This window comes from Streptomyces bikiniensis, from assembly GCF_000716625.1.
Lineage (GTDB): Bacteria > Actinomycetota > Actinomycetes > Streptomycetales > Streptomycetaceae > Streptomyces > Streptomyces bikiniensis.
Window position 1 is genome coordinate 55,468 of record NZ_JNXJ01000016.1, and the last position, 57,671, is coordinate 113,138.

General features: G+C 72.8%; 46 protein-coding genes and 2 tRNA genes (2 of these 48 only partly in view). 8 read left to right on the forward strand and 40 right to left on the reverse strand.

The window, feature by feature from the left end:
• Window positions 1–1,018: the 5' portion of a heat-inducible transcriptional repressor HrcA gene (gene hrcA, locus OO47_RS15530; protein ID WP_030211063.1), read on the reverse strand. Its footprint begins 2 nt before the window's first position; the window shows 1,018 of its 1,020 coding nt (coding positions 1–1,018); the start codon lies at window positions 1,016–1,018; the stop codon is cut by the window's left edge — 1 of its three bases falls inside, at window position 1.
• 147 nt (window positions 1,019–1,165) lie between these two features.
• Here hrcA and OO47_RS15535 point away from each other — a divergent pair, with 147 nt between their 5' ends.
• On the forward strand, window positions 1,166–1,894 hold the full coding sequence (locus OO47_RS15535) for an MBL fold metallo-hydrolase (protein WP_030211066.1): 729 nt from the start codon (window positions 1,166–1,168) through the stop codon (window positions 1,892–1,894).
• A gap of 10 nt (window positions 1,895–1,904) precedes the next feature.
• The gene (locus OO47_RS15540; RefSeq protein WP_030211068.1) at window positions 1,905–2,705 is read left to right on the forward strand and encodes a DUF3097 domain-containing protein; all 801 of its coding nucleotides are present in this window, start codon (window positions 1,905–1,907) and stop codon (window positions 2,703–2,705) included.
• 110 nt (window positions 2,706–2,815) lie between these two features.
• On the opposite strand, the gene hemW is transcribed toward OO47_RS15540, so the two are convergent.
• The 3 genes from hemW to lepA all read right to left on the reverse strand — a co-directional run bounded on the left by hemW (window position 2,816) and on the right by lepA (window position 8,132).
• Window positions 2,816–4,048 carry a radical SAM family heme chaperone HemW gene (gene hemW / locus OO47_RS15545; RefSeq protein ID WP_030211070.1) on the reverse strand — a complete coding sequence of 411 codons (1,233 nt, stop codon included), beginning with the start codon at window positions 4,046–4,048 and terminating at the stop codon, window positions 2,816–2,818.
• A gap of 89 nt (window positions 4,049–4,137) precedes the next feature.
• The gene (locus OO47_RS15550; protein ID WP_030211073.1) at window positions 4,138–6,015 is read right to left on the reverse strand and encodes an AMP-dependent synthetase/ligase; all 1,878 of its coding nucleotides are present in this window, start codon (window positions 6,013–6,015) and stop codon (window positions 4,138–4,140) included.
• Window positions 6,016–6,263: 248 nt separating this feature from the next.
• On the reverse strand, window positions 6,264–8,132 hold the full coding sequence (lepA, locus tag OO47_RS15555) for a translation elongation factor 4 (protein ID WP_030211080.1): 1,869 nt from the start codon (window positions 8,130–8,132) through the stop codon (window positions 6,264–6,266).
• Between the two features lie 186 nt (window positions 8,133–8,318).
• On the opposite strand from lepA, the gene rpsT reads away from it, so the two are divergent.
• Window positions 8,319–8,585, forward strand: coding sequence for a 30S ribosomal protein S20 (rpsT, locus tag OO47_RS15560; protein ID WP_030211082.1), 267 nt, complete (start codon window positions 8,319–8,321; stop codon window positions 8,583–8,585).
• A gap of 280 nt (window positions 8,586–8,865) precedes the next feature.
• Here the strand turns inward: rpsT and holA are convergent, their stop codons facing one another.
• Window positions 8,866–9,858: a DNA polymerase III subunit delta gene (gene holA, locus OO47_RS15565; protein ID WP_030211084.1), complete on the reverse strand. Its 993-nt coding sequence runs from the start codon at window positions 9,856–9,858 to the stop codon at window positions 8,866–8,868.
• An 89-nt stretch (window positions 9,859–9,947) separates the two neighbouring features.
• Between holA and OO47_RS15570 the strand changes: the two genes are divergently transcribed.
• The gene (locus OO47_RS15570; protein WP_399610894.1) at window positions 9,948–10,208 is read left to right on the forward strand and encodes a hypothetical protein; all 261 of its coding nucleotides are present in this window, start codon (window positions 9,948–9,950) and stop codon (window positions 10,206–10,208) included.
• Between the two features lie 15 nt (window positions 10,209–10,223).
• Here the strand turns inward: OO47_RS15570 and OO47_RS15575 are convergent, their stop codons facing one another.
• The 8 genes from OO47_RS15575 to OO47_RS15610 form a co-directional block, all read right to left on the reverse strand.
• A complete protein-coding gene (locus tag OO47_RS15575) occupies window positions 10,224–11,114 on the reverse strand; it encodes a YceI family protein (RefSeq protein WP_030211088.1) in 891 nt (296 codons plus the stop codon).
• Between the two features lie 214 nt (window positions 11,115–11,328).
• Window positions 11,329–12,198, reverse strand: coding sequence for an arylamine N-acetyltransferase family protein (locus OO47_RS15580; protein WP_078489671.1), 870 nt, complete (start codon window positions 12,196–12,198; stop codon window positions 11,329–11,331).
• A 73-nt stretch (window positions 12,199–12,271) separates the two neighbouring features.
• Window positions 12,272–14,992: a ComEC/Rec2 family competence protein gene (locus OO47_RS15585; RefSeq protein ID WP_078489672.1), complete on the reverse strand. Its 2,721-nt coding sequence runs from the start codon at window positions 14,990–14,992 to the stop codon at window positions 12,272–12,274.
• Between the two features lie 62 nt (window positions 14,993–15,054).
• On the reverse strand, window positions 15,055–15,780 hold the full coding sequence (locus tag OO47_RS15590; protein WP_051715748.1) for a helix-hairpin-helix domain-containing protein: 726 nt from the start codon (window positions 15,778–15,780) through the stop codon (window positions 15,055–15,057).
• A 529-nt stretch (window positions 15,781–16,309) separates the two neighbouring features.
• Window positions 16,310–17,155, reverse strand: a complete 846-nt coding sequence (locus OO47_RS15595) for a DegV family protein (protein ID WP_030211110.1) — start codon at window positions 17,153–17,155, stop codon at window positions 16,310–16,312.
• 85 nt (window positions 17,156–17,240) lie between these two features.
• Window positions 17,241–17,978 carry a hypothetical protein gene (locus OO47_RS15600; RefSeq protein WP_030211114.1) on the reverse strand — a complete coding sequence of 246 codons (738 nt, stop codon included), beginning with the start codon at window positions 17,976–17,978 and terminating at the stop codon, window positions 17,241–17,243.
• A gap of 198 nt (window positions 17,979–18,176) precedes the next feature.
• A complete protein-coding gene (gene leuS / locus OO47_RS15605; protein ID WP_030211117.1) occupies window positions 18,177–21,047 on the reverse strand; it encodes a leucine--tRNA ligase in 2,871 nt (956 codons plus the stop codon).
• A gap of 287 nt (window positions 21,048–21,334) precedes the next feature.
• A tRNA-Ala gene (locus tag OO47_RS15610) sits at window positions 21,335–21,407 on the reverse strand.
• 121 nt (window positions 21,408–21,528) lie between these two features.
• On the opposite strand from OO47_RS15610, the gene OO47_RS15615 reads away from it, so the two are divergent.
• Window positions 21,529–22,902, forward strand: a complete 1,374-nt coding sequence (locus OO47_RS15615; RefSeq protein WP_078489673.1) for a glycosyltransferase 87 family protein — start codon at window positions 21,529–21,531, stop codon at window positions 22,900–22,902.
• Here the strand turns inward: OO47_RS15615 and OO47_RS15620 are convergent.
• The 8 genes from OO47_RS15620 to OO47_RS15655 form a co-directional block, all read right to left on the reverse strand.
• A complete protein-coding gene (locus tag OO47_RS15620; RefSeq protein WP_030211122.1) occupies window positions 22,881–23,114 on the reverse strand; it encodes a hypothetical protein in 234 nt (77 codons plus the stop codon). The two genes, OO47_RS15615 and OO47_RS15620, sit on opposite strands and share 22 nt — an antisense overlap.
• Window positions 23,115–23,344: 230 nt before the next feature.
• Window positions 23,345–23,417 (reverse strand) — tRNA-Ala (locus tag OO47_RS15625).
• Between the two features lie 105 nt (window positions 23,418–23,522).
• Window positions 23,523–24,176, reverse strand: coding sequence for a histidine phosphatase family protein (locus OO47_RS15630; protein WP_030211126.1), 654 nt, complete (start codon window positions 24,174–24,176; stop codon window positions 23,523–23,525).
• Entirely contained in the window at window positions 24,173–24,640 is a 468-nt protein-coding gene (gene rsfS, locus OO47_RS15635; RefSeq protein WP_030211130.1) for a ribosome silencing factor, read from the reverse strand. The genes OO47_RS15630 and rsfS overlap by 4 nt, the downstream gene beginning before the upstream one ends.
• Window positions 24,641–24,769: 129 nt before the next feature.
• Window positions 24,770–26,575, reverse strand: a complete 1,806-nt coding sequence (locus OO47_RS15640) for an LCP family protein (RefSeq protein WP_030211134.1) — start codon at window positions 26,573–26,575, stop codon at window positions 24,770–24,772.
• Between the two features lie 19 nt (window positions 26,576–26,594).
• Window positions 26,595–27,215, reverse strand: a complete 621-nt coding sequence (gene nadD / locus OO47_RS15645; RefSeq protein WP_030211136.1) for a nicotinate-nucleotide adenylyltransferase — start codon at window positions 27,213–27,215, stop codon at window positions 26,595–26,597.
• A 51-nt stretch (window positions 27,216–27,266) separates the two neighbouring features.
• Entirely contained in the window at window positions 27,267–27,428 is a 162-nt protein-coding gene (locus OO47_RS37270) for a hypothetical protein (RefSeq protein WP_030211138.1), read from the reverse strand.
• An 83-nt stretch (window positions 27,429–27,511) separates the two neighbouring features.
• Window positions 27,512–27,748 (reverse strand): hypothetical protein, encoded by a 237-nt coding sequence (locus tag OO47_RS15655; RefSeq protein ID WP_030211140.1) that lies wholly within the window; start codon window positions 27,746–27,748, stop codon window positions 27,512–27,514.
• Between the two features lie 128 nt (window positions 27,749–27,876).
• Between OO47_RS15655 and OO47_RS15660 the strand changes: the two genes are divergently transcribed.
• Window positions 27,877–28,995 (forward strand): M48 family metallopeptidase, encoded by a 1,119-nt coding sequence (locus OO47_RS15660; RefSeq protein WP_030211143.1) that lies wholly within the window; start codon window positions 27,877–27,879, stop codon window positions 28,993–28,995.
• Here the strand turns inward: OO47_RS15660 and OO47_RS15665 are convergent.
• The 7 genes from OO47_RS15665 to OO47_RS15695 all read right to left on the reverse strand — a co-directional run bounded on the left by OO47_RS15665 (window position 28,980) and on the right by OO47_RS15695 (window position 36,020).
• A complete protein-coding gene (locus OO47_RS15665) occupies window positions 28,980–30,065 on the reverse strand; it encodes an SCO2583 family membrane protein (protein ID WP_030211145.1) in 1,086 nt (361 codons plus the stop codon). The two genes, OO47_RS15660 and OO47_RS15665, sit on opposite strands and share 16 nt — an antisense overlap.
• A 195-nt stretch (window positions 30,066–30,260) precedes the next feature.
• Window positions 30,261–30,821, reverse strand: a complete 561-nt coding sequence (locus OO47_RS15670; RefSeq protein WP_030211146.1) for an SCO2584 family spore wall biosynthesis protein — start codon at window positions 30,819–30,821, stop codon at window positions 30,261–30,263.
• Between the two features lie 112 nt (window positions 30,822–30,933).
• On the reverse strand, window positions 30,934–32,217 hold the full coding sequence (locus OO47_RS15675) for a glutamate-5-semialdehyde dehydrogenase (RefSeq protein WP_030211148.1): 1,284 nt from the start codon (window positions 32,215–32,217) through the stop codon (window positions 30,934–30,936).
• A 139-nt stretch (window positions 32,218–32,356) separates the two neighbouring features.
• Window positions 32,357–32,878 carry a hypothetical protein gene (locus OO47_RS15680; protein ID WP_030211150.1) on the reverse strand — a complete coding sequence of 174 codons (522 nt, stop codon included), beginning with the start codon at window positions 32,876–32,878 and terminating at the stop codon, window positions 32,357–32,359.
• Between the two features lie 260 nt (window positions 32,879–33,138).
• Window positions 33,139–34,242, reverse strand: a complete 1,104-nt coding sequence (gene proB, locus OO47_RS15685) for a glutamate 5-kinase (protein WP_030211153.1) — start codon at window positions 34,240–34,242, stop codon at window positions 33,139–33,141.
• Between the two features lie 108 nt (window positions 34,243–34,350).
• Window positions 34,351–34,773 (reverse strand): GtrA family protein, encoded by a 423-nt coding sequence (locus OO47_RS15690; RefSeq protein ID WP_324606514.1) that lies wholly within the window; start codon window positions 34,771–34,773, stop codon window positions 34,351–34,353.
• A 239-nt stretch (window positions 34,774–35,012) separates the two neighbouring features.
• On the reverse strand, window positions 35,013–36,020 hold the full coding sequence (locus tag OO47_RS15695; protein WP_030211157.1) for a glycosyltransferase family 2 protein: 1,008 nt from the start codon (window positions 36,018–36,020) through the stop codon (window positions 35,013–35,015).
• A 613-nt stretch (window positions 36,021–36,633) separates the two neighbouring features.
• Here OO47_RS15695 and OO47_RS15700 point away from each other — a divergent pair.
• Both OO47_RS15700 and OO47_RS15705 read left to right on the forward strand, forming a co-directional pair.
• On the forward strand, window positions 36,634–39,504 hold the full coding sequence (locus tag OO47_RS15700; RefSeq protein WP_030211159.1) for a bifunctional glycosyltransferase/CDP-glycerol:glycerophosphate glycerophosphotransferase: 2,871 nt from the start codon (window positions 36,634–36,636) through the stop codon (window positions 39,502–39,504).
• Window positions 39,505–39,566: 62 nt separating this feature from the next.
• A complete protein-coding gene (locus tag OO47_RS15705) occupies window positions 39,567–40,673 on the forward strand; it encodes a glycosyltransferase (protein ID WP_078489675.1) in 1,107 nt (368 codons plus the stop codon).
• 94 nt (window positions 40,674–40,767) lie between these two features.
• On the opposite strand, the gene galE is transcribed toward OO47_RS15705, so the two are convergent.
• The 12 genes from galE to mrdA all read right to left on the reverse strand — a co-directional run.
• A complete protein-coding gene (gene galE / locus OO47_RS15710) occupies window positions 40,768–41,757 on the reverse strand; it encodes a UDP-glucose 4-epimerase GalE (protein ID WP_030211163.1) in 990 nt (329 codons plus the stop codon).
• Window positions 41,758–41,772: 15 nt separating this feature from the next.
• Window positions 41,773–43,410: a glycosyltransferase family 2 protein gene (locus OO47_RS15715; RefSeq protein WP_030211173.1), complete on the reverse strand. Its 1,638-nt coding sequence runs from the start codon at window positions 43,408–43,410 to the stop codon at window positions 41,773–41,775.
• A gap of 167 nt (window positions 43,411–43,577) precedes the next feature.
• A complete protein-coding gene (gene obgE, locus OO47_RS15720; RefSeq protein WP_030211174.1) occupies window positions 43,578–45,017 on the reverse strand; it encodes a GTPase ObgE in 1,440 nt (479 codons plus the stop codon).
• Window positions 45,018–45,124: 107 nt separating this feature from the next.
• On the reverse strand, window positions 45,125–45,379 hold the full coding sequence (gene rpmA, locus OO47_RS15725; protein ID WP_010041940.1) for a 50S ribosomal protein L27: 255 nt from the start codon (window positions 45,377–45,379) through the stop codon (window positions 45,125–45,127).
• A 14-nt stretch (window positions 45,380–45,393) separates the two neighbouring features.
• Window positions 45,394–45,714: a 50S ribosomal protein L21 gene (gene rplU / locus OO47_RS15730; RefSeq protein WP_030211179.1), complete on the reverse strand. Its 321-nt coding sequence runs from the start codon at window positions 45,712–45,714 to the stop codon at window positions 45,394–45,396.
• Window positions 45,715–45,973: 259 nt separating this feature from the next.
• Window positions 45,974–49,951 carry an Rne/Rng family ribonuclease gene (locus OO47_RS15735; protein WP_030211182.1) on the reverse strand — a complete coding sequence of 1,326 codons (3,978 nt, stop codon included), beginning with the start codon at window positions 49,949–49,951 and terminating at the stop codon, window positions 45,974–45,976.
• Window positions 49,952–50,184: 233 nt separating this feature from the next.
• Window positions 50,185–50,976: a TIGR03936 family radical SAM-associated protein gene (locus tag OO47_RS15740; protein WP_030211184.1), complete on the reverse strand. Its 792-nt coding sequence runs from the start codon at window positions 50,974–50,976 to the stop codon at window positions 50,185–50,187.
• A gap of 123 nt (window positions 50,977–51,099) precedes the next feature.
• The gene (locus OO47_RS15745; protein ID WP_030211186.1) at window positions 51,100–52,281 is read right to left on the reverse strand and encodes a hypothetical protein; all 1,182 of its coding nucleotides are present in this window, start codon (window positions 52,279–52,281) and stop codon (window positions 51,100–51,102) included.
• A 65-nt stretch (window positions 52,282–52,346) separates the two neighbouring features.
• On the reverse strand, window positions 52,347–54,275 hold the full coding sequence (locus OO47_RS15750; RefSeq protein ID WP_030211188.1) for a TIGR03960 family B12-binding radical SAM protein: 1,929 nt from the start codon (window positions 54,273–54,275) through the stop codon (window positions 52,347–52,349).
• An 86-nt stretch (window positions 54,276–54,361) separates the two neighbouring features.
• Window positions 54,362–55,858, reverse strand: a complete 1,497-nt coding sequence (locus OO47_RS15755; protein ID WP_030211189.1) for a CYTH and CHAD domain-containing protein — start codon at window positions 55,856–55,858, stop codon at window positions 54,362–54,364.
• A gap of 60 nt (window positions 55,859–55,918) precedes the next feature.
• Entirely contained in the window at window positions 55,919–57,118 is a 1,200-nt protein-coding gene (gene rodA / locus OO47_RS15760) for a rod shape-determining protein RodA (RefSeq protein WP_030211190.1), read from the reverse strand.
• A gap of 4 nt (window positions 57,119–57,122) precedes the next feature.
• Window positions 57,123–57,671: the 3' portion of a penicillin-binding protein 2 gene (mrdA, locus tag OO47_RS15765; RefSeq protein ID WP_030211191.1), read on the reverse strand. 1,659 nt of this gene lie beyond the right edge of the window; only the last 549 of its 2,208 coding nucleotides appear in the window; the start codon falls outside the window, past its right edge — the gene reads right to left on this strand; it ends in the stop codon at window positions 57,123–57,125.

A 57,671-nucleotide genomic window follows, 5' to 3' on the forward strand; every position in this document is an offset into this window, starting at 1 on the left:
ACGACTCCGCCAGGATCTGTCCGACGTAACGTGCCACTGCGCGTACCGCTCCCATCGTTCCGGGGTAGTCCATGCGGGTCGGTCCGACCACGCCGAGTTTGGCGACTGCCTCGCCGCCCGAACCGTAGCCGACCGAGACGACGGACGTGGAGCTCAGCCCCTCGTGGGCGTTCTCGTGCCCGATCCGTACGGTCATGCCCGATTCCTTGGCCTCGCCGAGCAGCTTGAGGAGGACGACCTGCTCCTCCAGAGCCTCCAGGACGGGCCTGATCGTCAGGGGGAAGTCGTGTCCGAAGCGGGTGAGGTTGGCGGTGCCGCCGATCATCAGCCGCTCCTCGTGCTCCTCCACGAGGGTTTCGAGGAGGGTCGCGAGCACGGTCGAGACCGTGGCGCGGTCCTCGGCCTCCTCGAAGGACTCGGGGAGGTCCTGCACCAGCTGCGGCACGTCGGCGAACCGGCGGCCGACGACCCGGCTGTTGAGCCGGGCCCGCAGGTCGGCGAGGGAGGTCTCGCCGAAGGGCGCGGGGCAGTCGATCACCCGCTGCTCGACCCGGCCGGTGTCCGTGATGAGGACGAGCATCAGGCGGGCCGGGGCCAGCGCGAGGAGTTCCACGTGCCGGACGGTGGAGCGGGTCAGCGAGGGGTACTGGACGACGGCGACCTGCCGGGTCAGCTGCGCGAGCAGCCGGACCGTGCGGCCGACGACGTCGTCCAGGTCGACCGCGCCGTCCAGGAAGTTGTGGATGGCCCGCCGCTCGGGCGTCGAGAGCGGCTTGACCCCCGCGAGCCGGTCGACGAAGAGGCGGTAGCCCTTGTCCGTCGGGATGCGGCCGGCGCTGGTGTGGGGCTGGGCGATGTAGCCCTCGTCCTCCAGCACGGCCATGTCGTTGCGCACGGTGGCGGGCGACACGCCGAGCTTGTGGCGCTCCGTGAGCGCCTTGGAGCCGACGGGCTCCTCCGTCCCGACATAGTCCTGGACGATGGCGCGCAGCACTTCGAGTCTGCGTTCGCTGAGCATCGTGCGCACCTCCAGCTGTCGTCGGTCGTTCCGGTTGCTCCGCTTTTGGCACTCGCCCTGTCCGAGTGCCAGCGATCCCGGGCCAGTGTACGGCGGCACACGTCGCTCCTGGCAAGGAGGCGGCGCCCCACCGGTTAGCGTCGCCGTATGGATGTCGACTGGGAAGCACGAGGATGGGAACGGCTCGCGGACGGGGTGGGCCGGCGGCGGCTGCCCGGCTGGGACGCCACGGTGGGGCTCGTCGTGGGCGAACGGGCGGTGCTGCTGTACGACACGGGGTCGTCCCTCGCGGAGGGCGCGGAACTGCGGGCGGAGGTGGCGGAACTCACGGGCGGCCGGAGGGTGACGCACATCGCACTGAGCCACCCGCACTTCGACCACGTGTTCGGCACGGCGGCCTTCGCGGGCGCGGAGGTCTTCGGCGCGGTCGGCCTGGAGGAGCTGCTGGCCCGGGAGCGGGACCGGGAGGAGCTGCGGTCGGACGGGGTGAGGCAGGGCCTCGACCCGGCGGCGGCCGCGGAGGCGGCGGACGTGCTCGTGGCCCCGCGGCACGTGGTCTCCGGCGAGTGGACCCTCGACCTGGGCGGCCGGCAGGTCCTCCTGGCGAACGTCGGCCCCGGGCACACCGGCCACGACCTGGCGCTCCTGGTGCCGGGCCCGCCGGAGGTGGTCTTCTGCGGGGACCTGGTGGAGGAGTCGGGCGAGCCGCAGGCGGGCCCGGACGCGATCCCGTCCCGCTGGCCGGACGCCCTGGACCGGCTCCTGTCGCTCGGCGGCGGGGACGCGGTGTACGTGCCGGGGCACGGGGCGGTGGTGGACGCCGCGTTCGTACGACGCCAGCGCGAGGAACTGGCGACGCGCTTCTCCGTCGCATAACGTCGCCCGAATGCGCAGCTACAACCCGGACCTGACGCCCCCTTGGAAGCGCTCGGCGCCCGTGCCGGAGGTTCCGGCCGACCGCGATCTCGTCGTGGAGGAGGTGGCGACGGGGTTCTGCGGGGCGGTGATCCGCTGCGAGGCGGGCACGGTGACCCTGGAGGACCGCTTCGGCAAGCACCGGGTCTTCCCGCTGGAACCGCGCGGCTTCCTCCTGGAGGGGAAGGTCGTGACCCTGGTCCGCCCGTCCGCCGCGCCGGCCCGCCCGACCCGTACGGCCTCCGGCTCGGTCGCGGTGCCGGGCGCACGCGCGCGCGTGGCGCGGGCCGGCCGGATCTACGTCGAGGGCCGCCACGACGCGGAGCTGGTCGAGCGGGTCTGGGGCGACGACCTGCGGATCGAGGGCGTGGTCGTGGAGTACCTGGAGGGCGTCGACGACCTGCCGGCGATCGTCGCGGAGTTCGGCCCGGCGCCCGACGCGCGCCTCGGCGTCCTGGTGGACCACCTGGTCCCGGGCTCGAAGGAGTCCCGGATCGCGGCCCGGGTGACCTCCCCGGACGTCCTGGTCGTCGGCCACCCGTACATCGACGTCTGGGAGGCGGTGAAGCCGTCCTCGCTCGGCATTCCGGCCTGGCCGACGGTCCCGCGCGGCCAGGACTGGAAGACGGGCGTCTGCCGCGCCCTGGGCTGGCCGGAGAACACGGGCGCGGCCTGGCAGCACATCCTGTCGAGGGTGACGTCGTACAAGGACCTGGAACCGGCGCTCCTCGGCCGGGTCGAGGAACTGATCGATTTCGTGACGGCGCCGTAGGACGACCATCGTGCGGGCGATCGTCCCGCGGGGCGGGACGGGTGGGCGCACGGGACGGCGCCCTCGCCGGGCCTGGGCTCCCGCTCCTACGGCGCCCCCGAGTACGCCGCTCAGTCCACCAGGTCCCGCACCACCGCGTCCGCGAGCAGCCGGCCCCGCAGGGTCAGGACGGCCCGCCCCGCCCCGTACGGCACGGGGTCGAGCAGGCCGTCCGCCAGGGCCTTCCCGGCGGCGGCCAGGCCGGCCGGCCCGAGCAGTTCCAGCGGGCAGCCGTCCCGCAGGCGCAGTTCGAGCAGGATCCGCTCCACCCGCCGGTCCTCCTCGGAGAGGAGCTCGCGGCCGGCGCCCGGCGTCCTCCCCGCCGCGAGGGCCGCCGCGTACGCGCCCGGGTGCTTCACGTTCCACCAGCGGACCCCGCCCACGTGGCTGTGCGCGCCGGGCCCGGCGCCCCACCAGTCGGCGCCGCGCCAGTACAGCTCGTTGTGGAGGCAGCGCCCGGCCTCCGAGGTGGCCCAGTTGGACACCTCGTACCACTCGAAACCGGCCCCGGACAGCACCTCCTCGGTGATCAGGTACCGGTCGGCGTGCACGTCGTCGTCGGTCATCGGCACCTCGCCGCGCCGGATGCGGCGGGCCAGCTGCGTGCCCTCCTCCACGATCAGGGCGTACGCGCTGACGTGGTCGGGTCCGGCGCCGATCGCCGCGTCGAGCGAGGCCCGCCAGTCGTCGTCGGACTCGCCGGGCGTGCCGTAGATCAGGTCGAGGTTGACGTGGTCGAACCCGGCGGCCCGCGCCTCGGCGACGCACGCCTCGGGGCGCCCGGGCGTGTGGGTGCGGTCGAGGACCTTCAGGACGTGCTGCCGGGCGCTCTGCATGCCGAAGGAGATCCGGTTGAAGCCGCCCGCGCGCAGCTCGGCCAGGTAGGCCGGGTCCACGGACTCCGGGTTCGCCTCGGTCGTGACCTCGGCACCGTCCGCGAGCCCGAACTCGTCGCGGATCGCCCCCAGCATCCGTACGAGGTCGCCGGCGGCGAGCAGCGTGGGCGTGCCGCCGCCGACGAAGACGGTCCGGACCGGCCGGGGGTCGTCGCCGAGGACCTTCCGGGCGAGCCGGACCTCCTCGGCGAGCTGGTCGGCGTAGTTGTCCCGGGAGGCGAGCACGCCCCCCGTGCCGCGCAGTTCGCTCGCCGTGTAGGTGTTGAAGTCGCAGTACCCGCAGCGCGTCGCGCAGTAGGGCACGTGCAGGTAGAACCCGAGCGGGCGCTCCCCGGCCCCTTCCAGGGCGTGCGGGGGCAGCGCCCCGTCCTCGGGAACGGTCTCACCATCGGGCAGTACGGAAGGCATGAGCCCATTGTCCCGTACTGCCCGGGGTGGGCCGGCTGCCCGTGGACAACCGGCTCCCCTGCCGGCCGGCCCCGGTGCGGGGCCGCCGGTCAGGCCTCGCGCGAGCCCGCGTACATCTCGTCGATGAGGTGCTTGTACTCGCGCTCCACGACCGGCCGCTTGAGCTTCAGGGACGGGGTCAGCTCGCCGTGCTCGATGTCGAGGTCGCGCGGCAGCAGGCGGAACTTCTTGATCGTCTGCCAGCGCTGCAGGCCCTCGTTGAGCCGGTCCACGTACCCCTGGATCAGCTTCTCGGTCTGCGGGGCGGCGACGACCTCGGCGTACGGCTTGCCCGCGAGGTCGTGCTCGGCGGCCCAGCCGAGGATGGAGGGCTCGTCCAGGGCGATCAGGGCGGTGCAGAAGTTCCGGTCGGCGCCGTGGACCAGGATGTTCGAAACAAACGGGCAGACGGCCTTGAACTGGCCCTCGACCTCGGCCGGCGCGATGTACTTGCCGCCGGACGTCTTGATCAGGTCCTTCTTGCGGTCGGTGATCCGCAGGTAGCCGTCGGCGGACAGCTCGCCGATGTCGCCGGTGTGGAACCAGCCGTCGGACTCCAGGACCTCGGCCGTCTTCTCCGGCAGGCCGTGGTAGCCCTCCATGATGCCGGGGCCGCGCATCAGGATCTCGCCGTCGTCGGCGATGCGGACCTCGGTGCCGGGGAGCGGCTTGCCGACGGTGCCGGTGCGGTAGGCCTCACCCGGGTTGACGAAGGAGGCGGCGGAGGTCTCGGTGAGGCCGTAGCCCTCCAGGATGTGGATGCCCGCGCCGGAGAAGAAGTAGCCGATCTCGGGGGCGAGGGCGGCGGAGCCGGAGATGCACGCGCGCAGGTTGCCGCCGAAGGCCTCGCGGATCTTGCCGTAGACGAGGGCGTCGGCCACCTTGTGCTTGATGCCCAGGCCGAAGGGCGCGGAGGCGGTGCCGGTGCGGCGGAAGTTGTCCTGGGTGGTCTTCGCGTACTCGCGGGCGACCTCGGCGGCCCACTGGAAGATCTTGTATTTGGCGCCGCCGGCGGCGCGGGCCTTGGCGGCGACCCCGTTGTAGACCTTCTCGAAGATGCGGGGCACGGCCGCCATGTAGGTCGGCTGGACCACCGGCAGGTTCTCGATGATCTTGTCGACGCGGCCGTCGACGGCGGTGACGTGCCCGACCTCGATCTGGCCGGAGGTGAGGACCTTGCCGAAGACGTGGGCGAGCGGCAGCCACAGGTACTGGACGTCGTCCCGGGTGACGAGGCCGGTGGCGGCGATGGCCTTGGCCATGTACGACCAGTTGTCGTGCGGGAGGCGGACGCCCTTGGGGCGGCCGGTGGTGCCCGAGGTGTAGATGAGGGTGGCGAGCTGCGTGGAGGTGATCGCGGAGACCCGCTCCTTGACCGCCTCGGGGTGCTTCTCCAGGTACGCCCGGCCGCGCGCCTCCAGCTCGGCGAGGGTGAGGACCCAGTCGCCGTCGCTCTCGACGCCGGCGGCGTCGACGACCACCACGTGGCGGAGGTTCGGCAGGTCGGCGCGGCGCTCGACGGCCTTGGCGAGCTGGGAGGCGTCCTCCGCGATGAGGACCTTCGACTCGGAGTCCGAGAGGATGAACGCCGACTCCTCGGCGTTGGTCTGCGGGTAGACCGTGGTGGTCGCGGCGCCCGCGCACATCACGCCGAGGTCCCCGAGGATCCACTCGACCCGGGTGGAGGAGGCGAGGGCGACCCGCTCCTCGGGCTGCACCCCGAGGTCGACGAGACCGGCGGCGATCGCGTAGACCCGCTCGGCGGCCTGCCCCCAGCTGAGCGACTTCCAGTCGTCCGGTCCGGAGCCGGACGCGGCGGGGACCGGGTAGCGGTAGGCCTCCGCGTCGGGAGTCCGCTCGACTCGCTCAAGGAAGAGGGTCGCCACGGAGGGCGGCCGGTTCTCGATCTGGGTCTGTGTGTCGCTCACGACGTCCTCCGGGCGGCGGCGGTGCCTTCTGGCGGTTCGTAACTAACTGGCGAGTAACCTTCGAGCCGGGATCAGAGTAAAGGCCCGAGGTCCGGCGCGTAAGGCCTTGCAGTCCGTCGCTTCATAACGAACGGGTCCGCGCGCACGATGCGCGTGGACCCGTTCGTGTCTCCCGTGGAGCGGGGGAGGCCGCTGCGGCTCCGCCCGCCGTCACGCCCTCCGGCCGTCTTCCGACGGTCCGGGATTGGCTACTTCTTGCCCTTGCCGGAGGACTCGTCGCTCGACAGGACGGCGATGAACGCCTCCTGGGGCACCTCCACCGAGCCGACCATCTTCATGCGCTTCTTGCCCTCCTTCTGCTTCTCGAGGAGCTTCCGCTTCCGGGAGATGTCACCGCCGTAGCACTTGGCGAGGACGTCCTTGCGGATGGCGCGGATGGTCTCGCGGGCGATGACCCGGGAGCCGATCGCGGCCTGGATGGGCACCTCGAAGGCCTGCCGGGGGATGAGCTCGCGCAGCTTGGCGACGAGCCGCACGCCGTAGGCGTACGCCGCGTCCTTGTGGGTGACGGCGGAGAAGGCGTCCACCTTGTCGCCGTGCAGCAGGATGTCGACCTTGACCAGGCTGGAGGCCTGCTCGCCCGTGGGCTCGTAGTCGAGGGAGGCGTACCCGCGCGTCTTGGACTTCAGCTGGTCGAAGAAGTCGAAGACGATCTCCGCGAGGGGCAGGGTGTAGCGGATCTCGACCCGGTCCTCGGAGAGGTAGTCCATGCCGATCAGGGTGCCGCGCCGGTTCTGGCAGAGCTCCATGATCGCGCCGATGAACTCGCTGGGCGCGAGGATCGTGGCCCGGACGACGGGCTCGTACACCTCGCTGATCTTGCCCTCGGGGAACTCGCTCGGGTTCGTGACCGTGTGCTCGCTGCCGTCCTCCATGACCACGCGGTAGACCACGTTGGGGGCGGTGGCGATCAGGTCGAGGCCGAACTCGCGCTCCAGGCGCTCGCGGATCACGTCCAGGTGGAGCAGGCCGAGGAAGCCGACGCGGAAGCCGAAGCCGAGCGCGGCGGAGGTCTCCGGCTCGTAGACGAGCGCGGCGTCGTTGAGCTGGAGCTTGTCCAGGGCCTCGCGGAGGTCGGGGTACTCCGAGCCGTCCAGCGGGTAGAGGCCCGAGAAGACCATCGGCTTCGGGTCCTTGTAGCCGCCGAGCGCCTCGGTGGCGCCCTTGGACTGCGAGGTGATCGTGTCACCGACCTTGGACTGGCGGACGTCCTTCACACCGGTGATGAGGTAGCCCACCTCACCGACGCCCAGGCCGTCGGCCGACAGCATCTCCGGCGAGTTGGTGCCGATCTCCAGGAGCTCGTGGGTGGCGCCGGTCGACATCATCTTGATGCGCTCGCGCTTGTTGAGCTGCCCGTCCACGACACGCACGTACGTGACGACGCCCCGGTACGAGTCGTACACCGAGTCGAAGATCATCGCGCGGGCGGGGGCGTCGGCGACGCCGACCGGGGCCGGGACGTCCCGGACGACGCGGTCGAGCAGCGCCTCGACGCCCAGGCCGGTCTTGGCGGAGACCTTGAGCACGTCCTCCGGCTGGCAGCCGATGAGGTTCGCCAGCTCCTCCGCGAACTTCTCCGGCTGCGCGGCCGGCAGGTCGATCTTGTTGAGGACCGGGACGATGGTGAGGTCGTTCTCCATCGCCAGGTAGAGGTTGGCGAGGGTCTGCGCCTCGATGCCCTGCGCCGCGTCCACCAGGAGGATCGTGCCCTCGCAGGCCGCCAGGGACCGCGAGACCTCGTAGGTGAAGTCGACGTGCCCCGGGGTGTCGATCATGTTCAGGATGTGCGTGCGCCCCTGCTCCGGCCCCTCGGTGGGAGCCCACGGCAGACGGACGGCCTGGGACTTGATCGTGATGCCGCGCTCACGCTCGATGTCCATCCGGTCGAGGTACTGGGCGCGCATCTGCCGCTGGTCGACCACACCGGTGAGCTGGAGCATCCGGTCGGCGAGCGTGGACTTGCCGTGGTCGATGTGCGCGATGATGCAGAAGTTGCGGATCAGAGCCGGGTCGGTACGGCTCGGCTCGGGCACGTTGGTAGGAGTCGCGGGCACGCAGGCTTCTCGTCTCGGGCGATGTTCTGAACGGATACGTAGGCTCCATGGTCCCATGCCCGGCGGCCGACGCCCGGTTTGGGCGGTCGCGAGGGCGGCTGATACCGTGGACAGCTGTGCCTCGTCTGCCCTCTCAGCTCGCGGGGCGCTTCCAGAAGGAACACCGAACCTGTAAAGGCTCTTTTCGTGGCGAACATCAAGTCCCAGATCAAGCGGAACAAGACGAACGAGAAGGCGCGCCTGCGCAACAAGGCCGTCAAGTCGTCGCTCAAGACCGCGATCCGCAAGGCCCGTGAGGCTGTCGCCGCCGGCGACCTCGAGAAGGCCACCGTCGCCGCTCGTGCCGCCTCGCGTCAGCTCGACAAGGCTGTCTCGAAGGGTGTCATCCACAAGAACGCCGCCGCCAACAAGAAGTCGGCGCTGGCCACCAAGGTTGCCTCCCTCCAGGGCTGAGCTCTGATGTGACCGGCCGTACGGGACCCAGCGGGCCCTCTCTCCCGCTCCCGCCCGGCCACCCCGGACTCGCGCGCGGACGCGTTCGCCACGCGGGTGCGAGCCCACTTGATCGAACGTCGAAGGCCCTGTCGCCTCCTTCCCCAGGAGGCGACAGGGCCTTCTTCGTACGACGGGCCCTGCCGTGTGCGGCAGGTGTCCCTCGTGCGTCTACGTATACGTGTACGGGACGGGGCGGGCGTCCCTGTCCCGGGCGCCCTGTCCCGGACGCCGGGCCCGGTCAGACGTCCCGGCGCGTCCTCGCCGCCCGGGCCACCGCGACGACCGCCTTCTCCAGGGCGTACTCGGGGTCGTCGCCCCCGCCCTTCACGCCCGCGTCCGCCTCGGCGACCGCGCGCAGGGCCAGCGAGACCCCGTCCGGGGTCCAGCCGCGCATCTGCTGCCGTACGCGGTCGATCTTCCAGGGCGGCATGCCCAGCTCCCGCGCGAGGTCGGCGGGGCGGCCGCCCCGGGCCGAGGAGAGCTTGCCGATGGCCCGCACGCCCTGGGCGAGCGCGCTGGTGATCAGCACAGGCGCGACCCCGGTGGAGAGCGACCAGCGCAGGGCCTCCAGGGCCTCCGCCGCCCGCCCCTCGACGGCGCGGTCGGCGACGTTGAAGGAGGAGGCTTCGGCGCGGCCCGTGTAGTACCGCCCGACGACGGCCTCGTCGATCGTCCCGTCCACGTCGGAGGTGAGCTGCGTGACGGCGGAGGCGAGCTCGCGCAGGTCGCTGCCGATCGCGTCGACCAGGGCCTGGCAGGCCTCCGGCGTGGCCGAGCGCCCGAGCGCCCGGAACTCCTGCCGCACGAACGTCAGCCGTTCCGCCGGCTTGGTCGTCTTCGGGCAGGCCACCTCCCGCGCCCCCGCCTTGCGCGCGGCGTCGAGCAGGCCCTTGCCCTTGGCCCCGCCCGCGTGGAGCAGGACGAGGGAGATGTCCTCGATCGGGTCGCCGAGGTAGGCCTTGACGTCCTTGACCGTGTCGGCGGAGAGGTCCTGGGCGTTCCGCACGATCAGGACCTTGCGCTCGGCGAAGAGCGAGGGGCTGGTGAGCTCCGCGAGCGCCCCGGGCTGGAGCTGGTCGGGAGCGAGGTCGCGCACGTCCGTGTCGGCGTCGGCGGCGCGGGCGGCCGCCACCACCTCCTGGACGGCGCGGTCGAGGAGCAGGTCCTCCTGTCCCACGGCGAGCGTCACGGGACCGAGGAGGTCGTCGGGGGAAGTCTTCCTGGTGGCCATCGCGGTCCAGCATCCCACGGGCCGCTGACAGCCGCGCCCACCGGCGACCGCGTCCGCCGGCGGTCGCGCCCGTGCCCATGCCCGCGCCCATGCCCGAGAATGACGGGGTGAGCGAACGACACGTACTGGTGCTCCCCGACCGCGACGCGGCCGAGGAGGTCGCCGAGGAGCTTCCCGACCGCTTCGGGGTCGCCGAGGAACCGCAGCTCGTCCGGGACGCCCTGGCCGGGGAGGACGACGCCGAGGACGCGCAGTGGCTGGTGGTCGTCGAGGACCCGGACGGCCGGCTCGACCCGGCGGCCCTCGACGGCCTGGCCGCCGAGTACGAGGGCTGGCTGGAGGCCCCCTGACCTTCCCCGGCCCCGTCAGCTCCCCGGCTTCTTGGGCACGATCTGGACGTCGAGGTCGATGCTGATGCTGGACCCGACGGCCGCGATGCCGCGCGCGAGCAGCGTCTGCCAGGTGAGGGTGAAGTCCTCGCGGTGGAGCTCGGTGGTGGCGCGGCAGGCGCACCGGGTCTCGCCCTCCAGGCCGCTCCCGAGGCCCAGGTACCGGGTGTCGAGGGTGACCGTGCGGCTCACCCCGTGGAGGGTGAGCGCCCCGGTGACGGCCCAGCGGCTGGCGCCCCGGTGGGTGAAGCGCTCGCTGTGGAACTCCAGCGTCGGATACTTCCCGACGTCGAGGAAGTCGCCCGAGCGCAGGTGGTCGTCGCGCATCCGCACCCCGGTGTCGATGGAGGCGGCGTCGATGACGACGTGCATCGCGGAGTGCTCCATGCGGTCGGCGATGCGGACCGCGCCCGCGAAGCCGTTGAACCGGCCGTGGATCCGGGCCAGTCCGATGTGGCGCGCCGTGAACCCGATCTGCGAGTGCGCCGGGTCGATCTCCCAGTCGCCCGGCTCCGGGAGCGGGGGCTGCGGAGCGACCTGGAGCATGACGTCGCCGAGGCCGGTGTGGACGCCCTCGGCGACGACGGCGGTGCCGTGGTGCGGCGTGTAGCCCTCGGCGGTGACCGCGAGCCGGTACTCGCCGGCCGGCACGGTCGCGAGCGCGGTGCCGTACGGGTCGGTCTCCCCGGCCAGCACCTTGCGTCCCGCCGTGTCGCTGACGACGAACTCGGCCTGCCGGACGGGCTCGTGCACGGGGTCGAGCACCCGGCAGCTGAGCACTCCCGCCGAGGACGGGACGGTGAGGCCGGCGAGCGGTCCGCCCCGCGCGGCGTTCCCTCCGTGCTTCCCGAAGAGACGATCGAACATTCTTCACGCACCCCCGTGCGACTCGTTCATTGTGCAACGAAGTCGCATTCGATCACTGCTGGGGCGTTCGAGGCAAACCGGAGCAAGTGTCGGCAAGTGTTACCGGGAGTCCGAATTGACGCTCTCTTCCCCGTACGAAGGGCTGCGACACGACGGATCGCACGGCGGGCGGCGGGCCACTCGGCCGGCGCCGGGCTACGTGGCCGGCGGCGGGCTACGTGGTCGGCGGCGGGACGACGGGCAGCGCGTCGAGCTCGATGCCGAACAGCTCCCGGTACGCCTTCCGCACCTCGTCGTCCCCGCCGAGGATCCGCTCGTCGCGCTCGCCGTGGGCGCTGGCGATCAGCTTCCTGCCGCTGAGGGTGATCCGGCCGCCCTCCTCGGTGAGCCGGGAGCAGATGAGGGAGCGCGTGAAGTGCGAGTCGGGCGAGGTCCGGTGGTACCAGGCCCCGGCCGTGAAGTCGGCGAGCTCGCGCGGCCGGGTCTCCGCCAGGTACTGGGGCTTCCCGTCCCGCAGCACCTCCAGGTCGCCGTCGGAGGTCTCCGCGATCCGGAAGACACCGCCCGGGTCCTCCTGGTCGTCGCGCGCGTCGAAGGCCAGCGGGAAGTGGCTGTGGTCGCCGAACCCGACGTCGGCCAGCCACCGTTCCCCCTCCGCCGTCTCCACCCGCAGCGCCATGTGGTCGTACGGGATGCCCGGCTTCCCTCCCTCCCCGACGACCCGTGCCTGAAGCAGCTCGACCCCGTACCCGAGCCCCCTCAGCAGGACGGCGAACGCCGTGTTGATCTCGTAGCAGAAGCCGCCCCTGCGCGCGCCGACCACCTTGTCGAGGAGCGCCTTCCCGTCCAGGACGACGGGCTCGCCGAGGTGGATCGAGAGGTTCTCGAACGGCACGGTCCGCAGGTGGCGCAGGTGCAGCTCGCGCAGCGCGGCGGCGTCCGCGCGCACCGGCCGCTCCGCCCCGATGCGGCGCAGATAGGCCTCGACCTCGGAGGGGGCGGGAACGAAGGGCACGGGCTGCGCGGTAGGCCCCTGCGTCGCCGGGGGCTCGGACGGGACGGCGGGTGCCGGCTGTGTGGTCATACGAACAGTCTGCCGCCTCCCGCCCCCCGACCCGGCCCTTCGCGCCACCGATTCCCCTTCCCGTACGGGGAGTTCACCCGCCCTTCGCTACTGCCGTGAGCCCCCTCCCCGCCCCCGTCACCGCGATCGCCCCGTCCCGGTCGGTCCGCAGCACCCGCGCCCCGCCGTCCCGCAGCGCCTCCAGCGTCCGGGGCGACGGATGGCCGTACGGGTTGTCCCGGCCGGCCGACACGAGCGCGATCCTGGGCCGCACGGCCCGCGTCAGCGCCGGGTCCTGGTGCGCGGACCCGTGGTGGGCGACCTTGAGGACGTCCACGGGCGCGAGGCCCGGATGGACCCGCAGCAGCGCCCGCTGCGCCGGCGGCTCCAGGTCCCCGAGGAGCAGCAGGCTCACCCCTCCGACCGCACGGACGAGCAGCGCGACACTGGCGTCGTTGGGCCCCTCGAAGGGCCCCCCGACTCCCGGGACCCACCCGGCGTCCACAGCCCCCGGGGCCCTCCCGGCGGCCATGGCTCCCGGGGCCCTCCCGGCGACCATGGCTCCCGGGGACCTCCCGGCCACCGGCCACGGCCAGAGGACCCGCCACTCCAGGGCCCCGATCCTCCGCCGCTCCCCCGGCCCGGCGCGGATCACCGGCACCCCGGCCGCGGCCGCCGTCCGCCGCACGAACGCCGCCTGGGCGGGTGGTTCTTCGAGCCCCGTCGTCTGGATCGCCCCCACCGACCGCCCCCGCAGCACTCCCGGGAGCCCGGCCACGTGGTCCGCGTGGAAGTGGGTGAGCACCAGCAACGGCACCCGTCTCACCCCGAGTTCGCGCAGGCAGCGGTCCACCGGCACGGGGTCGGGCCCCGCGTCCACCACGACGGCGGAGTCCCCGCCCGCCGCGAGCACGGTCGCGTCCCCCTGGCCCACCTGACACATCGCGAACACCCAGTCCGGCGGCGGCCATCCGGTGGCCCACCTTGCCAGCGGCGCCGGCCGCACCACGGCGAGCAGGAGCAGGCCGACGACGAGGACGCCGAGCACACCCCGGTGCGGCAGCCTGCGCGCCCCGACGACCACGGTCGCGGTGAGCAGCGCGAGGGCTAGCCCGCCCCACCATCCGCCGGGCCAGGCCAGCTCCGCCCCCGGCAGCGCGCTCCCGGTGCGGGCCACCCACGCGATCCACCGGACCGGCCATCCCGCCACCCACGCCAGGCCCTCCGCCGCCGGCATCCAGATCGCCGCCAGGGCCAGCGCTCCGAACCCGCACACCGTCGCGGGCGCCACGGCGAGTTCGGCGAAGAGGTTCGCCGGGATCGCGACCAGGCTGACCCGGGCCGCGAAGACCGCCACGACCGGAGCGCACACCGCCTGCGCCGCCAGGGCGGCGGCCAGCGCCTCCGCCAACCGGCCGGGCACCCCGCGCCGCCGCAGGGCGTCGCTCCACCGGGGAGCGATCGTCAGCAGCGCCCCCGTGGCCAGGACCGAGAGCAGGAACCCGTAACTCCGCGCGAGCCAGGGGTCGTGGAGCACCAGGACGAGGACGGCGGCGGCCAGTGCGGGGACCAGCGATCTCCTGCGTCCCGTACCGATCGCGAGCAGCGCGACGAGGCCGCAGGCGGCGGCGCGCAGCACGCTCGGGTCGGGCCGGCAGACGATCACGAAGGCGAGCGTCAGCCCTCCCCCGGCCACCGCCGTGACCCGCAGCGACAGCCCGAGCCGGGGTGCGAGCCCGCCCCGCTCCGCCCGGTGCGCCCGCCCGGGCCGCCCGACGAGGAGGAGCAGCACGACGGTGAGGTTGCTTCCGGACACCGCCAACAAGTGCGTGAGGTCGGTGGCTTCGAAGGCGTCCCGCAGCTCGGGGCCGACCCGGGAGGTGTCCCCGACGACCAGCCCGGGCAGCAGGGCCCGCGCGTCGGGGTCGAGCCCCTCGGTGGCCCTCCGCAGCCCCGCGCGCAGCTCCCCCGCCGCCCGCTGCGGCGCGGTCGGCCGGCCCACGACCTGTGGCGGGGCCGAACCGTCGGCCTTGAGCACCGCCGCGAACGGTTCGCCCGGGTGCGCCGGCGGCGCGAGCCGGCCGCCGACCCTCAGCCGGGTGGAGGGCAGGAGCCGCAGCCACGCCTCACGCCCCTCCCCCGGCGGCACGATCAGCAGGACGGGCGCCCGGGTCCGGTGGGCCGTGCCGTCCGACCGCTCGACCCGGGTCACCTCGCCGTTCAGGACGACCGAGACCGGGGCCATGGCGTTGCCCCGCACCTTGGGCCGGGTGAGCCGCGGATCGGAGGTCACCGCCACCTCGAAGCGCGCCCGCGCGTACTCCTCGGCGAGGACCGGCACGGGCCCGCGCCGCAGGTCAGCCGTGTGCAGCCCCGCCGACGCGGCCCCGGCCGCGGCACACAGCAGGACCCCGGCCCACGCGGTGACCCGCAACCGCCGTCCGCCGAAGCCACCCGGCGGAGCGGCCCCACGACCGCCCTCGGAACCTCCGCGCCGCCCTGCCACCCCAGGGACCTCCCCGGAACCTCCGCGCCGCCGGACCGCGCCCCGTATCCCTTCCGGTCCTCCCCGCCGCCAGGCCGCTCCCCGGACCAGCAGGACCGCCGCCCCCGCCAGACAGGCCGTGACACCGGCCACCGCCCACCACCCGGGGACGCCCACGGCCCAGGCCGCCGCCGCCCAGGCCGCCGCCGCGAGGGGAACGAGCCGCAGATCGGCCGGCCCTTCCCCCCGGTCCGGCCCCCTCGGCTCCGCCTCCGCACCTGTCTCCGCTTCTCTCCCCGTCTCCGCCTCTCTCCCTGTCTCCCCCTCCATCCCCGTTCCTGCCCTCGTCCCCGTCCCCGCTTCCGTCCTCTCGGCCGGCTCCCCGCCCCGCTTCACGGCCGGACCAGTGGTTCGAGGTCGGCGAACCGCCGCTCGCCGATGCCACTGACCTCCCGCAGTTCGGCCACCGACCGGAAGCCGCCGTGTTCCGTGCGGTGGTCGACGATGTGCTGGGCGAGGACCGGCCCGACGCCCGGAAGCGTGTCGAGCTGTTCCACCGTGGCCGTGTTGAGGCTCACCGGCGTCCCCGGAGCATCTCCCCCTCCAGCCGCTCCCCCGCTCCCGGGACCCGGCGCGGCGACCTGCGCCCCCGGCACGTCGACCAGGACCTGTTCGCCGTCGGACAGGACACGCGCCCGGTTGATCCCGGTGAGGTCGGCGCCGGACCGCACCCCGCCCGCCGCCCGCAGGGCGTCCGCCACCCGCGACCCCGCGGGCAGGGTCAGTACGCCCGGCCTGCGCACCTTCCCGCCCACGTCGACGACGACCTCCCCGCCGGAGGACACGGACGGGACGGGCGGGACGGGCGGGACGGGTGGCGGTCCCACCTCCTCCCGGGCCTCCGGCTCCGGCCCTGACCGCCCGGTGGACGCGACCGTCGCGGGGGCGGCCCGGACGAGTTCGGGGGCGCGCACCGGCTCCGGCCGGCCCGTCCAGAAGTAACCGCCCGCGAGCCCCGCGGCCACGAACAGGACCACCGTCAGCGCGGCCAGCGTCCTCGGCTCCAGCCCGCACCGCGTCTGCACCCACAACGGGAGCCGGTCGCGGGCCCCCGCCACCAGCCGCTCCCGCACCCCGGGCGGAGGGGCAGGTAGAGCGGTCCGTCCCGGGGTCTCGGCCGTCTCCGCCCCGGTGGGCGGCTCCGTCGGGAACAGGGCGTCCCCCCGCCGCCGTACGACACCTCCGGGCACGTCGGACGGCCGTCCGGCCCGGATGCGCCGCCGTCCTCGCCCGGGAGGCGAACCGCGCCCTCCGGAACGACCCCGTCCGTCCGAACCGGCTGCCCTCCCGGGCCCGCTCGTCGGACCGCGAGACGTCCTCACCGCCCCAGGGGCAGCCGTATCCGTATCCGTGTCGATGTCCGTGGTACCGACGGCGGTGGTGGCGGCGGTGGTGCTCGATGCGATGGATGTACGAATCGTCATGCACGTGACGGTAGGGATCGCGGACACCCCGTGCCGGGCTCATCCCGGGTCGGTGGACAGCGGCCCCGCTGTGGAAAACTCCGTCACCCTCACGGGCGACGGACGCACGACGGGCCCACGACGGACTCACGACCGACGCACGACCGACGCACGGCCCGGGGGCTCAGCGGGGCGAGACGACGACCGCCAGGAGCCCGGGTCCCGTGTGGGCGCCGATGACCGCGCCCACTTCGCTGACGTGGAACTCCCCGATCCCCGGGATGCGCTCCCTGAGCCGGCCGGCGAGCGTGGCGGCACGCTCCGGCGCGGACAGGTGGTGCACGGCGATGTCGACGGCCCCGGAGCCGGCCCGCTCCACCGCGATCTCCTCCAGGCGCGCGATGGCCTTCGAGGCCGTCCGCACCTTCTCCCGCAGCTCGATCCGCCCGCCGTCGAGTTCGAGGAGGGGCTTCACCGCGAACGCCGAGCCGAGGAGCGCCTGCGCGGTGCCGATGCGCCCGCCCCGGCGCAGGTAGTCCAGGGTGTCGACGTAGAAGAAGGCGGAGATCCCGGCGGCGCGCTTCTCGGCCGCCGCGACCGCCTCGTCGAGCGAGCCCCCGGCCTCCACGGTCCGTGCCGCCTCCAGGGCGCAGAAGCCCAGCGCCATTCCCATCATGCGGGTGTCCACCACGCGTACCGGCACGGGGGCGTCCTTCGCGGCGAGGACGGCCGCGTCGTAGGTCCCGGAGACCTCGGCGGACAGATGGAGCGAGACGATGCCCCGCGCACCGGCCCCGGCGGCCTCGCGGTAGGTCTCCGCGAAGACCTCGGGGCTGGGACGGGAGGTGGTGACGGACCGCCGCTTCTGGAGGGCCTGGGCCAGGGCCCCGGCCGAGATCTCCGTGCCCTCCTGGAGGGCGCGGTCGCCGATGACGACGGTCAGCGGGACCGTGGTGATGCCGTGCCGCTCCGTCGTCCGGGGTGGCAGGTAGGCCGTGGAATCGGTGACGATCGCGACATGCCGGGACATGAGCGGGAGGTTACCCGCAGGAGCCCCCGCACGGCAGCCCGGCCCCCCGACGAGCCGCCGGGCAGGCCCCGGGACGATCGTGGCGTCAGGTGGTGGTCTCCGGGCGGGTCGACTTCTCCCAGGGGTACGCGGTCAGCCGGGGGTCGGGCCCCGTGATCGCGGACGGCTCGCTCCGGGGCCCGGCGTCCGCCGCCCGGCCGGTGGCCCCGGTGGGGGTGCCGGCAGGGCGTCCCCGCTCCTCCGTGCCGGCGGAGGCCGCGTCCGGCGCGGGCTCCGGGTCGGTCCAGTGGCGCAGGGCTCCGGCCTCGACGTCGATCTGGGCGCTGAGCGTCGACAGGTCGTCCTCGGCGAACCGCAGGGCCCGGTCCCGGGCGGCGCGGCGCAGCGCGTCGGCCGAGCTCGTGATCCGCTCGGTCCGCGCGGTGAGTTCGGGGAGCTGTCCGGCCACCCACGCCCGGTCGGGCTCCCGCTCCAGGCGCTTGAGGTCCGCGTCGAGTTCGAGGCCGTGCGCGCTGAGCCGGTTGAACAGGTCGAGCGACTCCTTCAGCGAGGCGTCCTGGCCGACTCCCGCCTGCAGGGCCTCCTGCGTGGCGCGCATCGAGGTGCGCAGCGAGAGCCGCAGCCGGGCCAGCTCGCCCGCGGCCCCGGCCTGGCCGAAGCTCTTGGCCCGCAGCGTGGTGTCCTCGACCGTGCGCCGGGCCTGGTCCAGGGTGCGGTCGACACCGCGCTTGGCGGCCTTCGTCACCTTCACGGCGGCATACACCCCGAGCGCCACGAAGGCGACGAAGAGCAGCGCCATGATCGTGAGAATCGCGGCTTCCATGGGCGCCCCTCCGGCATCGGTCGACTCACCACACGATTGTGGTTCCTCCACGGTAAACGGAACGGGCAGGCCGGGGGTTCCATCGGAACCCCCAACCTGCCCGTAGGGGAAACCCCTATGCGCGGTCGGTCACCGGTCGCGCATCAGCCGCCGCGCGCGCCGGCGATCACGCCTCACCGACCGCACGTCAGCCGTTCCCTAGCCCGCGACGATGTTGACCAGCTTCGGCGCGCGCACGATCACCTTGCGGATCTCGGCACCGCCCAGGGCCGAGACCACGTGCGGGTCGGCCAGGGCCAGGGCCTCCAGGTCCGCGTCCGTGATCGACGGGGAGACCTCCAGGCGGGCCTTGACCTTGCCCTTGATCTGCACGACGCAGGTCACGGTCTCGTCCACGACGTACGCCGGGTCGGCGACCGGGAAGTCCTGGTGGACGACCGACTCGGTGTGGCCCAGCCGGCGCCACAGCTCCTCGGCGATGTGCGGGGCCAGCGGGGCGACCAGCAGCACCAGTCGCTCGGCGACCGTGCGGGAGACCGCGCCGCCGGACTTGGTCAGGTGGTTGTTCAGCTCGGTGATCTTGGCGATGGCGGTGTTGAAGCGCATCGCGGCCATGTCCTGCGCGACGCCGTCGATCGCCTTGTGCAGGGCGCGCAGCGTGTCCTCGTCGGGCTCGGCGTCGACCACGGTGACCTCGCCGGTCGACTCGTCGACGATGTTGCGCCACAGCCGCTGCAGCAGCCGGTACTGGCCGACCACCGCGCGCGTGTCCCAGGGGCGGGACACGTCCAGCGGGCCCATCGCCATCTCGTACAGGCGCAGGGTGTCGGCGCCGTACTCGGCGCAGATCTCGTCCGGCGTCACGGCGTTCTTCAGGGACTTGCCCATCTTGCCCAGGACGCGGGAGACCTTCTCGCCCTGGTACCAGAAGCCGCCGTCGCGCTCCTCGACCTCGGCCGCCGGCACGGCGATCCCGCGCGCGTCCCGGTAGACGAAGGCCTGGATCATGCCCTGGTTGTACAGCTTGTGGAAGGGCTCGGCCGAGGAGACGTGGCCCAGGTCGAACAGGACCTTGGACCAGAAGCGCGCGTACAGCAGGTGCAGCACGGCGTGCTCGGCGCCGCCGACGTACAGGTCGACGCCGCCGGTCGGCATGCCCTCGCGGGGACCCATCCAGTACTGCTCGACGGCCGGGTCGACCAGCTTCTCGGAGTTGTGCGGGTCCAGGTAGCGCAGCTCGTACCAGCAGGAACCGGCCCAGTTGGGCATGGTGTTGGTCTCGCGGCGGTACTTCTTGGGGCCGTCGCCCAGGTCCAGGGTGACGTTCACCCAGTCCTCGTTGCGGGACAGCGGGGTCTCCGGGCGGGTGTCCGCGTCGTCCGGGTCGAAGGTGCGCGGCGAGTAGTCGTCCACCTCCGGCAGCTCCAGCGGCAGCATCGACTCGGGCAGCGAGTGGGCGACGCCGTCCTCGTCGTAGACGATCGGGAAGGGCTCGCCCCAGTACCGCTGGCGGCTGAACAGCCAGTCGCGCAGCCGGAAGTTGACCGTGCCCTCGCCGATGCCCCGGTCGGCCAGCCAGGTGGTGATCCTCGCCTTGGCCTCGGTGACGCCCAGGCCGTCCAGGGAGATCTCGTCGTTGGCGGAGTTCACCAGCTTCGCCTCGTAGGAGGCGAAGGCGTCGTCCCAGGTGGACGGGTCGGTGCCGCGGTCGTCCGAGGGCTCCACGACGCAGCGCATCGGCAGCTCGAAGGCGCGCGCGAAGGCGAAGTCGCGGCTGTCGTGCGCCGGGACGGCCATGATGGCGCCGGTGCCGTAGCCCATCAGGACGTAGTCGGCGATGAAGACCGGGACCCGCTCGCCGCTGACCGGGTTGGTCGCGTACGCGCCGGTGAAGACGCCGGTCTTGTCCTTGGCCTCGGCCTGGCGCTCCACGTCGGACTTGGAGGCGGCCTGCTTGCGGTAGGCGTCGACGGCCTCGGCGGGGGTGGCGTGGCCACCGGTCCACACGTCGTGGGTGCCCTCGGGCCAGGCGGCCGGGACGATCCTCTCGACCAGGTCGTGCTCGGGCGCCAGGACCATGTAGGTGGCGCCGAACAGGGTGTCCTGGCGGGTGGTGAAGACGGTGATGGACCCGGCGTCGCCGACCTGGAAGTCGACGCGGGCGCCCTCGGAGCGGCCGATCCAGTTCCGCTGCTGCAGCTTGATGGCCTCGGGCCAGTCCAGCGCGTCCAGGTCGTCCAGCAGGCGGTCCGCGTAGGCGGTGATCCGCATGTTCCACTGGCGCAGCTTGGACTTGAAGACGGGGAAGTTGCCGCGCTCGGAGCGCCCGTCGGCGGTGACCTCCTCGTTGGCCAGGACGGTGCCCAGGCCGGGGCACCAGTTGACCGGCGCGTCGGAGGCGTACGCCAGGCGGTACTCGCCCAGGACGTCGGCGCGCTCGGCGGCGTTCAGCTCGCTCCACGCGCGCGTGGTGCCGGGGACCTCACGGGTGCCGTCGGCGAACTGCTCGACCAGCTCGGCGATCGGACGGGCCTTCCCGGCCTCCGTGTCGTACCAGGAGTTGAAGATCTGCAGGAAGATCCACTGGGTCCACTTGTAGTACTCCGGGTCGATCGTGGCGAACGACCGGCGCTTGTCGTGGCCCAGGCCCAGCCGGCGCAGCTGGACCTTCATGTTCTCCATGTTGGCCTCGGTGGACACCCGCGGGTGCGTGCCCGTCTGCACGGCGTACTGCTCGGCCGGCAGGCCGAAGGCGTCGAAGCCCAGGGTGTGCAGCACGTTGTGGCCGGTCATGCGCGCGTGGCGGGCGAAGACGTCCGTCGCGATGTAGCCCAGCGGGTGGCCGACGTGCAGTCCCGCGCCCGAGGGGTACGGGAACATGTCCATGATGAACTTCTTGGGGCGCGCGGCGACCGCGGGATCGCCCGCCAGGTCACCGGTGGGGTTCGGGGCCTCGTAGGTGCCCTCGGCGTCCCAGAAGTCCTGCCAGCGTGCCTCGATGTCGGCGGCCATGGCCGCCGTGTAGCGATGCGGGGCCGCCGTCTCGGCGGCCGTATTGATCTCGGTCATGGTCCTTGAAGCTCCATCGATCGTCTCTGCCCACGGCCACTGACTGCCCGAAACGAAAAATCCCCTCGCACAGGAGGGGATGCCGCGCCGACTCCGACGGAACGTCTGTCGTCCGTCGGGACTGGTCAGCGCGGCTCGGTAAGCAGGAGGCGTACGGCACGCATGGCGCCAGGGTACCGCAGCGGCCGCGCGGGCCGCACCGGCGTTCCAGGGGCGGGACACGAGAAAGCGGGCCACCCGATCCGGGTGGCCCGCTTTCTCCTCCACGAAGATCCGTGGAGTTCCTGTGGAGCTAAGGAGAATTGAACTCCTGACCTCCTGCATGCCATGCAGGCGCTCTACCAACTGAGCTATAGCCCCTTGCTTTCCGTCTCCGTTCCGGTTTCCCTCGCGGCGACAGACAGAACATTAACCGGCTCCCCGGCAGATCTCCAAATCGATTACCGGGGCCCCTCCGGGCCGCCGGGTAGGGTCGCCGACTGTGTCCGTCTCCGTGCTCTCGAAAACCCGTGCCCGGCCGTGGCCCCTGGTCACCGCCGCGGCGGTCTGCCTGCTCTCGTTCGCGGCATTCTGGGTGGCGCAACGCCTCGCCCACGTGAACATGCTCGACGTGATGGTCTACCGGGCCGAGGGCGAGACGGTCCGGGCCGGCGGCGACCTGTACGCGATGCGCGCCACCTCGGCGAACCTCGGCATGACGTACCCGCCCTTCGCGGCCCTGCTGTTCGTCCCGCTGACCCTGGTGGGCGTTCCGCTGATGCGGACGCTCACCACCGGGGGGAACCTGCTCCTGGTGGTCACCCTGGTCCAGCTGTCGGTCCAGCTGGTCCGCCCGTCCCTGTCCCGCGCGGACCTGTGGCGCGCGACGTTCTGGATCGCCGCGGTGGTGGTCTGGTGCGAGCCGGTGTGGACGACCCTGCGGTACGGCCAGATCAACCTGCTCATAGCCGTGGCGGTGCTCTGGGACCTCACGCGGCGCGAGGGCAGCCGCTGGGCCGGCCTGGGCATCGGCCTGGCGACCGCGGTGAAACTCACACCGGGGCTCTTCGTGGTCCTGCTGCTCGTCGCGGGCGTGCTGCTGTGGCGCGGGGACCGGTCGTGGAACTGGTGGCTGCGCACGGCGGCGACGGCGACCGGGGTGTTCCTCGGGACGACGCTGGCCGTGGCGGTCGTCCTGCCCGCGGACTCGAAGAAGTTCTGGACGGAGACGCTGTTCGAAACGGGCCGGGTCGGCTTCGCCGAGGAGACCGCCAACCAGTCGATCCGCGGCGTCCTGGCCCGGCTGATGCACACCGACGACCCGGGCATGTGGTGGGCGGTGACGGCGGCCCTCATGGGCTGCGCCGCGATGGTGGTGGCGGTACGGGCCGCGCTGCGCGGCGACAGGGCCGTGGCGGTGGTCGTCTGCGCGTTCACGGCGCTGATGATCAGTCCGATCTCGTGGTCCCACCACTGGGTGTGGTGCGTGCCGCTGCTGATCCTGCTCGCGGACCGCGCCACGCGCGCGTGGCGGGTGGCGGGGCCGGTGGCCCTGGTGTTCGCGTCGTTCGCGCTGTGGTGGGTCCCGCACGACCCGGGCCGCCCCGAACTGGACCAGAACGCGGGCCAGATGCTGCTCTCCGCCGTCTATCCGCTGACGACGACGGTGCTGCTCGCGGGGTACGTGCTGACGCGACGGAAGCTGCGCGGGACGGAAGCCGGGCACGGGGAGGGGGCCGGGCGCGGGACGGGGACCGGTACGGGGACGTCGCAGCCGCTCCTGGAGGCCGTACCGGAACAGGAGCGCCAGGTCACGCCGGAGCAGGAACCCCGGACCGCGCCGGAGCGGGAGCCTCAGGCCGTGGCGAAGGAGTAGAACCGCTTGAGGGTGCAGTGCTCGTCGAGGAGCCGGCCGTAGATCGGCTCCCCCTCCAGCTCGCGGTAGGTCTCGATCGGGTCGCCTTTTATGATCAGCGCCCGAGCGCACTCCTCGCACCAGTACTGGAAATCCGGGTTGACGGGATCCATGTCGCGCACGATGGGCGTGCCGCTGCCGCACCAGTCGCACTTCCGCCTGTGTGCACCCATCAGTCAGCTCCAGCTGTGGCCGCAGGTCGCGCGCCCCGTCGTACACCTGGTCGTGCACCAACAGGACACCCTGCCGTTGTCGCCGAGCACGTGGGCCACCCTCCCGTCCGGATCCTGTCCCCCTCCGGCCGTCCGATTCTGCCATGGCTCCGCAAGGGGGCCGGCGTACTCGGCACAACGGGGCGAAACGACGAATCCCGCCCCCTGGTGGGGACGGGATTCGGTGACTGTGGAGCTAAGGAGAATTGAACTCCTGACCTCCTGCATGCCATGCAGGCGCTCTACCAACTGAGCTATAGCCCCTCGTGTTCTTCGCGCTCCGCGCTGCGAACAAGAAGAACTCTAGCCTGTGACCTGCCGGAAAGTGAAATCCGGGTCCGGCGGGCCCGCCGCGGGGCTCGACGGGGCTCAGTCGTCGTCGCCGAGGACCGGCTCGGGCAGTGTGCCGGCGTTGTGCTCCATCAGGCGCCAGCCGCGCGCGCCCTCGCCGAGGACGGACCAGCAGCAGTTCGAGAGCCCGCCCAGGCTCTCCCAGTGCCGGGACTCCAGGCCCAGGAGCCGGCCGATGGTGGTACGGATGGTGCCGCCGTGGCTGACCACGACGAGCGTGCCGTTGTCCGGGAGCTTGTCGGCGTGCTCCAGGACCACGGGAGCGGCCCGGTCGGCCACCTCGGTCTCCAGCTCGCCGCCGCCCCGGCGCACGGGCTCGCCGCGCTTCCACGCGGCGTACTGCTCGCCGTACCGCGCCACGATCTCGTCGTGGGTCAGTCCCTGCCACTCCCCCGCGTACGTCTCGCGCAGCGCGGCGTCGTGGGCGACGTCGTGGCCGGTGAGCGCGGCGAGCTCGGCGGCGGTGGCCGCCGCCCGCTTGAGGTCGGAGGCCACGATGGCGTCCGGCTGGAGCGCGGCGAGTAGCCGTGCGGCCCGGCGTGCCTGGGCGACGCCGGTCTCCGTCAGCTCGATGTCGGTCGAGCCCTGGAAGCGCCGCTCCAGGTTCCAGGAGGTCTGGCCGTGGCGCCAGAGGACGATGCGGCGGCCGGTGCCGCCCCTGGTGGCGCTCAGCTCAGCTCACCGTCCGGTCCGTCGGGGAGGCCGGAGGCGTGGCCGGAGGTGTCGACGCCGGTCAGGGCGGCGTGCTCGGCGCCCTTGCCACGGGTCTTCACGGCGTCCTCGGGCAGCTCCAGCTCGGGGCAGTCCTTCCACAGCCGCTCCAGGGCGTAGAAGACCCGCTCCTCGCTGTGCTGGACGTGGACGACGATGTCGACGTAGTCCAGCAGGATCCAGCGCGCGTCGCGGTCGCCCTCGCGGCGGACCGGCTTGGCGCCGAGTTCCTTGAGCAGTCGCTCCTCGATCTCGTCGACGATCGACTTGACCTGGCGGTCGTTGGGCGCGGAGGCGAGCAGGAAGGCGTCGGTGATCGACAGCACGTCGCTGACGTCGTACGCGATGATGTCGTGCGCGAGCCGGTCGGCGGCCGCCTGGGCGGCGGTCTTGACGAGCTCGATGGAACGGTCCGTAGCGGTCACAAGCAGGCTTTCGTCGGCGGTCCAGTACCCCTCCAGGGTCTCACGGACCGCCGACGGCGCCGTCTGGCTTTTCCGGGGCGCGGCCGGCGGCGCCCCGGTCGGCCCCGGCCATGATCCGCCGGACAGGCCCTAGCCGGCTCCGGAGGCCTTGTAGTCGCGGCCCAGGACGACGGTGACGGCGGCCGTCCCCGTGGTCTCGCCCTTGCGGACCGAGGTGTCCGGCAGGCCCAGCGTCTTGGCGACCTCGGCGGCCGCCGCCTTCCGGGCGTCGTCACCGTAGAGGACCTGCGACTTCTCCTGGGCCGGTGCCCCGGTGGCGCCCACGATGGCGTAGCCGCCGTTGGCCAGTACGATCCGGGCCGCCTCGGCGGCGTTCCTGCCGGAGCCGTCCTTCAGGGAGACGCGGGTGATGCCGTCCGCCTCGGGGGCGGTGACCTTGCCTCCGAGGATGTCCTTCACGACGCTGTCGCTCGCGCCGTCGGTCAGGGCGCCGTCCTCCTCCACCGGGAGCACGGCCGTCTTGTAGGCGCCTACCTTGGCGTGTTCGGCGAGCTTGGCCAGGGAGGCGCCGAGGTCCTTCTCGGGGAGCGAGGGGTCGAGGATCTGCTGGAGGGTCTCGATGGTGACCGTGGCGGCCGCGGGGTCGTCGGAGATCTTCCGCAGCACTCCGTACAGGACCTGACCGAAGCGCTGGAGCTGCTTGGCGTCGGCCTCGCCGGGGGCCCGGTAGGTGGCGTAGGCGACGGCGGCGCGGCCGTTCAGCGTCTGCTTCTCGCCCTGCTTGACGAGTGGCTCGCCGCCCTTGGGGGCGGGCACGTCGGTGTCGGTGTCGGTCTCGATGCCGCTGACGACCTCGACCAGGTTCTCCAGGTACGGGGTGTCCAGGCGCCAGGTGCCGGTGATCCTGGTGCCGAGGAGGTTGCCGATCGACTCCCGGGTGCCGCTGGAGCCGTCGTCCTCGACCGACTTGCCGAGGGTGGTCGCGGAGCCCTCGGCGTCGGCGACGACGACGGAGTTGGGGAGCAGGACGGTGGTGCCCTGGCGGGTGGTCGCGTTCTCCACGAGGAGGGCGGTGGAGGTTCCGCCGTTCGCGGTGTCGTGGAGGTGGACCACGATGGTGTCGCGCTTCTGGGGGCCGGTCGCGGTACCCCCCTTCTCCTCGGGGGCGGAGGTGCCGGGGAGCAGACCCGCGGACCACAGGTAGCCGACGCCGCCGACGGCGGCGAGCACGAGGACGACGACGAGCGCGACGATCCGGTTGCGGCCCCGCCGCCTGGCCTCCTCGCGCCGCTCCGAGCGGCTCTCGGTGAACTTGAGCCAGTCGATGACGTCCTCGGAGTCCTCGTCGGGCTCCTCGATGAACGAGAACTGCTCGGTGCGGTACTCGCGGTCGTCGCCGCCCGTACGGGACGGGGCGGGGCGCTCGGAGGGGGTCCGACCCGGGGCGGACCGTTCGGAGGCGGGGCGCTGGCCGGGGACGCCGGGCGGGGCGGCGACGGGCGCGGCCGGGGCCTCGGGGGCCGGCCGGACGGACTCGGACCGGACCTGCGGCTGGGCCTGCGGCTCAGGACGGTGCTGCGGCTGGGTCTGGGGCTGCTGCGGCTGGACGGCCCACTGCTGTCCGGTCCCGGCCCCCGTCCCGGCGTCGTAGGAGTCGTAGGAGGGGTAGGCGTAGCCCTGCTGCCCGTACGGGTCGTACGAGGGCTGCTGCGGCTGCTGGGCCTGCTGCGGCTGCTGCTGGGCGTAGGGGTCGTAGCCGTACGTCTGCTGCTGTTGTTGCTGCTGCCGCGAAGGCTGCTGACCGTACGGGTCGTAGTGCTGCGCGGGCTGCTGCTGCGCCTGCGGCTGCTGGTACACCGGCTGTCCGTACTCGTCGTAGCCGATGATCTGCGGCTGCGGACGGTACGGATCGTACGGGTGCTGCTGGTCGTTCACCGGTGCCCCTCCCCGAAGCTCACTGGCCGCGGTACAACTGGCGCTTGTCGATGTAGCGCACCACGCCGTCCGGCACCAGATACCAGACGGGATCGCCCTGCGCGACCCTCGCCCGGCAGTCGGTGGAGGAGATGGCGAGCGCGGGGACCTCGACGAGCGAGACCCCTCCCTTGGGCAGCCCGTCGTCGGTGAGGTCGTGCCCCGGGCGGGTGACGCCGATGAAGTGGGCGAGCGAGAAGAGTTCCTCCGCGTCGCGCCAGGTGAGGATCTGCGACAGCGCGTCGGCCCCGGTGATGAAGAAGAGGTCCGAGTCGTCGTTGAGGGAGCGCAGGTCCCGCAGGGTGTCGATGGTGTAGGTCGCGCCGCCGCGGTCGATGTCGATCCGGCTGACCGAGAACTGCGGGTTGGACGCCGTGGCGATGACCGTCATCAGATAGCGGTCCTCGGGCGCGGACACGGCCTTGTGGCTCTTCTGCCACGGTTGCCCGGTCGGCACGAACACCACCTCGTCGAGGTGGAACAGGGCGGCGACCTCGCTGGCCGCCACCAGGTGTCCGTGGTGGATCGGGTCGAAGGTTCCGCCCATCACGCCGAGTCGGCGCTTGCCGCGCCCGCCAGTAGGCACTTCCTGCTCTCCCATGCGTGCAGAGCCTACTGGCACGGCGACGGCCGCCGGATCAGCGGTGCCGGTTCAGCGGTCGCGGTTGAAGCGGGTGGTGATCCACAGCAGCAGAAGCAGGGCGCCCAGGGCACCGAAGCCGGTGAGGTAGGGGTTGAGGCTTTCGTGGTTGCCGCCGTGCTCGGCACCCTCGGCGAGGGTGACCAGGTGGGCGGCGGCGCTGTGGAGGCTCATCTTCGGCAGACCTAACGATCGGGGATGGGAGCGGAGACTTCGCGCACATCGTATGCGGGGCATCCGGACGCGCTCACGCCGACTCAGGCGTTCGCGTCGCGCTCCGTGTTGTCGCCCGTCCCGGCGGTGCCGTCCCCGCCCGGGGCGGCCGTGTCGCCGGTGTCGCCGGTGCGGTAGCCGCGCAGCAGGAACCAGGCGAGCAGGACCCCGCCCACGATCGAGGCGAGCAGCACGGTCCGGAGCGTGTCGCCCGGTCCCTGGTCCGCGGCGGCGGCGAGCAGGGCGGCCGCGGCGTCGATGGTGGCGGCTGTGTCCGGCATGTCGGTCGTGCCCTTCGGTCGTCCTCGGTGCCCGAGTTATCCACAGGCCCCGCCCCACGGTAGCGCCAGCGCCTAGTCTGGGGGCAGTCAGGGGGACGAGCACCGACTCGTACGAACAGGGGGCATCCATGACCGAGAACGACCACGGGAGCGCGCCGAGCAGGCAGCGGAAGCGGTTCCCGGGCATCTCCTCGCGGGCCTACGAGCATCCGGCCGACCGCTCGGCGCTGGTGGCGCTGCGCAAGCTCAGCGGCTTCGACACGGCCTTCAAGGCACTCAGCGGGCTGTTGCCGGAGCGCAGTCTGCGACTTCTCTACCTCTCGGACTCCGTCCGGGTGAGCGACGCGCAGTTCAGTCACCTCAACGACATGCTGCGGGACGCCTGTTACATCCTGGACCTGGAGAAGGTCCCGCCGATGTACGTGACGCAGGACCCGAAGCCCAACGCGATGTGCATCGGTCTGGACGAGCCGATCATCGTGCTCACCACCGGCCTCGTGGAGCTCCTCGACGAGGAGGAGATGCGGGCCGTCGTCGGCCACGAGGTGGGGCACGCCCTCTCCGGGCACGCCGTGTACCGCACGGTCCTGCTGTTCCTCACCAATCTGGCGCTCAAGATCGCCTGGATTCCGCTGGGGACGGTCGCGATCACGGCCATCGTGACGGCGCTGCGCGAGTGGTTCCGCAAGTCGGAGCTCTCCGCCGACCGGGCCGGGCTGCTCGTCGGGCAGGACGTGCGGGCCTCGATGCGCGGTCTGATGAAGATCGCCGGCGGCAACCACCTGCACGAGATGAACGTGGACGCGTTCCTCGCCCAGGCCGACGAGTACGAGAAGGCCGGGGACCTGCGGGACTCGGTCCTGAAGATCCTCAACGTGCTGCCGCGCTCGCACCCCTTCACGGCCGTCCGGGCGGCGGAGCTGAAGAAGTGGTCGGAGAGCCGGGACTTCCAGCGGATCATGGACGGGCACTACCCGAAGCGCTCGGAGGACAAGGACGCCTCGGTCTCGGACTCCTTCCGCGAGTCGGCCGGGCACTACGCCGAGACCGTGCGGAACAGCAAGGATCCGCTGTTCAAGCTGGTCGGGGACATAGCCGGCGGCGCCGGTGACCTGGCGGGCGACCTGGGCGGCCGGCTGCGCAACCGGTTCGGCGGCCAGGGCTCCGCGAAGGCGGACGGCGGCAAGGCCTCGGCCGGGGACGACGAGGCCCGGGGCGACGCCGGGAACGGTCAGAACGAGGGCTGAGCCCGCGGGGCCAGCGCTCCGCACAGCGAGGGGGCGGCGGGCCGGTCCGTGGCGTACGGGTCGGTGACCGCCGGGCCGCCGCCCGCCTCGGCGGCCCGCGCCCCCGCCAGGAGCGGCTTCAGGGAGCCCGTGGTGTCCGTGTCGCAGGCCTGCGGTCCGGCCTCCGAGGTGCTGCTCAGGAGCTCGGCGCGGTGCGCCCGCAGGTCCTCGCGGTCGAAGCGGAAGTGCACCACGCGGTGGACGGTGAAGAGGGACGCCGCGGCCACCGGTCCGGCGCCTCGGGCAGCCGGGCGGAGGGCGTAGGTGTACGTGTGGTCCGCCGTGACGTCCAGGGTGTCGGGTCCGGTCTCCTCGAAGCGGAGGGTGCCCTGGACCCGGACGGCGGGGTCCGCGAGGGCGACCTCCCGGGGGTCGAAGCGGACGAGCCAGGCGGCGAGGGCGTGGCGGCCGTCGTCGGCGGGCGTTTCGACGCTCCGGTCGAACTGCGCCAGCTGGTCGGGGTCGAGCAGCAGGCGTACGGGCCGCACGGTGGCGCCGCTCAGGACCTCGGGGTCCAGGGAGGAGGCGGTGAGGTACTTCCTGGCGATGTCGAGGGCGGCGACGACCTGGCTCGCGGCGAAGTGGGTGGTGCGTCCGGCGACCGGCAGGTTGACGCCGGCGGCTCCGACGCGGTACTCGGCGGCCGGGCTGCGGGCGAAGAGCCACGCGGGTTCGCCGCCGGGGACGGGGTCCCGGGGGGCGAGCCGGACGAGGGTGGTCCGCAGGGGTTCGGCGCGCTGGTCGACGGGGGGCTGGTAAGGGTTGCGGACGCCCAGGTAGACGGCGGTGCCGAAGGCGAGGAGGACGAGCAGGACGAGCAGGAACGCCTGGCGGGAGCCGCTCCGGGCGGTTTCGGTGGGGAGGCTGCGGACGGCCTGGGCGTGTTCGCCCATCCGCTCCCGGGCCGAGAACTCCTGAAGGTGGGCAGCACGGACGAACGCCTCGTCGAAGACGACGGATCGGTACTCGTCCTCACCACCGCCGGGGAACCCCTCGGGTGTCCCCTCAGGCGGGTCGCCACGCCCTGCCATACCTTCAGGGTAGGTCTGCGGGGGCTTCGGTAAACGCCCAGGTACACGACAAGTTCCGAGGAATTCCGCCATCGGGGTCACACGGGGAGTGACGGGGCGCTCACGGAAACGCAGCGGGGTCACGGCCCGGCGAGGGCTCGGAGAAGGTGCGGGGCGGTCCCGGGGCCGATTCGGATCCGGAGGGCCGGGTGAGGGCTATCCGGGGGACGCGGAGCGTACGGCGGGGGCGTGGGCCGCGGGCGGGGCCGGGTTCGGGGTCGGTGCGTCGACCCCGGTGGTGGCGGGCGGCGGGACCTGGTCCTGGCGGTTGGCGGCGGCGCCCCGGTAGACGGCGCTGAAGGCGAGGGCGACCATGCCGACCCCCATGACGAGGGCGAGGACCCAGGCGACGGGCCGGTGCCAGCGGGCGCTGCCCCGGTAGGGGCGCAGGGCGCCGCCGTGGGGCCCGTAGGGGCTGTCGTCGTCACCGATGTCGTCGGGCTCGTAGGTGAGGCCCAGCGGGTCGTGGCCGTCCTCGTAGAGGTCGTCGTCGGCCGGCCCGCCGCCCGCGCGGGCGCGGGCCGACTCGGCCTCGGCACGGGCCTGGGCGGCGGCGAGGAGCCGCTCGACCGCGGTCGGCTCGTGGACGGGGGCGGCCCGGACGAACTCCTCGTCGAAGACCACGGCGGCGTGGACCTCGTCAGCGCCTCCGCGGTCGACAGAGTCCTCGGGGTCTCCGCCGTTCTGGAACGGCCTGTCCCCCACGTCGTCCGGCACGGGTTCAGGGTAGCCCCGGAAGGGGGTTTTGGGCAGGGAGAGTGCGAACCCTCCCTGCCCGTCCCGAAAGCCCGTACGTGGCGAAAAACGGAAGTGGATACCGAAGGAGGTGTTACCGCACGTGACCGTCGCCGGTGACGATGTACTTGGTGGAGGTCAGCTCGGGAAGGCCCATGGGACCCCTGGCGTGCAGCTTCTGGGTGGAGATGCCGATCTCGGCGCCGAAGCCGAACTGGCCGCCGTCCGTGAACCGGGTGGAGGCGTTCACGGCGACCGTGGTGGAGTCGACCAGCTGGGTGAAGCGGCGGGCCGCGGCCTGCGAGGTGGTGACGATCGCCTCGGTGTGGCCGGAGGACCACGTCCGGATGTGCTCCACGGCCTTGTCGAGGGAGTCGACCACGGCGGCGGCGATGTCGTACGAGAGGTACTCGGTCTCCCAGTCCTCCTCCGTGGCCGGGACGACGGTGGCCTTGGAGCCCTCGGCGAGGGCGAGGGTCCGCTCGTCGGCGTGGACGGTGACGCCGGCCTCCGCGAGGGCGTCGAGGGCCCGGGGCAGGAAGGCCTCGGCGACGTCCCGGTGGACGAGGAGGGTCTCGGCGGCGTTGCAGACGCTGACCCGGTGGGCCTTGGAGTTGATCAGGACGTCCACGGCCGTGTCGAGGTCGGTCTCGGCGTCGACGTAGACGTGGCAGTTGCCGGTGCCGGTCTCGATGACCGGGACGGTGGACTCCTCGACGACGGTCTTGATGAGGGAGGCGCCGCCGCGCGGGATGAGGACGTCGACGAGGCCGCGGGCGCGCATCAGCTCGCGGACCGAGTCGCGGGACTCGCCGGGGACGAGCTGGACCGCGTCGGCGGGCAGCCCGGCGCCCCCGACGGCGTCGCGCAGGACGGCCACCAGGGCGTTGTTGGAGGCGTACGCGGAGGAGGAGCCGCGGAGGAGGACGGCGTTGCCGGACTTGAGGCAGAGGGCGGCGGCGTCGACGGTGACGTTCGGGCGGGCCTCGTAGATGATGCCGACGACGCCGAGGGGGACGCGGACCTGGCGCAGGTCGATGCCGTTGGGGAGGGTCGAGCCGCGGACGACCTCGCCGACGGGGTCGGGCAGCGCGGCCACGTCGCGGACGTCGGCGGCGATGGCCCGGACGCGCTCGGGGGTGAGGGTGAGCCGGTCGACGATGGCCTCGCTGGTCCCGGCCTCGCGGGCCTTGGCGATGTCCACGGCGTTGGCCTCGACGATCTCGGCGGTGCGCGCTTCGAGGGCGTCCGCGACGGCGAGGAGTGCCTCGTCCTTGACCGCGCGCGGGAGTGGCGCGATTTCGGCGGCGGCGGCGCGGGCCCGGTGGGCGGCCCGGGTGACCGGGGAGAGGTCGTCGAGGGGCGTGAGCGAGGTCATGTCCGCAGGGTACTGGCACCCCTGCGGACATCCCTCACGTATCCCGCACTCCGAGACGTATCCCTGGACGGGCTCCCGGGCACGGCCCGGGGCGTGCCCCCGGACACGGCCCGGACGCCCTGGTCGGGGGTCCCGCCCCTCAGTAGGGGTGGACGCCGACCGGGGCGGCGGGCGGCGGGCCGTAGCCCTCCGCGATCCGCTGGTGGTAGGTCTCGCGGTCGATGACCTCCAGGCCCACGATCTCCCAGGGCGGCAGCTTGGCGGTCTGCCGGTGCTCGCCCCACAGGCGCAGGGCGACGGCCGCGGCGTCGTGCAGGTCGCGGGCCTCCTCCCAGTACCGGATCTCGGCGTGATCGTTGGCGTAGCGGCTGGTCAGCAGGAAGGGATGGTCGTGGGCCAGCTGTTCGAGCCCCCGGCGCACCTCCTTCAGCGGCGACTCCACGCCCGAGACGCTGAGGGTGATGTGCCAGAGCTTGGACACGGGCCGTTCCTCGGCGCGTGCCTCACGTGTCTCGCGTGCCTCATGCGTGTCGGTGGTGGTCTCGGTCTTCCTGTCCGTGGACCCGTCCCGTGACGCGTCGAAGTCGGCTCCGGCCTCGACGCTGGTCAGGACGCGTTCGGCAGTCCCACGGGGCGGCGCCCCTGGGCGCGCTCGTCTCACCGGCGACCTCCTGTGTGATGCGTGTGGTGCTGTACCCCGCCTTGCTCTTAACCCCCGAGACAAAGTTGACCAGTCCGAGGCGGCACTTGGGGCGGTTTTGGTGAACGTCCCTTCCGGATGGCCGCAGTTTCAGCCGTTTCGGCGGAGGCGTTCGACGGATGGCGTACGGTGCGCGGCACGCGGCCGGCGAGACGCCCGGCCGAGGGCGCGTCCGGCCGGGGGCGCGTCCGACTGGGGGTGCGTCCGGCCGGGGCGCGCGGTCAGGCGATGACGACGAGGTCGTCGCGGTGGACGACCTCGCGCTCGTACTCCGGCCCCAGCTCCCTGGCGAGCTCGTGGGTGGAGCGCCCGAGCATCCGGGGGAGCTCCTTGGCGTCGAAGTTGACGAGGCCGCGGGCGACGGCCCGGCCGGCGGCGTCGCGCAGCTCGACCGGGTCACCGGCCACGAAGTCGCCCTCGACGGCCGCGACACCGGCCGCGAGCAGGGACTTCTTGCCCTCGACGACCGCGCGGACGGCCCCGTCGTCGAGAGAGAGGGAGCCCTGCGGGGTGGAGGCGTGGGCGAGCCAGAGGAGCCGGTCGGCGGAACGGCGGCCGGTGCGGTGGAAGTACGTGCCGGTGTCCCGGCCCGCGAGGGCGTCGGCGGCGCGGCTCGCGGAGGTGAGGACGACGGGGATGCCGGCGGCGGCGGCGATCCGGGCCGCCTCGACCTTGGTGACCATGCCGCCGGTGCCGACGCCCGCCTTGCCGGCCGAGCCGATCTCGACGTGGGCGATGTCCTCGGGGCCCGTGACCTCGGTGATCCTCGACGTGCCGGGCTTGGACGGGTCGCCGTCGTAGAGCCCGTCGACGTCGGAGAGCAGCACGAGCAGGTCGGCGCGGACGAGGTGGGCGACGAGGGCGGCGAGCCGGTCGTTGTCCCCGAAGCGGATCTCGTCCGTGGCGACGGTGTCGTTCTCGTTGACGACGGGCAGCGCGCCCATGGTGAGGAGCTGGTCGAGGGTCCGGTACGCGTTGCGGTAGTGGGCGCGCCGGCTGGTGTCGTCGGTGGTGAGGAGGACCTGGCCGACGCGGACGCCGTAACGGGCGAAGGAGGCGGTGTAGCGGGCCACGAGCAGGCCCTGGCCGACGCTGGCGGCGGCCTGCTGGCGGGCGAGGTCCTTGGGGCGTCGGGTGAGGCCGAGCGGGGCGAGGCCCGCGGCGATGGCGCCGGAGGAGACGAGGACGATCTCCTTCTCGCCGCCGCTGCGGACCTTGGCGAGCACGTCCACGAGGGCGTCGACCCGGTCGGCGTCGAGGCCTCCGGAGGCGGTGGTGAGGGAGGAGGAGCCGACCTTGACGACGATCCTGCGGGCCTCCGTCACGTACTGCCTCGCGCTGTCCGTCTGACCCGTCACCTGCGTCGTCACCTGCGTCGTCCTCACTCGCCGTCCGTGGCGCCGGGCGCTGCGCGCTCCGGCCGCCAGGGCAATCTACGCGAGCCGGGAGGGCTGCCGCTCGTCCGTTTCGCTCCCCGGACCGGACGGGCCGGACGCGGCGGACGCGCCGGGGGCCGCGTCGTTGCCGCGGGGCACCAGGATCCGCTGGGAGATCAGGTAGGTGAAGGGGATCGCGACGACTGCCGCCACGAGTGGCGCGATCCTTTCGTTCATTCCGGCCAAGGTGACGAGCACGAACAGGCCGGTGCTCTGCACCACGAAGTTGGTGAGGTTGGCGAGGGGGAAGAGGGCGAACTTCTTCCAGGTGGGGCGGGTGCGGTAGGTGAAGTAGGTGTTGAGGAAGAAGGAGCCGATCATGCTGAGCACGAAGGCGAGGGAGTTCGCGGCGAGGTACGGCATCCACGGGTGCAGGAGCAGGTAGAACCCGAAGAACGTGCCGGTGTTGATCCCGCCCACCAGACCGAAGCGGATGATCTCCGCGAGCCGCGCCCGCCGGGCGGAGGCCCGTCCGGCGGAACCGGCGCCCCCGGCGGAACCTGAACCGGAAACGGCAGGTCCTGCACCCTCGGCGGGACCCGGACCGGGACCGGGACCGGGACCGGAACCGGTTCCGGAGCCCACAGGTCCGGCACCCTCACCGACCGCGTGACCGGTCTCTCCGACCGGGCCGGGTCGCTCCTCCCGGCCCGTCCCCATCAGCGCTCCCGCTCGGTGGTCGCGACGCGCAGGTGGTCGGCGGCGCGGTCGGCGATGGTGCGGCCGGCGGTCGCGCTGTCGAGGGAGCGGTGGGTCTCCTTGACGAGGAAGTGCGGCCGGCGCTTGGTCTCGTAGTAGATGCGGCCGATGTACTCGCCGATCAGCCCCAGCATCATCATCTGCACACCGCCGAGGCCCACGATGATCGCGACCAGGGTGACGTAGCCGGGCGCGTCGACGCCCTGGGTGATGGCGTTGACCGCGACCCAGACCGCGTACACGGCGGCGAGGCCGGTCAGCATCATGCCGAGCCAGAGGGCCATCCGCAGCGGACGGTTGTTGAAGGAGATCAGCCCGTCCATGCCGTAGTTGAGCAGGGAGCTGAACTTCCACTTCGTCTCGCCGCCCTCGCGCGCGGCGTTCTGGTAGTCGAAGGTGACGGTGTCGAAGCCGATCCAGGAGAAGAGGCCCTTGGAGAAGCGGTTGTACTCGGGGAGCGAGAGCAGCGCGTCCACGGCGGGCCGGGAGAGCAGCCGGAAGTCGCCGACGCCGTCGGTGAGCTCCACGTCGACCCAGCGGTTGACGGCCCGGTAGTAGGTGCGGCTGAGGGCGCTGCGGATCTTCTTGTCGCCCTCGCGGGTGCGTCGCGCTATCACCTGGTCGTGGCCCTGGTGGTAGAGCTCCAGCATGCGGCCGAGCAGCTCCGGCGGGTGCTGGAGGTCGGCGTCCATGATCACCACGGCGTCGCCGACGGCCTTGGTCAGGCCCGCGAGCATGCCGGCCTCCTTGCCGAAGTTGCGGCTGAAGGAGGCATACTGGGTGCCGTTCGGGTGCCGGGAGGCGATCTCCCGCAGCTTGCCCAGCGTTCCGTCGGAGCTGCCGTCGTCCACGTAACAGATCTCGTAGTCGACCGCGAGGGTGTCGAGCACCTGACGCATCCGCGCGTCGAAGAGCTCGATCACGTCCTCCTCGTTGAAGCAGGGGACGACGACGGAAAGCTTGGTCATGGAACGGTCACTCCAGAAGGATGGACGAGAGCACGCTCTGAGGGGCCACCACCGGGCTCTTCTTCAAGCGGCACCGCGCGGTACAAGGTGGTGATGACCGTCCGGCGCGCCCTGCGTGGCCGTCCCGGTCGGCATGTCGTCCATACAATAAGGCATCGGGAAAGACCTTGGAAATACGCGGCATTTCACTCATTCGTCCCGTATGAGACATCCCGAGGTCGACAGAAGTCACCATCGGCGAGACAGGATCTCCCCCCTCGGAACGGCCGGAACAGTCGAAACGGCCGGAGCGACCGGAGCGACCGGAGCCGCCGCCATTCCCCGGTCCCGCCCCGCGGAACCCCGGGGCGGTGTGTTTCCCGTCACTCCGCCCGGCCCGGCGTGAGAGGGTTCGCGGTGGCTTCTCCCCCCGTACGCGGCCCCATGTGAACGGTGCCGGTGAGGAAACGCCCGTACGGGCGACTCCCGACACGCGGGGATGATGGTCACGCGGGCCCGTTCCTTCCGCCACGATCGGAACGCGGCGGGCCCCGCGCCGCCGAAAGGCACGAAGAGCCGGACGGGGAACACCAGGTAGCTTGGGTGTGTCTGGAGGAAAGACAAATGGATCGAGGTGCAAGTGCCTGACGTCTCCGTGGTCGTCATCGCCTACAACGACGCAGAGCGTCTCCCGACGGCCGTCCGGTCGGTGCTGGATCAGACCCTGCACGGCGTCGAAGTGGTGATCGTCGACGACTGCAGCAAGGACAGCACCTTCGAGGTCGCCCAGGCGCTCGCCGCCGCGCACCCCGACCGGGTGAGGGCCTTCCAGCTGCCGCAGAACAGCGGCGGCTGCGGCGCTCCCCGCAACTACGGCATCCAGCGGTGCGCCGGCGACTACGTCATGTTCCTCGACAGCGACGACGTCCTCGAACGCAACGCCTGCCGCAACATGCTCGACGCCGCCGAGAGCACCGGCTCCGACATCGTCTCCGGCCTCTGCGTCCGCGTGCACCTGGACAGCCGCCACAAGAAGACCACCCCCTGGTACCCGTGGATCTACTCCACGACCCGGACGATCGAGTCGATCACCGAGCTGCCGGACCTGCTGACCTTCGACACCCTGTCGACGAACAAGTGCTACCGCCGGGAGTTCCTCCTGGAGGCCGGCCTGGAGTTCCCGGTCGGCATCCACTACGAGGACCTGCTCTTCTCGGCCCAGGCCTACGTCGCCGCGCGCCGGATCACGCTCATCCCCAACACGGTCTACCACTGGAACGTGCAGGAGAGCGCCGCCGCCAAGTCGATCAGCAACCGGCGCCACGAGATCGCCAACTTCGTGCACCGCATGGAGATACACCGCCGGGTGGACGCCCTGCTGGAGAGCAAGGGCTACGACGAGCTCAAGTACCGCAAGGACATCAAGTTCCTCAAGCACGACCTGGTCCTCCACTTCCGCGACCTGTCGCTGCTCGACGAGGACTACCGGCGCGAGTTCGCCGAGCTGGCCAACGGCTACCTCGCCGAGATCGACCCGAGGGCGTACGAGGAGGTGCAGCCGCTGCACGCCATCTGCGCCTACCTGCTGAGCAAGGAGGACTGGGACAACCTGCTCCCGGCCACCGAGGCGCTCACCAACGCGGGCCGCCTCACCTCCCCGCTCGCCGAGGTCGACGGGCAGGTCTACTGGTGCGACCGGCACCTGGACACCGAGCAGGGCCGCCAGGTCCTCGACGTCACCGCGCGCGGCTTCCACACCCGCCCGCTCACGACGCTCGCCCTCGGCAACCGGCTCACCTCGTACGAGAGCACCGACGGCGTCGTCAGGCTGGCCGGCCGGGTCGTCAACCCGCTGGGCCGGATCGCCCCGGACGCGAAGCTCGGCGCGGTCCTGGAGTTCTCGGCCCGCCGCAGCGTCGGCGGCAAGGCCGCCCGCATCCCGGTGACCTCGGTCCGGCACGCCGGCGAGTGGATCGAGTGGGAGGGCACGGCGGACGTCGCCCGCACCGTGCGCCCGCTCGGCATCATCGACGCCGTCTGGGACGTCCGCCTGATCCTCACGGTCGACGGCCAGGAGCTGCGCACCCGGGTCTCCGTCGGCGGCACCCCCCTGGACAACGCGCGCTCCCTGAAGGTCCGTCCGCGGCTGACGACGCTGGTCTCCGACCGCTTCGTCCCCGAGATCACGAAGAAGGGCAACCTCTCCTACGTGCTCTCCGCCGAGGGCAAGGCGGCCGTGCACACCTCCTCGATGATCGAGGGCGCCATGCACGGGCGCACCGCCCAGCTGGCGAAGACGAGCCTGCGCCGCCTCCTGAAGGCCAAGAAGGACCTGAACTCGGGCGAGACCAAGCTGCGCGTCTACCACGAGTTCTACAGCAAGCTGCCGATCCGCAAGGGCCTCGTGGTCTTCGAGAGCCACCTCGGCAAGCAGTACAGCGACAGCCCCAGGGCGATCTACGAGGAGATGCGCCGCCAGGGCGTCCGCTTCGAGGCCGTGTGGTCCTACGAGGGCGCGAAGCCGACCGGCTTCCCCCAGGACGCCACCCTCGTGAAGCGCTGGAGCTGGCAGTACCTGCGGGCGCTCGCCCAGGCCGAGTTCTGGATCGACAACCAGGGCTTCCCGCTGCGCCTCGCCAAGCGCCCGGGGACCACGTACATCCAGACCTGGCACGGCACCGCCCTCAAGCGGATGGGCTTCGACGAGCCCAACACCAAGGCGCGCGGGCTCGCCGCCCAGGCCGCCTTCCAGAAGTCCCTGGACCGCTTCGACCACTTCCTGATCCGCGGCGAGCACGACCGGCGGACCCTCGCGAAGGGCTTCCGGCTCCGCGACGAGGTGCTGCTGCCCGTCGGCTACCCGCGCAACGACGAACTGGCCGAGACCCGCCGCAAGGAGGCCGAGACCGGCGTCCGGGAGCGCGGCGAGCTCGCCGCGAAGCTGGGCATCGCCCCGGAGAAGAAGGTGCTCCTGTACGCGCCGACCTTCCGGGCCGCCCCGGGCGGCAAGGTCCGCGCCTTCAAGGCCCCGTTCGACGTCGAGGAGTTCGCCGAGCGCTTCGGCGAGACCCACACGCTGCTGATCAGGACGCACTACCTGAACAGCGTGACGCTGCCGCCGTCGGTGCGGGGACGGGTCGTCGACGTCTCCTCCCACCACGACATCACCCCGCTCCTCGCCCTCGCGGACGGGCTGATCACCGACTACTCGTCCGTGATGTTCGACTACGGGCTGCTCGACCGCCCGATGGTCTTCTTCACCTACGACTACGACGAGTACGCCAAGGAGAACCGAGGCACCTACTTCGACCTGAAGGAGCGCGCGCCGGGCCCGGTCGTGGCCACGGCGGAGGAACTCTTCGGAGTGATCGCCAACTTCAAGGACGAGGCCGACACCAAGTACGCGGCGGCCCGCCAGCGGTTCAACGCAGAGTTCAGCGAGTACGACCGGGGCGACGCGGCCCGCCGGATCGTCGCCAAGTTCTTCACCGGGAGCGGGAAGTGACCAACCAGACCGCCGCGTCCGGCGGCCGCGACGTCTTCATCGTCTCCAACAGCGTGGACGAGATGGGCGGCGTGACCACCTGGACGCACCAGATGGCCCGCGAGTTCACCGCCCGCGGCCACCGGCTGCACGTCATCGGCATCACCCCCGCCCCGGCCGGGCGGCGGCACGAGTTCCCCGAGCCGCTGCCGTACGACACCACCACGCTGTACGACGCCCACCCCCCGCAGGTGAAGCCGCTGCGCGGCCTCAAGGGCCGGCTGAACGCGGCGGAGCGGCGGCGCCGCGCCGCCCGGGCCGCCGGGATGCGGGAGCGCGCGGACCGGATGACGGCGCTCTTCGCCGCCGCCCGGCCCGGCGCGGTCGTGATCGTGACCCAGGTGTGGGCGATGGAGTGGGTGGCGCTCGCCGACACCAAGGGCCTCCTGGTGATCGGCATGAGCCACGAGTCGTACGCGGCCAGTGCCGCCTCCTCCCGGCTCGCCCGGGTGAAGCGGCACTACCGGGACGTCGACCGGCTCCTCGCCCTCACCCCGGGCGACGCGGACCAGTTGATCCGCGCCGGCATGGACAACGTCGGGCACATGCCGAACGCCCTGCCGTTCATGCCGTCGGCGCCGGTGCCGCGCGAGGAGAAGGTCGTGGTCTCCGTCGGCCGCCTCTCGCACGAGAAGGGCGTCGACATGCTGCTCGACGCCTGGGCCGAGACCGCCCCCCGCCACCCCGACTGGAAGCTGCGGATCTACGGCGCCGGCGACGAGGAACAGGCGCTGCGGCGGCAGACCACCGAGCTGGGCCTCGACGGGTCCGTGGAGTGGATGGGCCGCACCAACGACGTGCTCGGGGCGCTCTCCGGGGCCTCGGTGTTCGCGCAGGCGTCCCGCGCCGAGGGCTTCCCGATCACCCTCCTGGAGGCGATGGCGGCGGGCGTGCCGTGCGTCGCGTTCGACTGCGCGCCGGGCGTCCGGGAGATCATCCGGGACGGCGAGGACGGGCTGCTCGCCCGGCTCGGCAACGCGGCGGAGCTCGGCGGGCACATCAGCACGCTGATCTCCGACAAGGAGCTGCGCGACCGGATGGGCGACGCGGCCTTCGAGAACGTGAAGCGGTACTCGCCCGACGAGATCACCGACCGCTGGGAGGCGCTGTTCGCCTTCCTGGAGCGCTGACGGACCGCGACGCGAGACCGTCGTACGGGGCTTCGTACGGGAAAGGGCCGGGGAGGGCGACTCCCCGGCCCTTTCGCGTGCGTTCCGTACGGCGTCAGACGGCGGCGGCGGCGCGGTTCGCGACCCAGCCGGCCCAGGCCGACTCGATCATGTCGCGCACGTCGTGGCGGGCCTTCCAGCCCAGCTCGGCGGCGATGCGGTCGGCGGAGGCCACCACGCGGGCCGGGTCGCCGGGGCGGCGCGGGGTGACCAGGGGCTCGGTCGTGTGGCCGGTGATCTCGTTGATCAGCGCCACCATCTCGGTGACGGAGACGCCCTCGCCGCGGCCGATGTTGACCGTCAGGTCGCGCGGCTCGCCCGCCTCGGCCCACTCCGCGAGCTTGCGGGCGGCGACGAGGTGCGCGTCGGCCAGGTCCTCGACGTGGATGTAGTCGCGGACGCAGGTGCCGTCGGGGGTGTCGTAGTCGTCGCCGAAGATCCGCGGGGCCTCCCCCGCGTCCAGGCGCTCGAAGACCATCGGGACCAGGTTGAAGACCCCGGTGTCCGCCAGCTCGGGGGTCGCCGCGCCGGCCACGTTGAAGTAGCGCAGGCAGGCCGTGGAGATGCCGTGGGCGGCGCCCGTCGCACGGACCAGCCACTCGCCCGCCAGCTTCGTCTCGCCGTACGGACTCAGCGGCAGGCAGGGGGTCTCCTCGGTGACGAGGTCGACGTCCGGCATGCCGTAGACGGAGGCGGAGGAGGAGAAGAGGAAGTTGCGCACGCCGGCGGCGGCGACGGCCTCCAGGAGGACCGTGAGGCCGATGACGTTCTCGCGGTAGTAGTGCAGCGGCAGTTCGACGGACTCGCCGACCTGCTTCTTGGCGGCGAGGTGGACGACGCCGGTCACGCCGTGCTCGGCGATCGTACGGTCCAGGACCTCGCGGTCGAGCGTCGAACCGACCACCAGCGGCACGCCCTCCGGCACCCGGGTCTCGTAGCCCGTGGACAGGTCGTCGAGGACGACGACCCGCTCGCCCGCCCGCGTCATGGCGCGGACCACGTGCGAGCCGATGTATCCGGCACCACCGGTGATCAGATAAGTCATAGCGCCCCAAACCTTTCACTGAGAACTGCGGACGAACCGGCGGAACCGGGCCCTGACCACCCGGAAGCCGTCCCGGGCACCGGACACCATCCGTACCGCCAGCGAACCGTTCGCCGTCGTGTACTGCTGCACCAGGAGTACACCGTACCGGCTGCTCGGAAGCACCGACCGCCGCTGGGTTCCGGCCACCGGCCGGAGCGCGGTCGTGTACGTCTCGCCGTTCGCGCAGGTCACCGTCACGGAGAAGTCCCACAGCTGGACGCCCCGGCGGCCGATCCGCCGTCCGGCGCCGACCAGCCGGTTGAGCCGGACCGGGGCGCGGCCCGTCCAGTGGGGCTCCGTTCCGTCCCCGTCGGTCCCGGCCCGCAGCTCGACCCGTTCGGTGTGGACGGGCTCGGCCCCGCCGCGCGGCAGGAACGCGACCTCGGCGGTACGGGGGACGGCCTCCGCGAGCCGCCCGTACAGGTCCCGTGCCGTGAGGGTCAGGTCGCCGGGGCGCAGGACGGCGTCGACGACGAGCGGCAGTTCGCCGAGCGGCAGCCGGTCCACACCGTCGAGGCGGGCCTCCGGCAGGTCCTCGGCCCAGACGGCGTCGGCGGGGGTGCCGGCGTACGGCGGGAGCAGCCGGCCCGGTTTGGCACACAACCGTGACAGTCGGAGCAGGTCGCGCGGCTCCTTCGCGGCCAGCAGGAAGCGGGCGGCCCAGCGGGCGGGGGCGACGGCGGCGGCGATCTCCGGCTCCCGAAAGCCGGCCAGGTGCTCGCGGGTGGCCTCCCACCACTCGGCGCGGTGGCCGGCGTCGCGCCGCCGCAGGTCCCGGGCGTACATCCGCAGGTCGTGTTCGAGGAACTTGGTGCGGCAGGCGGCGGCGAGGTCCGTCCGCCCCGCCCCAGCGAAGGTCTCGACGGCCGCGCGGTGGGCGGCGATCCGGGAACGCCAGTTGGAGACGTCCTTCCGGTCGAGGGAGATCGACAGCTGGGCGGCGGTCCGGCGCACGTGCCAGACGTAGACGGTGTCGGGGACCACGGCGACGCGGGGGGCGGCGGCGTACACCCGGGCGGTGAAGAGGAAGTCCTCGTAGACGAACCGGCCGTCGGGGAAGCGGATGCCGTGCGCGTCGAGGAAGGCGCGGTCGTAGACCTTGTTGACGCAGAGGGTGTCGTGGACGAGGGGGCGCAGCTCCTCGGGGGTCTCCAGGACGGCCGGTTCCCGGTAGAGGGCGGGCTGCCAGCGCACGTCCCTGCCCTCGGGGAGCTCGCGGCGCACGCAGACGCCGACGGCGACGGGGGCGCGGTGCCGCTCCGCGGCGGCGACCAGGGCCTCGGCGGCGCCGGGCGGCAGGACGTCGTCGCTGTCGAGGAACATGACGTACGGGGCGGTGGCGGCCGCGATGCCGTCGTTGCGCGGGGTGCCGCAGCCGCCGCTGTTCTCCGTGCGGCGCACCACCCGCACCCGGGGGTGCAGGGCGGCCAGTTCGTCGAGCACCCCCGCCGTGCCGTCGCCGGAGCGGTCGTCGACCGCCACGACCTCGGCCACCACGGGACCCTGGTCGAGCGCGGACCTGACGGCCTCGCCGACCAGCTCCTCGTCGTTGTAGGCGATGACGACGACGCTGAGCAGGCCCGCGGTCTCGGGCGGGGGAACGGTACTCACGGGCAGGATCCTACGGGAGCCCCCGGACCCCTCCCCCGGCCGGTCGAGGGGCTTCCCGGCCCCGCTCCGACGGGCCGGGACCTGCCGGAACGGGACCGGGGCCGGCTGGGAACGAGACCGGGGACAGGGCCCGCCGGAGGGGGCCCGGAACCGCTGGAACGGGACTGCTAGAACGGGTTGAACTCGTCGAACTCGCGCTGCGCCTCGTCGCGCTCCGCGTCCCGGTCCCGGCGCCGCTGCGCCGCCGGGCGCGGGGCCTCCAGACGGTGGTCCTCGCCGCGGCGGCCGAGCATCTCGGCGCCGGCCATCATGGTGGGCTCCCAGTCGAAGACGACCGCGTTCTCCTCGGAGCCGATCGCGACGCCGTCGCCCGCGCGGGCGCCCGCCTTCATCAGCGCGTCCTCGACGCCGAGGCGGTTGAGGCGGTCGGCCAGGTAGCCCACGGCCTCGTCGTTGTTGAAGTCGGTCTGGCGGACCCAGCGCTCCGGCTTCTCGCCGCGCACCCGGTAGACCTCCTCGGCCTCGTCGTACGCGACCGTGAAGCCCGCGTCGTCCACGGCCTTCGGGCGGATGACGATGCGGGTCGCCTCCTCCTTCGGCTTGGCGGCGCGCGCCTCGGCGACGATGCCGGCGAGGGCGAAGGAGAGCTCCTTCAGACCGGTGCGGGCCACGGCGGAGACCTCGAACACCTGGTAGCCGCGCTCCTCCAGGTCCGGGCGGATCATGTCCGCGAGGTCCTGGCCGTCCGGGATGTCGATCTTGTTGAGGACGACGATCCGGGGCCGGTCGTCCAGGCCGCCGTACTGCTTCAGCTCCTCCTCGATGACGTCGAGGTCGGAGACCGGGTCGCGGTCGGACTCCAGGGTCGCCGTGTCCAGGACGTGGACGAGGACCGAGCAGCGCTCCACGTGGCGGAGGAACTCCAGGCCCAGGCCGCGGCCCTGGCTGGCGCCCGGGATCAGGCCCGGGACGTCGGCGATGGTGTAGACGGTCGAGCCGGCCGTGACGACGCCCAGGTTCGGGACGAGGGTGGTGAAGGGGTAGTCCGCGATCTTCGGCTTGGCGGCCGACAGGACGGAGATCAGGGAGGACTTGCCGGCGCTCGGGTAGCCGACGAGGGCCACGTCGGCGACGGTCTTGAGCTCCAGGACGATGTCCTGGAGGTCGCCGGGCTCGCCGAGCAGCGCGAAGCCGGGGGCCTTGCGGCGCGCGGAGGACAGCGCGGCATTGCCGAGGCCGCCGCGGCCGCCCTGGGCGGCGATGTACGTGGTGCCGTGGCCGACCAGGTCCGCGAGGACGTTGCCCGCCTTGTCGAGGACGACGGTGCCGTCGGGCACGTTCAGGACGAGGTCCTGGCCGTCCTTGCCGGAGCGGTTGCCGCCCTCGCCGGGCTTGCCGTTGGTGGCCTTGCGGTGCGGGGAGTGGTGGTACTCCAGGAGGGTGGTGACGGACTGGTCGACGACCAGGATCACGTCGCCGCCGCGGCCGCCGTTGCCGCCGTCGGGCCCGCCGAGCGGCTTGAACTTCTCCCGGTGGACGGAGGCGCAGCCGTGGCCTCCGTTACCCGCGGCGACGTGCAGCTCGACGCGGTCCACGAAGGTGGTCATGGTGGTGCCTCCAGGGTGTTACGTATGGAATGTCTATCTGGTAACACGCGAAAGGCGGACCCGCTTCCCGTGCCGGGAAGTGAGGTCCGCCTCCGCGAAAGATCCGATCAGGCGACCGGAACGATGTTCACGACCTTGCGGCCGCGGTGGGTGCCGAACTGCACCGAACCGGCCTGCAGGGCGAACAGCGTGTCGTCGCCGCCACGGCCGACGCCCGCGCCGGGGTGGAAGTGGGTGCCACGCTGGCGGACCAGGATCTCACCCGCGTTGACGACCTGACCGCCGAAGCGCTTCACGCCGAGCCGCTGGGCGTTGGAGTCGCGACCGTTCCGGGTGGACGATGCGCCCTTCTTGTGTGCCATTGCTCAGTCCCTCTTTACTTCGCGGCCGTCGGGATCGCGGTGACCTTGATCGCCGTGTACTGCTGACGGTGACCCTGGCGACGGCGGTAGCCGGTCTTGTTCTTGTAGCGCAGGATGTCGATCTTGGCGCCCTTGTGGTGATCCACGACCTCGGCCTCGACCTTGATGCCGGCCAGGACCCACGGGTCGCTGGTCACGGCGTCGCCGTCGACAACGAGCAGGGTCGAGAGCTCGACCGTGTCGCCAACCTTGGCAGTGGAAATCTTGTCAACCTCAACGATGTCGCCGACAGCAACCTTGTGCTGGCGACCACCGCTGCGCACGATGGCGTACACGCGGATCTCTCTCTCACTCGGGATGAAACCTCTGACGCCAGCCGCCCGCACGGACCCGAAGGTCCGCGACGGTCCGGAATCGGACGAGCGGCCTCTCCCGACGAGCGGGAGGAAGGTGCTCAGAGGCGCGGCGCGCCGACAGACGCGCCGACGGTCTAGGTTACGGGCGGCCGACGCGGGGGGTCAAATTCGCCCCAGACGGCACGGGCCGCCCTCCCCCGCACTGTGCGTACGGAGGGGGGCGGCCCGTGCCTGCCGGTCAGTCCTGGGCCGGAGAGGCGGTCTTCTCGGCCGCCTTCTTGGGCGTGGTCTTCTTGGCGGTCGTCTTCTTCGCCGCGGTCTTCTTGGTCGCCGCCGTCTTCTTGGCGGCGGTCTTCTTGGCCGTGGCCTTCTTCGCCGTGGTCTTGCGCGCCGCCGTCTTCTTGGCGGGGGCGGCCTCGGCGTCCGCGGCCCCGGGCTCCTCGGCGGCCGGGGCCGCGGCGACCACGACGACGGCTTCCTCGGCACCCGCGGGCGAACCGGCGGGGGCGGTGGCCTTGCGGACCACCCGGCGGCGGGCGCGCGGCGGGGCGGCCACGGGGGCCTCCTCGGGAGCGGGCCCGGCGGGCTGCTCCGGGGCGGTCTCCTCGGCCACGACGGCCTCGGGCTCCACCACGGGCTCCGGCTCCGGCTCCGCGACGGTCTCGGCCGCGGGCTCGGTCGCGGTCTCCACGACGGTGACCGGCTCGGCCGGCTCCGTGGTCGAGACGACCGGGGAGGTCGCCCGGCGGGTGGCACGGCGACGGCCGCGCGGGGCCGGGGCCCCGGTCTCCGCCGCGGTCCCGGTCTCCACCACGGGCGTGGGCTCGACGGCCTCGGGCCCGGCGGCCGGCTCGGCCACCGGCTCCGCCACGACGGTCTCGGCCTCGGTCACGGTCTCCACGACGGGAGCCGGGGCGACCGGCGTCGGAGCGACCGGCGTCGAGGCGACCGGGGCGGTCACCCTGCGGGTCGCGCGACGGCGGCCACGGCCGCGCGTGGCGGCCGCCTCCGCCTCGGCGACGGAGCCGTACAGCTCCTCGTCCGGGGCGATCGGCACCGGCACGGCCACCGGGGCGGCCAGCTCCGCCGCGACCTCGGCCTCGGTCTCGGTCTCGGTCTCCTGCGCCTCGGTGTCGGCGCCGGTCTCCACGGCCTCGGCGTGCTCGTGCTCGTGGGCGTGGCCCTCGCCACCACGGCCGCGCTTCTTCGCGCGCTTGCCGCCGCCCCCGCCACCGGAGGTGGTCGGCTGCTCCATGTGGACGATGACGCCGCGCCCGTTGCAGTGGACGCAGGTCTCGGAGAAGGACTCCAGGAGGCCCTGGCCGACCCGCTTGCGGGTCATCTGGACCAGGCCCAGCGAGGTGACCTCGGCCACCTGGTGCTTGGTCCGGTCCCGGCCCAGGCACTCCAGGAGGCGGCGCAGCACCAGGTCGCGGTTGGACTCCAGGACCATGTCGATGAAGTCGATGACGACGATGCCGCCCAGGTCGCGCAGCCGCAGCTGGCGCACGATCTCCTCGGCCGCCTCCAGGTTGTTCCTGGTGACGGTCTCCTCCAGGTTGCCGCCCTGGCCGGTGAACTTGCCGGTGTTGACGTCGACGACGATCATCGCCTCGGTCTTGTCGATCACGAGGGAGCCGCCGGACGGCAGCCAGACCTTGCGGTCGAGCGCCTTCATCAGCTGCTCGTCGATCCGGTACGTCGCGAAGACATCGACCTCGCTCGTCCACTTGGACAGGCGGTCGGTCAGGTCCGGGGCGACGTGGCTCACGTACCCGTGGATGGTCTCCCACGCGTCGTCGCCGCTGACGATGACCTTGGAGAAGTCCTCGTTGAAGATGTCGCGGACGACCCGGACGGTCATGTCCGGCTCGCCGTAGAGCAGCGTCGGGGCGTTGCCGTTCTTCGCCTTCTTCCGGATGTCCTCCCACTGCGCCTGCAGGCGCTCGACGTCGCGGCGCAGCTCGTCCTCGCTCGCGCCCTCGGCGGCGGTGCGCACGATGACGCCCGCGTCCTCGGGGACGATCTTCTTGAGGATCGTCTTCAGGCGCGCGCGCTCGGTGTCGGGGAGCTTGCGGCTGATGCCGGTCATCGAGCCCTCGGGCACGTACACCAGGTAGCGGCCGGGCAGGGAGACCTGGCTGGTGAGGCGGGCGCCCTTGTGGCCGATCGGGTCCTTGGTGACCTGGACGAGGACCGACTGGCCGGACTTGAGGGCGGTCTCGATGCGGCGCGGGCCGTTGCCCATGCCGAGCGCCTCGAAGTTGACCTCGCCGGCGTACAGGACGGCGTTGCGGCCCTTGCCGATGTCGACGAAGGCGGCCTCCATGGACGGCAGGACGTTCTGGACCTTGCCCAGGTAGACGTTGCCGACGTACGAGGTGGCCTGCTCCTTGTTGACGTAGTGCTCGACCAGCACGTTGTCTTCCAGGACGCCGATCTGGGTGCGCTCGCCGTTCTGGCGGACGACCATGACGCGCTCGACGGCCTCGCGGCGGGCGAGGAACTCGGCCTCGGTGATGATCGGGACGCGGCGGCGGCCCTGTTCGCGGCCTTCGCGGCGGCGCTGCTTCTTGGCCTCCAGGCGGGTCGAGCCCTTGATGGACTGGACCTCGTCGGCGCCGGTGCCGGGCTCGGCCTTCTCGCGGGCCGGGCGGGGCTCGCGGACCTTGACGACCGTACGGACGCCGTCCTCGTCGCCCGCCTCGGCCTCGGCGGCGTCCCCGCTGCGACGGCGGCGACGGCGACGGCGACGGGAGCTGCTGGAGCCGCCGGTGAGGCCCTCGGCCTCCTCGGTCTCCTCCTCGCCGTCCTCGGTCTCCTCGGACCCGTCCTCGGCGTGCGGCTCCTCGCCCTCCTCGGTCTCCTCGACCTCGGCGAGCTCCCCGCGACGGCGGCGGCGGCCACCGCGGCGACGGCGGCGGGAGGGGCGGTCCTCGTACTCGTCCGCCTCCTCGGCCTCCTCGGCCTCTTCGAGCGCGTCGGCGGCGGCCTCGACCTCGGGCTCGTCGGCGACGGTGGCCGGGACGGGCTCGACGGCGACGGGCTCGCCGCGGCGGCGGCGACGGCGACGGGAGCCGGACTCGGCCCGCTCGGCGGGCTCGGGCGTCTCCACGGCCTCGACCGTCTCGACGGTCTCCTCCGTCTCGTCGCTCTCCTCGGGCTCCGGCTCCACGGGCGCGGCGGCGGCGGCCGCGGCGGCCGTCTCCGGGGTCTGGAACATCGGCTCGGCGAAGACCGGGGCCTGGAAGACGGCGACGGCCGGGCGCGCGGCGCGGCGCGGCTCGCGGGCCGGGGCCGGCTCGGAGGTGAACTGCGGCGAGGAGACGCGGCGGCGGCCGCGGCCGCGCGTGGCGGCGGTCTCGGCGGCGGCGACCTCGGCCTCGTCGGCGGCGATCTGCGCGACGGCGGCCTCGGGCAGCGACTCGCCGGCGGCGGGCGCCTCGGCGGCCGGGGCCCGGGTGGCCTGCGGCTCGGCGGCCGGCTCGGGCGCACCGGCCGGAGCGGTGGCCTTGCGGGTGGCACGGCGGCGCGTACGGGCCGGCGGAGCGGCGTCGGTCTCGGCCGGAGCGGCGTCGGTCTCGGTCTCGACCGGAGCGGCCTCGGGCACGGCCTCGGCCTCGGCGGCCGGAGCGGCGGTCTCCTCTGCGGCGGCGGGCGCACCGGCGGGAGCCGTGGCCTTGCGGGTGGCACGGCGACGGGTACGGGCCGGCGGAGCGGCGTCGGTCTCGGTCTCGACCGGAGCGACCTCAGGTGCGGCCTCGGCGACCGGCGCGGCAGCGGCTTCCGGCGCCGGGGCCTCGTCGGCCGGGGCCGGGGAGGTCACCGGAGCGGTGGCCTTGCGGGTGGCGCGGCGGCGGGCCGGGCGCGCCGGAGCGGCCTCGGGGGCCTCTTCGGCGGTCTCGGGCGCGGCCTCGGCGACCGGCTCGGCGGCGGGCGCGGCGGTCTCCTCGGCGGCGGGCGCACCGGCCGTGGCCTTGCGGGTGGCGCGGCGACGGGTGCGCGGCGCGGGTGCGGCCTCGGTCTCGACCGGCTCGGGAGCCGCTGCGGGCTCCGGCGCGTCGGCGGCCGGGACCTCGGTGGTGCCGGTGGCCCCGGTGGTGCCGGCGGTCTCGCCCGTCACCGGCGGACCGGCGGGGCGGGAGGCGGCGCGGCGCCTGCGGCGCGGCGGCAGCTTGTCACCGGGGGCATTGGTGTCTTCGTTGGACTCGGGCATGCGGGGTTCTCCCGTCACGCTCCCGGGCGCCGCGCCTGGTTCCGGTCCGGCGGCACGGTCACGCCTGTGGCGAGGTGCCGCCGTCCGGGGCGCGGGCGCCGCACGGGAGCTGTATGTCTGGCTCGCCGGTTCCGTACGCCCTGTGCGGACGGCCTGGCGAAAGTCTTCTGGTCAGTGCGCGGCCCGACCCAGGTGGCTCCCGAGTACCAGGGCTGCGCTGCGACGACCGCTCCCTACGCGGTGTCCGTACCCGGCGCCGTCGCCGGGGCGGTCGCGGCGGCCGTGGGTGAAGCGGCCGTGACTGCCTCGCGGTCGGGCGCGAGCGGGTCGGTCACCGTGCCGGACTCCTCGTCGAAGAGCCCCTGCGCCAGCCTGGTCACCGCGGCGGGGACCGGCGGCGCCAGGTCGGCCACAGCTCGGAGACCGGACAGGACGTCGTCGGGTCGTACGGCAGGTGTCACGTGCCGAACAACCAGCCGCAGTATCGCACAGGCGCTGTCCAGCGGCCCATCGTCCCGGGGTTCGCCCTGGGGACGGACGGCCGTCAGCTCGGTGACCGCGGAACGGGTGTCGAAGGTGCGGACGCCGTTCTTCGTCTTGCGCTGTACTTCCACGGTCCCGGCCGCGAGAAACGCCTCCACGGCCTTCTCCGCCGCCTCGGGGGCGACGCCTTCGAGGCGCAGCTCCCAGACGGAGGCGGTGAGCCGGTCGGCGAGGCCCGGGGTGCGGGCCTCGACCGCGTCGGTGATGTCGAGGCCGGCCGGGAGGGACTCGTCGAGCAGGGCCCGCAGGACCTCCGGGTCGCGCGCCTCGGTGAGGGCGATCTCCAGGTACTCGGCCTCGGAGCCCGTGCCGGTCGGGGCGGCGTTGGCGTACGACACCTTGGGGTGGGGGGTGAAGCCGGCCGAGTACGCCATGGGCACCTCGGCGCGGCGCAGGGCGCGCTCGAAGGCGCGCTGGAAGTCGCGGTGGCTGGTGAACCGGAGGCGGCCGCGCTTGGTGTAGCGCAGTCGGATGCGCTGCACCGCCGGTGCGGGCGGCGGGCCTTCGGGCTGTCGCTTGCCCAGTGGTTCTTCTCCTCGTTGCGGGGCGGCACGGGCGTGCGCCGTCCACGAGCTGTACGGGTCGTCTCGGGGGGTCCGCCCGGTTCACCCCCGCTTCCGCAGGGAGATCTCGGGGGCGGGCACCGCGCCGGAGACGTTCGTTGTACTACCCAGAGTACGCGCACGGGCCGCCGCCGGTTCCCGGGGCTCGACCGGCCGGGCCGCGCCGACGAGGGCGCGCCAGGCGTCCCGGCGGGCCTCCCGGACGGTGGCGCGGGCGGAGGCGAGCGCGTCCTTCGCGGCGTGTCCGGCCTCGACGGCGGCGCGGCGGGCCGGGGCCCAGAGGGCGTCGCGGACCCAGTGCCCGGCGGGCCGGAGGACGGACGCCCGAATCCGGGCGGCGGGCCGCGCGACCAGGTGCCGGCCGCACCACCGGAGCCCGTGCCACACGTGGACCAGCGGCCGTCCGAGCAGGTTCCGCGCGAGCCACTTGAGCCCGCGCCCGACGGCCCGCGACACGAACCCGGCGACCCGCCAGCACAGCGCGAGCGCGTCCCGCACCTCCCGGCCGACGGGCGCGAGGACCCGCTTCCAGAGCCAGAGGGCGGGGAGGACGACCCCGTACCGGACGACGGGCGCGACCACGTACCGCCAGAGCCCGGCCCACGGCCACACGAACAGCGCGAGGCCCAGCCGGGGCAGGAGCCGGCCCAGACCCCGCCCGGCCTGCCGGAACGCCCACCCCAGGCCCTCCCCCAGCGGGACGAGCACACGGCGGTACAGCCACACGGCGGGAACGGCGGCCCCGTAGCGGAACAGGGGGGCCAGGACGTGCCGGAAGAGCGCGGCGAGCGGGACGAGGACCAGCTTCTCCAGGAGGAACAGGCAGCCGGCGCCGAGCGGGGAGAGGACCCGCCGGTACAGCCACCCGGCCGGGACGGCGACCCCGTACCGGGCGACCGGCACCACCACGTACCGCCACGGCCACACGAACACCGCCCTGAGCAGCCGCTCCAGGCCCCGGCCGAGCCACCCGGCCCCGATCGCGATCCCCCGGCCCGCCGGTGCGAGGAGCCATCGGTACAGCCACCGGGCCGGGAGGACCACCGCGTGGTCGAAGAGCCACTCCAGGCCGCGGCCCGCCGGGCGGAGGAGGACCCGGTCGAGGAGCCGTCCCCCGGCGGCGAGGGCGTCCCAGGCCATCCGGACCGGCAGGACGGCGACGAGCACGACGATCCGGACGGGAACGCGGATCAGCGCGGGTGGCGTCGGGCTTTCCAGGCTCATGCCGAACATGACGCGACGGCCCGGCGGAGGGTTCACCCCTCGCGCCGGGCCGTCGTGGAACGTCCTTACTTGACGACCGTCAGCGGCAGCAGCTTCTTGCCGGTGGGGCCGACCTGGATCTCGGTCTGCATCGCCGGGCACACGCCGCAGTCGAAGCACGGCGTCCAGCGGCAGTCCTCGACCTCGGTCTCGTCCAGGGCGTCCTGCCAGTCCTCCCAGAGCCAGTCCTTGTCGAGACCGGAGTCCAGGTGGTCCCAGGGCAGGACCTCCTCGTAGGTGCGCTCGCGGGTGGTGTACCAGGCGACGTCCACGCCGTACTCGGGGAGCGTCTTCTCGGCGCAGGCCATCCAGCGGTTGTACGAGAAGTGCTCGCGCCAGCCGTCGAAGCGGCCGCCGTCCTCGTACACGGCGCGGATGACGGCGCCCAGGCGCCGGTCGCCGCGCGAGAGGAGGCCCTCCACGATGCCGGGCTTGCCGTCGTGGTAGCGGAAGCCGATCGAGCGCCCGTACTTCTTGTCGCCGCGGATCTTGTCGCGGAGCTTGCGCAGGCGCTCGTCCGTCTCCTCGGCCGAGAGCTGCGGAGCCCACTGGAAGGGGGTGTGCGGCTTGGGCACGAAGCCGCCGATGGAGACGGTGCAGCGGATGTCGTTCTGGCCGGAGACCTTGCGGCCCTCGGCGATCACGTTCATCGCCATGTCGGCGATCTGCAGGACGTCCTCGTCGGTCTCCGTCGGCAGGCCGCACATGAAGTACAGCTTCACCTGGCGCCAGCCGTTGCCGTAGGCGGTGGAGACGGTCCGGATCAGGTCCTCCTCCGAGACCATCTTGTTGATGACCTTGCGCATGCGCTCGGAGCCGCCCTCGGGGGCGAAGGTGAGGCCGGAGCGGCGTCCGTTCCTGGTCAGCTCGTTGGCCAGGTCGACGTTGAAGGCGTCCACGCGGGTCGAGGGGAGGGACAGGCCCACCTTGTCCTCGGTGTAGCGGTCCGCGAGGCCCTTCGCGATGTCGCCGATCTCGGTGTGGTCCGCGGAGGAGAGGGAGAGGAGGCCGACCTCCTCGAAGCCCGTCGCCTTGAGGCCCTTGTCGACCATCTCGCCGATGCCGGTGATGCTTCGCTCCCGCACGGGGCGCGTGATCATGCCGGCCTGGCAGAAGCGGCAGCCGCGGGTGCAGCCGCGGAAGATCTCGACGGACATGCGCTCGTGGACGGTCTCCGCGAGCGGGACGAGGGGCTGCTTGGGGTACGGCCACTCGTCGAGGTCCATGACGGTGTGCTTGGAGACGCGCCACGGCACGCCGGACCGGTTGGGCACGACGCGGCCGATGCGCCCGTCCGGCAGGTACTCGACGTCGTAGAAGCGCGGGACGTAGACGCCGCCGGTCCTCGCGAGGCGGAAGAGGACCTCGTCGCGGCCGCCCGGCCTGCCCTCCGCCTTCCAGGCGCGGATGATCTCGGTCATGTCGAGGACGGCCTGCTCGCCGTCGCCGATGACCGCCGCGTCGATGAAGTCCGCGATGGGCTCGGGGTTGAAGGCGGCGTGGCCGCCGGCGAGCACGATCGGGTGGTCGACGGTCCGGTCCCTCGCCTCCAGCGGGATGCCCGCGAGGTCGAGCGCGGTGAGCATGTTCGTGTAGCCCAGCTCCGTGGAGAAGGACAGGCCGAACACGTCGAAGGCGCCCACGGGGCGGTGGCTGTCGACCGTGAACTGCGGGACCCGGTGCTCGCGCATCAGCTCTTCGAGGTCCGGCCACACGCTGTAGGTGCGCTCGGCGAGGACGCCCTCGCGCTCGTTCAGCACCTCGTAGAGGATCATGACGCCCTGGTTGGGCAGGCCGACCTCGTACGCGTCCGGGTACATCAGCGCCCAGCGGACGTCGCACTCGTCCCAGGGCTTGACCGTGGAGTTCAGCTCTCCGCCGACGTACTGGATCGGCTTCTGCACGTGCGGGAGCAGGGCTTCGAGCTGCGGGAAGACAGACTCGGCAGCAGACATCTCGAACCTTCGTGAGCGGGCAGGGGGCGACTCTCAAGCGTACCCCGGTGCCCGGTGGCCCGGAGCCGCCCCGCGGCGCTCCGGGGTCAGAGGGGCGCGGCCCCCGCCCAGGCCCCGGGCAGCGCGCGCTCGGCCGCGTCCGCCGCCGCCTCCTCCCTGCCGTACAGGAGTCCCCAGGTGAAGGCGGTCTCGCCGGCCGTGTGGGCCTGGAGGGCGAGGTCGCGGAGGGTGGCGCGGGCCACCACGCCGTCCTGGTGCTCGCCGAGCAGGGACTGGACCTTCTTCACCCGTTTGGCGAACTTCTTCGCGGACTTCCCGAGGACGGGGCGGGCCGCGTCGGCGGCGTAGCGGGTGCGTTTGGCGGCCTTGCGGGCCTCGTGGAGGGCGAGGTCGCGTTCGTGGCCGGGGGTGAGGGAGAGGGCGCGGTCGACGCGGGCGGCGAGCCGGGCGTGGTCCTTGCGGACGGCGCGGGCGAGGACCTTCGCGGCGTCGCGGGAGGCGGCCTCGCGCAGCGGCGGGTCGGCGAGGAGGGCGTCGAGGCGGTCGAGGAGGGCGAGGTACCGGTCGGAGTCGAGGGCGGCGACGGCCCTGCGGCGGGCGTCCTCGGTGCGGGCCGCGTCCCAGATCCGCAGCCGGGCCTTCACCGGGCCGAGGCGAAGGGTCCGGGGGACGTCGGCGAGGTGGGCGCGCAGCCGCTCGGCGAGCACCTCCTGGTCGCGGGCGGCGCCCAGTTCGCCCGCGAGCCACTTGAGTTCGCCGCCGAGGGGGTCGGTGGCGTTCCGGTCGAGGACGGAGCGGTACGTCTTGAGGGCGCTGCGCAGGCGGCGGCAGGCGACGCGGAGCTGGTGGACGGCGTCGGGGAGGTCGCGGCGGACGGCGGGGTCGAGGGCGACGACCGCCTCGGCCTGTTCGCGCACGTAGGCGAGGACGGCGGCTCCGGCGGTGCCGGGTTCGCCGGGCGGGGCGGTGTCGAGGGGGGTGTCTCCGGGGGCCGTCTCCGCGAGGGCCCTGGCCAGTTTGGAGGGGGCGTCCGAGGGGCGGATGCCGGCCTTCCGCAGGCGCTTCTCGACGGCGTCGAGGATGCCGGGGTCCGCCCCGTCGGCTGCTTCGACCTCGATCTCGGTCCAGGAGGCCCGGGGGCCGTCGGGCAGGCGTTCGGCGCGGACGGTGTCGACGGAGAGTTCGGCGAGGGGGCCGCCGTCGGCGTCGAGGAGCCGGCGGACGTCGCGGGCGGAGCGGAGGCGGACGACGGGGACGACCTCGCCGCCGCGGACGCGGGAGCGCAGCAGGGCCGCCAGGTCGGGCGGGAGGGTGTCGGAGAGCGGGGCCCTGATCTCGTCGCGGACGCCGACGGCGACGGGGAACTTCAGGTGCCAGCCCGCGTCCGAGCCGCCGGTGCGCCGGCGCAGGGTGATCGAGTCGGCGGCCAGGCGCAGGTCGGGGGTGTCGTGGTAGACGGCGTCGAGTTCCGTGACGCCGTCGTCGGCGACGGTCGCGACCTCCCGGACCCGGCTGAGGTCCGGGACGTCGGTCCCCGCCGCGGCTTCGTACTTCCGCTCGATCTCGCGCTTCGTCTCGGCCATACCCCACGTCTAACCGCCGAGGGGCCCGCTTACTCGGCCGAAGGGGCGGAAAGGCCGGTGTCAGGCCGTCATCGGGCGCTGGACGCGGATCGACTGGAGGAGTCCGATCGCCACCCACACCGCGAACATGGACGAGCCGCCGTACGAGACGAACGGCAGCGGCAGGCCCGCGACCGGCATGATGCCGAGGGTCATGCCGATGTTCTCGAAGGACTGGAAGGCGAACCAGGCGATGATCCCGGCGGCGACGACCGTGCCGTACAGCTCGGTGGTCTCGCGGGCGATCCGGCAGGCGCGCCAGAGGACGACCCCGAGCAGGACGAGGATGAGGCCGGCCCCGACGAAGCCCAACTCCTCGCCCGCGACGGTGAAGATGAAGTCGGTCTGCTGCTCGGGCACGAACTGGCCGCTGGTCTGGTGCCCCTTGAAGAGGCCCGTGCCGTAGAGGCCTCCGGAGCCGATGGCGATGCGGGCCTGGTTGGTGTTGTAGCCGACGCCGGCCGGGTCGAGGTCGGGGTTGGCGAAGGCCGCGAAGCGGTTGATCTGGTACTCGTCGAGCATGCCGAGGGTGGTGACGAGGACCGCGCCGAGGACGCCCGCGCCGATCAGGCCGAGGACCCAGCGGTTGGACGCGCCGGAGGCGAGCAGGACGCCGAGGACGATGACCGCCATCACCATGACCGAGCCGAGGTCGGGCATCAGCATGACGATGCCCATGGGGAGGGCGGCGAGGACCAGGGCCTTGGCGACGGTGCCGTGGTCGGGGTGGAGCTGGTCCCCCGCGTCGACCTTGGCCGCGAGCAGCATCGCCATGACCAGGATGATCGTGATCTTGACGAACTCGCTGGGCTGGAGGGAGAAGCCGCCGCCGATCACGATCCACGCGTGCGCGCCGTTGATGGTGGCGCCGAGCGGGGTGAGGACGGCGAGGATCAGCACGATGGAGATGCCGTAGAGGACCGGCACCGCGCCGCGCAGGGTGCGGTGGCCGAGCCAGATCGTGCCGACCATCAGGGCGAGGCCGATGCCGGTGTTGAGGAGGTGCCGGAAGAGGAAGTAGTAGGGGTCGCCCTGGTTGAGCTGGGTGCGGCCCCGGGTGGCGGACCAGACGAGCAGGGCGCCGAGCAGGGAGAGCGCGAGCGCCGAGAGCAGCATCGGCCAGTCGAGGCGGCGCAGGACCGAGTCGCGGGCGGTGAGCTTCACGAGCGGGCCGCGCTGGGGGGCGTAGCGGGAGACGGAGAAGCTGGTGCGGGTCGGCATCGGGTCAGTCCCTCCAGACGGGCGGCGGTCCGGCGAGCGGCGGCTGTCCGTCGCCCTCCTGCGCGGGACCGTCGCTCTTCGCGGGGTCGGCCTTCTGCGACGCGGGATCGTACGGCTTGACCACGGGGGCGTCGATGGTGCCGTAGCGGTTGATCTTCGGCAGGGTCTTCTGGGGCTGGGGCAGCAGGGCCTTCCTGAGGTCCTGGTTGCCCTCGTCGTCCAGGCCGTAGAGGGCGTCGTAGATGTTGCGCACGGCGGGGCCGGAGGCGCCGGAGCCGGTGCCGCCCTGGGAGATCGTCATGACGATGGTGAAGTCGTCGGTGTAGGTGGCCAGCCAGGAGGTGGTCTGCTTGCCGTAGACCTGGGCGGTGCCGGTCTTGGCCCGCATGGGGATCTTGTCCTGGGGCCAGCCGCCGAACCGCCAGGCGGCGGTGCCGCCGGGCTCGACCACGGAGCGCAGGCCCTTGTCGAGGTCCCGGATGGTCTGCGGGCCGACCGGGAGCTTGCCGTGGGCCTTGGGCTTGATCTCCCGGACGCTCTTGCCGTCGGGGCT

What these genes read in the sequence shown, in the direction of transcription:
- galE (WP_030211163.1), bottom strand. Translation starts at nt 41,757, where the DNA reads ATGACTTATCTGATCACCGGTGGTGCCGGATACATCGGCTCGCACGTG.
- OO47_RS15620 (WP_030211122.1), bottom strand. Translation starts at nt 23,114, where the DNA reads ATGGGTGCACACAGGCGGAAGTGCGACTGGTGCGGCAGCGGCACGCCC.
- OO47_RS15570 (WP_399610894.1), top strand. Translation starts at nt 9,948, where the DNA reads ATGCCCGAGAATGACGGGGTGAGCGAACGACACGTACTGGTGCTCCCC.
- obgE (WP_030211174.1), bottom strand. Translation starts at nt 45,017, where the DNA reads ATGACCACCTTCGTGGACCGCGTCGAGCTGCACGTCGCCGCGGGTAAC.
- leuS (WP_030211117.1), bottom strand. Translation starts at nt 21,047, where the DNA reads ATGACCGAGATCAATACGGCCGCCGAGACGGCGGCCCCGCATCGCTAC.
- OO47_RS15755 (WP_030211189.1), bottom strand. Translation starts at nt 55,858, where the DNA reads ATGGCCGAGACGAAGCGCGAGATCGAGCGGAAGTACGAAGCCGCGGCG.
- OO47_RS15750 (WP_030211188.1), bottom strand. Translation starts at nt 54,275, where the DNA reads ATGTCTGCTGCCGAGTCTGTCTTCCCGCAGCTCGAAGCCCTGCTCCCG.
- OO47_RS15745 (WP_030211186.1), bottom strand. Translation starts at nt 52,281, where the DNA reads ATGAGCCTGGAAAGCCCGACGCCACCCGCGCTGATCCGCGTTCCCGTC.
- OO47_RS15695 (WP_030211157.1), bottom strand. Translation starts at nt 36,020, where the DNA reads ATGACCAAGCTTTCCGTCGTCGTCCCCTGCTTCAACGAGGAGGACGTG.
- OO47_RS15655 (WP_030211140.1), bottom strand. Translation starts at nt 27,748, where the DNA reads ATGCCGGACACAGCCGCCACCATCGACGCCGCGGCCGCCCTGCTCGCC.
- OO47_RS15665 (WP_030211145.1), bottom strand. Translation starts at nt 30,065, where the DNA reads ATGGCAGGGCGTGGCGACCCGCCTGAGGGGACACCCGAGGGGTTCCCC.
- rodA (WP_030211190.1), bottom strand. Translation starts at nt 57,118, where the DNA reads ATGCCGACCCGCACCAGCTTCTCCGTCTCCCGCTACGCCCCCCAGCGC.
- OO47_RS15585 (WP_078489672.1), bottom strand. Translation starts at nt 14,992, where the DNA reads ATGGAGGGGGAGACAGGGAGAGAGGCGGAGACGGGGAGAGAAGCGGAG.
- OO47_RS15705 (WP_078489675.1), top strand. Translation starts at nt 39,567, where the DNA reads ATGGGCGGCGTGACCACCTGGACGCACCAGATGGCCCGCGAGTTCACC.
- OO47_RS15535 (WP_030211066.1), top strand. Translation starts at nt 1,166, where the DNA reads ATGGATGTCGACTGGGAAGCACGAGGATGGGAACGGCTCGCGGACGGG.
- OO47_RS15575 (WP_030211088.1), bottom strand. Translation starts at nt 11,114, where the DNA reads ATGTTCGATCGTCTCTTCGGGAAGCACGGAGGGAACGCCGCGCGGGGC.
- OO47_RS15580 (WP_078489671.1), bottom strand. Translation starts at nt 12,198, where the DNA reads ATGACCACACAGCCGGCACCCGCCGTCCCGTCCGAGCCCCCGGCGACG.
- OO47_RS15600 (WP_030211114.1), bottom strand. Translation starts at nt 17,978, where the DNA reads ATGGAAGCCGCGATTCTCACGATCATGGCGCTGCTCTTCGTCGCCTTC.
- OO47_RS15675 (WP_030211148.1), bottom strand. Translation starts at nt 32,217, where the DNA reads ATGACCTCGCTCACGCCCCTCGACGACCTCTCCCCGGTCACCCGGGCC.
- hemW (WP_030211070.1), bottom strand. Translation starts at nt 4,048, where the DNA reads ATGCCTTCCGTACTGCCCGATGGTGAGACCGTTCCCGAGGACGGGGCG.
- OO47_RS15540 (WP_030211068.1), top strand. Translation starts at nt 1,905, where the DNA reads ATGCGCAGCTACAACCCGGACCTGACGCCCCCTTGGAAGCGCTCGGCG.
- OO47_RS37270 (WP_030211138.1), bottom strand. Translation starts at nt 27,428, where the DNA reads ATGAGCCTCCACAGCGCCGCCGCCCACCTGGTCACCCTCGCCGAGGGT.
- rpmA (WP_010041940.1), bottom strand. Translation starts at nt 45,379, where the DNA reads ATGGCACACAAGAAGGGCGCATCGTCCACCCGGAACGGTCGCGACTCC.
- OO47_RS15735 (WP_030211182.1), bottom strand. Translation starts at nt 49,951, where the DNA reads ATGCCCGAGTCCAACGAAGACACCAATGCCCCCGGTGACAAGCTGCCG.
- OO47_RS15660 (WP_030211143.1), top strand. Translation starts at nt 27,877, where the DNA reads ATGACCGAGAACGACCACGGGAGCGCGCCGAGCAGGCAGCGGAAGCGG.
- holA (WP_030211084.1), bottom strand. Translation starts at nt 9,858, where the DNA reads ATGGCCACCAGGAAGACTTCCCCCGACGACCTCCTCGGTCCCGTGACG.
- nadD (WP_030211136.1), bottom strand. Translation starts at nt 27,215, where the DNA reads ATGGGAGAGCAGGAAGTGCCTACTGGCGGGCGCGGCAAGCGCCGACTC.
- OO47_RS15595 (WP_030211110.1), bottom strand. Translation starts at nt 17,155, where the DNA reads ATGTCCCGGCATGTCGCGATCGTCACCGATTCCACGGCCTACCTGCCA.